52 protein-coding genes (2 of these 52 running past the window's edge) are annotated in these 57,495 nt (G+C 66.2%); 28 read left to right on the top strand and 24 right to left on the bottom strand.

The window, feature by feature from the left end:
• The 5 genes in view from GQY20_RS17300 to atzF are tightly spaced (at most 1 nt apart) and all read left to right on the top strand, a layout consistent with a single transcriptional unit that may run on beyond the window.
• Window positions 1–395, top strand: partial view of a regulator gene (locus GQY20_RS17300; RefSeq protein ID WP_157218384.1) — the 3' portion only. It extends 1,213 nt beyond the left edge of the window; 395 of the gene's 1,608 nt are visible here — the last part of the coding sequence; its start codon lies beyond the left edge, outside the window; its stop codon occupies window positions 393–395.
• Window positions 392–577, top strand: coding sequence for a DUF4089 domain-containing protein (locus tag GQY20_RS17295; RefSeq protein WP_157218383.1), 186 nt, complete (start codon window positions 392–394; stop codon window positions 575–577). Before GQY20_RS17300 ends, GQY20_RS17295 begins: the two co-directional genes overlap by 4 nt.
• The gene (locus GQY20_RS17290) at window positions 574–1,977 is read left to right on the top strand and encodes an AtzE family amidohydrolase (RefSeq protein ID WP_157218382.1); all 1,404 of its coding nucleotides are present in this window, start codon (window positions 574–576) and stop codon (window positions 1,975–1,977) included. The genes GQY20_RS17295 and GQY20_RS17290 overlap by 4 nt, the downstream gene beginning before the upstream one ends.
• Entirely contained in the window at window positions 1,971–2,354 is a 384-nt protein-coding gene (gene hpxZ, locus GQY20_RS17285; RefSeq protein ID WP_157218381.1) for an oxalurate catabolism protein HpxZ, read from the top strand. Before GQY20_RS17290 ends, hpxZ begins: the two co-directional genes overlap by 7 nt.
• 1 nt (window position 2,355) lies before the next feature.
• Window positions 2,356–4,152 carry an allophanate hydrolase gene (gene atzF, locus GQY20_RS17280; protein WP_157218380.1) on the top strand — a complete coding sequence of 599 codons (1,797 nt, stop codon included), beginning with the start codon at window positions 2,356–2,358 and terminating at the stop codon, window positions 4,150–4,152.
• A 50-nt stretch (window positions 4,153–4,202) separates the two neighbouring features.
• Here the strand turns inward: atzF and GQY20_RS17275 are convergent, their stop codons facing one another.
• The 6 genes from GQY20_RS17275 to urtA form a co-directional block, all read right to left on the bottom strand.
• Window positions 4,203–4,604 carry an HIRAN domain-containing protein gene (locus tag GQY20_RS17275; RefSeq protein ID WP_157218379.1) on the bottom strand — a complete coding sequence of 134 codons (402 nt, stop codon included), beginning with the start codon at window positions 4,602–4,604 and terminating at the stop codon, window positions 4,203–4,205.
• Window positions 4,605–4,647: 43 nt separating this feature from the next.
• Window positions 4,648–5,364 carry an urea ABC transporter ATP-binding subunit UrtE gene (urtE, locus tag GQY20_RS17270; protein ID WP_157218378.1) on the bottom strand — a complete coding sequence of 239 codons (717 nt, stop codon included), beginning with the start codon at window positions 5,362–5,364 and terminating at the stop codon, window positions 4,648–4,650.
• Window positions 5,361–6,107, bottom strand: coding sequence for an urea ABC transporter ATP-binding protein UrtD (gene urtD / locus GQY20_RS17265; protein ID WP_232476118.1), 747 nt, complete (start codon window positions 6,105–6,107; stop codon window positions 5,361–5,363). The genes urtE and urtD overlap by 4 nt, the downstream gene beginning before the upstream one ends.
• The gene (gene urtC / locus GQY20_RS17260) at window positions 6,104–7,180 is read right to left on the bottom strand and encodes an urea ABC transporter permease subunit UrtC (protein ID WP_157218377.1); all 1,077 of its coding nucleotides are present in this window, start codon (window positions 7,178–7,180) and stop codon (window positions 6,104–6,106) included. The genes urtD and urtC overlap by 4 nt, the downstream gene beginning before the upstream one ends.
• Before the next feature lie 9 nt (window positions 7,181–7,189).
• On the bottom strand, window positions 7,190–8,083 hold the full coding sequence (urtB, locus tag GQY20_RS17255) for an urea ABC transporter permease subunit UrtB (protein ID WP_157218376.1): 894 nt from the start codon (window positions 8,081–8,083) through the stop codon (window positions 7,190–7,192).
• A 73-nt stretch (window positions 8,084–8,156) separates the two neighbouring features.
• Window positions 8,157–9,323, bottom strand: a complete 1,167-nt coding sequence (urtA, locus tag GQY20_RS17250) for an urea ABC transporter substrate-binding protein (protein WP_408641124.1) — start codon at window positions 9,321–9,323, stop codon at window positions 8,157–8,159.
• A gap of 289 nt (window positions 9,324–9,612) precedes the next feature.
• Here urtA and GQY20_RS17245 point away from each other — a divergent pair, with 289 nt between their 5' ends.
• Genes GQY20_RS17245 through GQY20_RS17200 form a run of 10 tightly spaced genes read left to right on the top strand, consistent with a single transcriptional unit; the run spans window position 9,613 to window position 19,308 of the window.
• Window positions 9,613–10,503, top strand: a complete 891-nt coding sequence (locus tag GQY20_RS17245; protein WP_157218374.1) for an urease accessory protein UreD — start codon at window positions 9,613–9,615, stop codon at window positions 10,501–10,503.
• 1 nt (window position 10,504) lies between these two features.
• Complete coding sequence (locus tag GQY20_RS17240; protein WP_157218373.1) at window positions 10,505–10,807, top strand: urease subunit gamma; 303 nt, start codon at window positions 10,505–10,507, stop codon at window positions 10,805–10,807.
• Between the two features lie 5 nt (window positions 10,808–10,812).
• Window positions 10,813–11,121, top strand: a complete 309-nt coding sequence (locus tag GQY20_RS17235; RefSeq protein ID WP_157218624.1) for an urease subunit beta — start codon at window positions 10,813–10,815, stop codon at window positions 11,119–11,121.
• The gene (gene ureC, locus GQY20_RS17230; protein ID WP_157218372.1) at window positions 11,121–12,830 is read left to right on the top strand and encodes an urease subunit alpha; all 1,710 of its coding nucleotides are present in this window, start codon (window positions 11,121–11,123) and stop codon (window positions 12,828–12,830) included. Before GQY20_RS17235 ends, ureC begins: the two co-directional genes overlap by 1 nt.
• A 7-nt stretch (window positions 12,831–12,837) precedes the next feature.
• Window positions 12,838–13,344 carry an urease accessory protein UreE gene (locus GQY20_RS17225; RefSeq protein WP_157218371.1) on the top strand — a complete coding sequence of 169 codons (507 nt, stop codon included), beginning with the start codon at window positions 12,838–12,840 and terminating at the stop codon, window positions 13,342–13,344.
• Complete coding sequence (locus tag GQY20_RS17220; protein ID WP_232476117.1) at window positions 13,277–14,029, top strand: urease accessory protein UreF; 753 nt, start codon at window positions 13,277–13,279, stop codon at window positions 14,027–14,029. Before GQY20_RS17225 ends, GQY20_RS17220 begins: the two co-directional genes overlap by 68 nt.
• Complete coding sequence (gene ureG / locus GQY20_RS17215; protein ID WP_157218369.1) at window positions 14,026–14,661, top strand: urease accessory protein UreG; 636 nt, start codon at window positions 14,026–14,028, stop codon at window positions 14,659–14,661. The genes GQY20_RS17220 and ureG overlap by 4 nt, the downstream gene beginning before the upstream one ends.
• Entirely contained in the window at window positions 14,658–15,242 is a 585-nt protein-coding gene (locus tag GQY20_RS17210) for a HupE/UreJ family protein (protein ID WP_157218368.1), read from the top strand. The genes ureG and GQY20_RS17210 overlap by 4 nt, the downstream gene beginning before the upstream one ends.
• Before the next feature lie 14 nt (window positions 15,243–15,256).
• Entirely contained in the window at window positions 15,257–18,391 is a 3,135-nt protein-coding gene (locus tag GQY20_RS17205) for an ATP-binding protein (protein WP_157218367.1), read from the top strand.
• Entirely contained in the window at window positions 18,391–19,308 is a 918-nt protein-coding gene (locus tag GQY20_RS17200; protein ID WP_157218366.1) for a response regulator, read from the top strand. The genes GQY20_RS17205 and GQY20_RS17200 overlap by 1 nt, the downstream gene beginning before the upstream one ends.
• Before the next feature lie 134 nt (window positions 19,309–19,442).
• On the opposite strand, the gene GQY20_RS17195 is transcribed toward GQY20_RS17200, so the two are convergent.
• From GQY20_RS17195 to GQY20_RS17165, 7 genes are all read right to left on the bottom strand, one after another.
• Window positions 19,443–20,822: a malonyl-CoA decarboxylase gene (locus GQY20_RS17195; protein WP_157218365.1), complete on the bottom strand. Its 1,380-nt coding sequence runs from the start codon at window positions 20,820–20,822 to the stop codon at window positions 19,443–19,445.
• A 344-nt stretch (window positions 20,823–21,166) separates the two neighbouring features.
• Window positions 21,167–23,512: a xanthine dehydrogenase family protein molybdopterin-binding subunit gene (locus GQY20_RS17190; protein WP_157218364.1), complete on the bottom strand. Its 2,346-nt coding sequence runs from the start codon at window positions 23,510–23,512 to the stop codon at window positions 21,167–21,169.
• A complete protein-coding gene (locus tag GQY20_RS17185) occupies window positions 23,509–24,495 on the bottom strand; it encodes an FAD binding domain-containing protein (RefSeq protein WP_157218363.1) in 987 nt (328 codons plus the stop codon). Before GQY20_RS17185 ends, GQY20_RS17190 begins: the two co-directional genes overlap by 4 nt.
• Window positions 24,492–25,037 (bottom strand): 2Fe-2S iron-sulfur cluster-binding protein, encoded by a 546-nt coding sequence (locus GQY20_RS17180; protein WP_157218362.1) that lies wholly within the window; start codon window positions 25,035–25,037, stop codon window positions 24,492–24,494. The genes GQY20_RS17185 and GQY20_RS17180 overlap by 4 nt, the downstream gene beginning before the upstream one ends.
• Window positions 25,038–25,349: 312 nt before the next feature.
• Window positions 25,350–26,402 carry an AraC family transcriptional regulator gene (locus GQY20_RS17175; protein WP_157218361.1) on the bottom strand — a complete coding sequence of 351 codons (1,053 nt, stop codon included), beginning with the start codon at window positions 26,400–26,402 and terminating at the stop codon, window positions 25,350–25,352.
• 177 nt (window positions 26,403–26,579) lie between these two features.
• Window positions 26,580–27,809: a cytochrome P450 gene (locus GQY20_RS17170; protein WP_157218360.1), complete on the bottom strand. Its 1,230-nt coding sequence runs from the start codon at window positions 27,807–27,809 to the stop codon at window positions 26,580–26,582.
• An 18-nt stretch (window positions 27,810–27,827) separates the two neighbouring features.
• Window positions 27,828–29,042, bottom strand: coding sequence for an epoxide hydrolase family protein (locus tag GQY20_RS17165; protein WP_232476116.1), 1,215 nt, complete (start codon window positions 29,040–29,042; stop codon window positions 27,828–27,830).
• Window positions 29,043–29,940: 898 nt separating this feature from the next.
• Between GQY20_RS17165 and GQY20_RS17160 the strand changes: the two genes are divergently transcribed.
• Window positions 29,941–31,185, top strand: coding sequence for an MgtC/SapB family protein (locus GQY20_RS17160; protein ID WP_157218359.1), 1,245 nt, complete (start codon window positions 29,941–29,943; stop codon window positions 31,183–31,185).
• A gap of 34 nt (window positions 31,186–31,219) precedes the next feature.
• Here the strand turns inward: GQY20_RS17160 and GQY20_RS17155 are convergent, their stop codons facing one another.
• Together GQY20_RS17155 and GQY20_RS17150 are read right to left on the bottom strand one after the other, a co-directional pair.
• A complete protein-coding gene (locus GQY20_RS17155; protein WP_157218358.1) occupies window positions 31,220–32,221 on the bottom strand; it encodes an LLM class flavin-dependent oxidoreductase in 1,002 nt (333 codons plus the stop codon).
• Window positions 32,222–32,334: 113 nt separating this feature from the next.
• Complete coding sequence (locus GQY20_RS17150; RefSeq protein ID WP_157218357.1) at window positions 32,335–33,267, bottom strand: alpha/beta fold hydrolase; 933 nt, start codon at window positions 33,265–33,267, stop codon at window positions 32,335–32,337.
• A gap of 184 nt (window positions 33,268–33,451) precedes the next feature.
• Here GQY20_RS17150 and GQY20_RS17145 point away from each other — a divergent pair, with 184 nt between their 5' ends.
• Window positions 33,452–34,906, top strand: a complete 1,455-nt coding sequence (locus GQY20_RS17145; RefSeq protein WP_157218356.1) for an N-acyl-D-amino-acid deacylase family protein — start codon at window positions 33,452–33,454, stop codon at window positions 34,904–34,906.
• Here GQY20_RS17145 and GQY20_RS17140 read toward each other — a convergent pair.
• Entirely contained in the window at window positions 34,883–36,187 is a 1,305-nt protein-coding gene (locus GQY20_RS17140; RefSeq protein WP_157218355.1) for a spinster family MFS transporter, read from the bottom strand. The genes GQY20_RS17145 and GQY20_RS17140 overlap by 24 nt on opposite strands.
• A 200-nt stretch (window positions 36,188–36,387) precedes the next feature.
• On the opposite strand from GQY20_RS17140, the gene dgcN reads away from it, so the two are divergent.
• From dgcN to GQY20_RS17120, 4 genes are all read left to right on the top strand, one after another.
• Window positions 36,388–37,389: an N-acetyltransferase DgcN gene (gene dgcN / locus GQY20_RS17135; RefSeq protein WP_157218354.1), complete on the top strand. Its 1,002-nt coding sequence runs from the start codon at window positions 36,388–36,390 to the stop codon at window positions 37,387–37,389.
• A 43-nt stretch (window positions 37,390–37,432) separates the two neighbouring features.
• Window positions 37,433–38,419 carry a dipeptide epimerase gene (locus tag GQY20_RS17130; protein ID WP_232476115.1) on the top strand — a complete coding sequence of 329 codons (987 nt, stop codon included), beginning with the start codon at window positions 37,433–37,435 and terminating at the stop codon, window positions 38,417–38,419.
• A 129-nt stretch (window positions 38,420–38,548) separates the two neighbouring features.
• Window positions 38,549–39,667 (top strand): helix-turn-helix transcriptional regulator, encoded by a 1,119-nt coding sequence (locus GQY20_RS17125; protein ID WP_157218353.1) that lies wholly within the window; start codon window positions 38,549–38,551, stop codon window positions 39,665–39,667.
• A gap of 219 nt (window positions 39,668–39,886) precedes the next feature.
• Window positions 39,887–41,926, top strand: coding sequence for a TonB-dependent siderophore receptor (locus tag GQY20_RS17120; protein ID WP_157218352.1), 2,040 nt, complete (start codon window positions 39,887–39,889; stop codon window positions 41,924–41,926).
• 69 nt (window positions 41,927–41,995) lie between these two features.
• Here the strand turns inward: GQY20_RS17120 and GQY20_RS17115 are convergent, their stop codons facing one another.
• The 3 genes from GQY20_RS17115 to GQY20_RS17105 form a co-directional block, all read right to left on the bottom strand.
• Window positions 41,996–42,670, bottom strand: coding sequence for a M24 family metallopeptidase (locus GQY20_RS17115; protein ID WP_157218351.1), 675 nt, complete (start codon window positions 42,668–42,670; stop codon window positions 41,996–41,998).
• A gap of 2 nt (window positions 42,671–42,672) precedes the next feature.
• Complete coding sequence (locus tag GQY20_RS17110) at window positions 42,673–44,118, bottom strand: amidase family protein (protein ID WP_157218350.1); 1,446 nt, start codon at window positions 44,116–44,118, stop codon at window positions 42,673–42,675.
• Window positions 44,119–44,277: 159 nt separating this feature from the next.
• Window positions 44,278–45,087, bottom strand: a complete 810-nt coding sequence (locus GQY20_RS17105; RefSeq protein ID WP_157218349.1) for an SDR family NAD(P)-dependent oxidoreductase — start codon at window positions 45,085–45,087, stop codon at window positions 44,278–44,280.
• 136 nt (window positions 45,088–45,223) lie between these two features.
• Here GQY20_RS17105 and GQY20_RS17100 point away from each other — a divergent pair, with 136 nt between their 5' ends.
• Window positions 45,224–45,838, top strand: coding sequence for a Rossmann-fold NAD(P)-binding domain-containing protein (locus GQY20_RS17100; RefSeq protein WP_157218348.1), 615 nt, complete (start codon window positions 45,224–45,226; stop codon window positions 45,836–45,838).
• The gene (locus tag GQY20_RS17095) at window positions 45,832–46,602 is read left to right on the top strand and encodes an SDR family NAD(P)-dependent oxidoreductase (protein ID WP_157218347.1); all 771 of its coding nucleotides are present in this window, start codon (window positions 45,832–45,834) and stop codon (window positions 46,600–46,602) included. Before GQY20_RS17100 ends, GQY20_RS17095 begins: the two co-directional genes overlap by 7 nt.
• Here GQY20_RS17095 and GQY20_RS17090 read toward each other — a convergent pair.
• Together GQY20_RS17090 and GQY20_RS17085 are read right to left on the bottom strand one after the other, a co-directional pair.
• On the bottom strand, window positions 46,595–47,818 hold the full coding sequence (locus GQY20_RS17090; protein ID WP_157218346.1) for a cytochrome P450: 1,224 nt from the start codon (window positions 47,816–47,818) through the stop codon (window positions 46,595–46,597). The genes GQY20_RS17095 and GQY20_RS17090 overlap by 8 nt on opposite strands.
• 10 nt (window positions 47,819–47,828) lie before the next feature.
• Entirely contained in the window at window positions 47,829–49,043 is a 1,215-nt protein-coding gene (locus GQY20_RS17085; protein ID WP_157218345.1) for a cytochrome P450, read from the bottom strand.
• 571 nt (window positions 49,044–49,614) lie between these two features.
• On the opposite strand from GQY20_RS17085, the gene GQY20_RS32195 reads away from it, so the two are divergent.
• Genes GQY20_RS32195 through GQY20_RS17065 form a run of 5 tightly spaced genes read left to right on the top strand, consistent with a single transcriptional unit; the run spans window position 49,615 to window position 54,914 of the window.
• Window positions 49,615–49,806, top strand: a complete 192-nt coding sequence (locus GQY20_RS32195; protein WP_198351030.1) for a hypothetical protein — start codon at window positions 49,615–49,617, stop codon at window positions 49,804–49,806.
• Window positions 49,803–51,317 (top strand): flavin-containing monooxygenase, encoded by a 1,515-nt coding sequence (locus tag GQY20_RS17080; RefSeq protein ID WP_157218344.1) that lies wholly within the window; start codon window positions 49,803–49,805, stop codon window positions 51,315–51,317. The genes GQY20_RS32195 and GQY20_RS17080 overlap by 4 nt, the downstream gene beginning before the upstream one ends.
• Window positions 51,314–52,105, top strand: a complete 792-nt coding sequence (locus tag GQY20_RS17075) for an SDR family oxidoreductase (RefSeq protein ID WP_157218343.1) — start codon at window positions 51,314–51,316, stop codon at window positions 52,103–52,105. Before GQY20_RS17080 ends, GQY20_RS17075 begins: the two co-directional genes overlap by 4 nt.
• A 9-nt stretch (window positions 52,106–52,114) precedes the next feature.
• Window positions 52,115–53,695, top strand: coding sequence for a phytoene desaturase family protein (locus GQY20_RS17070; protein WP_157218342.1), 1,581 nt, complete (start codon window positions 52,115–52,117; stop codon window positions 53,693–53,695).
• Window positions 53,696–53,723: 28 nt separating this feature from the next.
• Window positions 53,724–54,914 carry an MFS transporter gene (locus tag GQY20_RS17065; RefSeq protein ID WP_157218341.1) on the top strand — a complete coding sequence of 397 codons (1,191 nt, stop codon included), beginning with the start codon at window positions 53,724–53,726 and terminating at the stop codon, window positions 54,912–54,914.
• Here the strand turns inward: GQY20_RS17065 and trpA are convergent.
• The 3 genes from trpA to GQY20_RS17050 all read right to left on the bottom strand — a co-directional run.
• On the bottom strand, window positions 54,886–55,704 hold the full coding sequence (gene trpA / locus GQY20_RS17060; RefSeq protein WP_157218340.1) for a tryptophan synthase subunit alpha: 819 nt from the start codon (window positions 55,702–55,704) through the stop codon (window positions 54,886–54,888). The genes GQY20_RS17065 and trpA overlap by 29 nt on opposite strands.
• A complete protein-coding gene (locus GQY20_RS17055; RefSeq protein ID WP_157218339.1) occupies window positions 55,701–56,897 on the bottom strand; it encodes a pyridoxal-phosphate dependent enzyme in 1,197 nt (398 codons plus the stop codon). Before GQY20_RS17055 ends, trpA begins: the two co-directional genes overlap by 4 nt.
• A gap of 122 nt (window positions 56,898–57,019) precedes the next feature.
• On the bottom strand, window positions 57,020–57,495 hold the 3' portion of the coding sequence (locus GQY20_RS17050; RefSeq protein WP_157218338.1) for an AraC family transcriptional regulator. 508 nt of this gene lie beyond the right edge of the window; 476 of the gene's 984 nt are visible here — the last part of the coding sequence; its start codon lies off the right edge, out of view; the stop codon is at window positions 57,020–57,022.

Below are 57,495 nucleotides of genomic sequence, written 5' to 3'. Positions count from 1 at the left end.
GGGGCACGACCCAGATCAACAATGCGTTGAGCGCGGCGGGCACCGATGCCGGAAAGGTGGGGCTCGACGCTCTGGCGAACAATGGCGTGCTCTATCATGGCCTGCAGGTGCTCGGCAGCGGTGCCACGCTCTGCGGCATCATCCTGGGATCGATCACCGTGTTGATCATCGACGGCAAGCTCGCCAAGGCGGCCGCCTTCGCCGCGGCCGGGGCGGTGCTCACCTTCTTCGGCCTGATCCATGCCGAGGCGATCGGGGTGATGAAGACACCGGGCGTCGCGGCGGCCTATCTCGTCGTCGCCCTCTTCCTCCTCATCTGCTCGCGCAAGCCCGGCCTCGCCAAGGAGAGCGCCGACCATGGCCTGGTGCACGCCACGGCTCAGGCCGCCGAATGAGCGGGCCGTCGCCTCTGGACGCAGCTTTTGTGGGGGCGCTGGCGCAGGTGGCGGGATTGTCGATCGATCCCGACCACCTCGCCGGCGTAAGCCGCAATCTGGGCGTGCTGCTCGATCAGGCCGCCTTGTTCCTCGATCCGCTCGATCCCCTGGTCGAGCCTGCACCGGTCTACCGCCCATGAAGCTGTGCACCATCCATTCCGGCCTGGCCGGCATCGTGGCCATCGCGCAGGCCGTGCGCGATGGCCACGTCTCCGCGACCGCGCTCATCGAAAGCCGACTGACCCGTATTGAGCGGCTCAATCCGCGGCTCAACTGCTTCACGGAGATACTGTTCGACCGCGCCCGTCGCGAGGCGGAGCGGATCGACACGCTCGTTGCCGAGGGGATCGATCCGGGGCCGCTCGCGGGCGTCCCCTTCGGCGTCAAGGATAATTACGACGTCGCCGGCCGCGTCACCACGGCGGGCTCGATCATCAACGCAGCCCTGCCTCCCGCGGGCGCCGACGCCGTGCTGCTGCAGCGGCTGACCGCGGCGGGGGCGGTGCTGGTCGGCACGCAGAATATGGACGAATATGCCTATGGCTTCACCACCGAGAACGCCCATTATGGCGCGACCCGCAACCCGGCCGACACCGGGCGCAGCGCGGGCGGCTCCTCGGGCGGATCGGCCGCCGCGGTGGCAGCCGGCCTGTGCGAGGGCGCGCTGGGCACCGATACCAATGGCTCGATCCGCGTGCCTGCCTCCTTCTGCGGCATATTCGGACTGAAGCCCACCTTCGGCCGTCTTCCTCGCACCGGCACCTTTCCCTTCGTCCACGAGCTCGATCACCTCGGCCCGTTCGCACGCAACGCAACCGATCTCGCGTTGATCTACGATATCCTCCAGGGGCATGACGTGGGTGACGCCGCCTGTGCCGATCGGCGCCGCGAGCCTGTCTCGCACCTGCTCGACACGCCCTTCACGGCCCGCGTCGCGCTGCTCGGCGGATGGTTCGAGGAAAAAGCCGACGCGCAGGGACGCGCGGCCGCCCGCGCAGTGGCGGATGCACTCGGCGCCGTCGCCCCTGTCGTGCTGCCCGGCGCGGAGGCTGCGCGCGCCGCGGCCTTCACGCTCACCGCCGCATCGGGCGGCAATCTCCATCGCCGTGCCTTGCAGAGCCGCGCCGCGGATTTCGATCCCGCCACCCGCGATCGCCTGCTGGCCGGCGCGCTGCTTCCGGCCAACATCATCCTGCAGGCGCAGCGCGTGCGCAGCCTGTTTCGCGAGCAGCTGCACGAGGTGTTCCGCCATCATGACCTGCTGATCGCCCCTGCGACGCCCTGCGCCGCCCCGCTGCTCGGCCAGCCGACCATCGAGGTGAACGGACAGGCACTGCCGACCCGACCCAACATCGGCCTGCTCACCCAGCCGCTGAGCTTCGTCGGAGTGCCGATCGCCGCAGTGCCGGTGCAGGGCGACGCACTGCCGATCGGCGTGCAAATCGTCGCGCCGCCCTGGCGGGAAGATCTTGCGCTGCGGGCCGCCGCCCTGCTCGAACGGCGCGGTATCGCCACCACGAGGATGAGGGATTCATGCTGATCAACGATCCTGCCACGCTGGCCGCCGCGACCTCGGCCTTCGAAGCCTATGAGCAGGCGCTGATGACCAACGATCTCGACGCGCTCGACGCGCTCTTCTGGGCTTCCGAATGCACGGTGCGGATCGGGCCGGGCCAGAATCTCTACGGCATCGACGCGATCCGCGCGTTTCGGTCCGCGCGCGTCGGCGGGTCGCCGCAGCGCCGGCTGCTCAAAGTGGTGATCACCAGCTTCGGTACCGATTTCGCCACCGCCCATGCCGAGTTCCAGCGAGACGGCGCGCCCGCGCCCGGGCGGCAGACGCAAAGCTGGGTGCGCTTTCCGGAGGGATGGCGGGTCGTGAGCGCGCATATCTCGATGCTGGGCGAGGGCCATTGAGATGGGCTTTCCCTCGTTGCTGGATCTCGCGCGGGTACGCGCGCTCTACGCCGCAGGCACCTCGCCGCATGATCTGTTCGCCGAGATCGCGACACGGATCGATCATGCCGATCCGGCCATCTTCATCACCCGCGCCGACGAAGACCGGATGGCGGCTGAGATCGAGGCGTTGCTGGCGCGCGCGCCGGAACCCAATTCTCTCCCGCTGTGGGGTGTCCCCTACGCGGTGAAGGACAATATCGATGTGGCCGGCATGCCGATCACGGCCGCCTGCCCAGCGTTCGCGCATGTCGCCACGAAGGACGCGGCGGTAGTCGCGCGGCTTCGCCAGGCCGGGGCGATCATGATCGGCAAGACCAATCTCGATCAGTTCGCGACCGGTCTAAACGGCACCCGATCGCCCTATGGCGCCCCCCGTTCGGTGTTTGATCCCGCCTATATATCGGGCGGATCGAGCTCGGGCTCCGCCGTGGCGGTGGCCGCCGGCCTCGCCAGCTTCTCGCTCGGCACCGACACCGCAGGATCGGGCCGCGTGCCCGCCGCCTTCAACAACATCGTCGGCATCAAGCCCACGTCCGGGCTGCTCAGCAGCCGCGGCGTCGTGCCGGCGTGCCGCAGCCTGGACTGCGTGAGCATCTTTACGCTCTCCGTGGACGACGGCGCGCGCATCCGGCGCATCGCGCAGGGCTTCGATCCGGCGGATCCCTATTCGCGATCTGCGCGGCAACGCCCGTTCGGCCGGGCCAGCCTGCGGATCGGCATACTCGCGCCAGGCGACCGCGAATTTTTCGGCGACGGCGAAAGCGCCCGCCTCTACGAAGCCGCGATCGCACGCATCGGCGCCGCCACGGTCGAGATCGATTTCGCGCCCTTTCGGGAAACCGCGGCCCTGCTATATCACGGGCCATGGGTCGCCGAGCGGCTGGCGGCCTATGAGAGCTTCGGCGTGACGGAGGACGCGCTGGATCCGAGCGTCGCAAGCATCATCCTCGGCGGACGCACGATGAGCGCAGCGGACGCCTTCCGCGGAGCCTATGCCCTGGAGGCGCTGCGTCGCCGGGCAGACGAAGTCTGGGCCCAAATCGACGTGCTGCTGCTGCCGACGGCCCCCACCATCTACAGGGTGGATGCGATGCGCGCCGATCCGATCGCGCTGAATACGCGGCTCGGCACCTACACCAATTTCTTCAACCTGCTGAACCTCTCGGGGATAGCCGTGCCGGCCGGTTTCCGTTCCGACGGCCTGCCCTTCGGGGTGACCCTGGCCGCACCCGCCTTTCACGACGACGCGCTGGTCCCGCTGGCAGCGAGGATGCATCACGACGCAGCCTGCGGGATGGGCATCGACCGGCTGGGCACGCCGCCCTCCTCCGTCGGATCGGACCTGCCCGAGGACGGGCGGCTCCGTCTGGCCGTGGTCGGCGCCCATCTCAGCGGCATGCCGCTCAATCACGAACTGACCGCGCTCGACGCAACGCTCGAAGCCGCTGCGCATACCACCGGCGATTATCGGCTCTTCGCCCTGCCCGGCACGACCCCGCCAAAGCCGGGCCTCGTGCGTGCGCCGGGCGCAAACGGCCCCGGCATCGCCATCGAGATCTGGTCCTTCCCGCCCGCTGCCTTCGGCCGCTTCGTCGAACGCATTCCGGCACCGCTCGGCATCGGCAAGGTCGATCTCGCGACGGGCGGCCAGGTGTCCTGCTTCCTGTGCGAGGAAGCCGCCATTCGCGGTGCCGAGGAGATCACCGCCCATGGCGGCTGGCGAGCCTATATGGCGACCCTGGCGGCGCCGGTCTGATCTTCGAGATACCCGGACAGCCCAGCGAAAGAGTCAAACCGGCCCCGCTGTCACTCGTCGGGATAGATGGGATCGATCCCGTCGAACGCATCGTCCGGCGCGCTGGAGTCCGCCGCGCAAGCCGGAGCCGGCGGAAGCACGGGCTCGAGACCGTCGAACGCCGCGCGGATGATCGCGCCACCAGCGGTGGCCTGTTGGAAGATCGCACGGATCTCGCGCCCGTTGCGGACCATCCCGCCGATCCAGGGCGCGCGCTCCGCGGTGAGATAGCCGATCTGGATGCCGCGGGCGCTGAACACCGCCATGGCATGCGGGTCGACCGGATTGCGCGGCTCCGGCATCAGCCGGACGGGCTCGCCGGGCAGGCAGAGCAGGATCTCGAACCGGCGATTGCTCTTGTCGCGATTGGGATGATCGGCACCGACGACGGCAAGGCTGAGTTGGCGCGACATGCCCGCCTTCCTGCACAGCCGAGGCGCCGATGCAAGCTATGCGCTATACATGGACCAGCTTTGCGATATCCGCCGCGCTGTCCTCGGCCGTCTTGCCCTGCTTCACGATCCGCCCGCGCTGCATCACGAAATAGCGCTCGGCGAAGGACCAGGCGAAATCGAGATTCTGCTCGACGATCAGGATCGCGACGCCGAGCTCAGTCCGCACCCGCAGCAACGCATCCTCGATCTGCTGGACGATGTTCGGCTGGATCCCCTCGGTCGGCTCGTCGAGCAGGAGCAGCGAGGGCTGGCCGGCAAGCGCGCGGCCTATCGCCAGCTGCTGCTGCTCGCCGCCGGACAGCACGCCCGCTTTGCGGTTGGCGATCTGGGTGAGCTTGGGAAAGAGATCGAACACCATGTCGGGCACCTTGCGCGGCCCCTTGAACCCCTTGCGCGCCAGCGCCGCGAGGCCGACTTCCAGATTTTCGCTGACCGTCAGATGCGGGAAGACGTGCCGGCCCTGCGGCACGAAGCCGATGCCGGCACGCGCACGCTGATACGCGCCCATCGCCGTCACCTCTTCGCCATTCACATAGATATAGCCGCCGGAGACGGGTAGCTGGCCCATGATCGTCTTCATCAGCGTGGTCTTGCCGACGCCGTTGCGGCCGAGCACGGTCGCGGCCTCGCCCGCCTTCATGTCGAGCGCGACGTCCCACAGCACCTGGCCCTTGCCATAGGCCGCGCTGACGCTGCGCAGATTGATGAGGTCGGTCATTTGGCCCTCCCGAGATAGATGGCGGCGACCTCCTCGTCGCGCCGGATCTCGTCCAGCGTGCCCTCGCGCAGCAGCGCGCCCTGATGCAGCACGACGACATGGCCTTCGAGCTGCGAGACGAAATCGATGTCGTGATCGATCACCAGCACGGCATGCCGGCCGACCAGCGTACGGATGATCTGCGCGGTCTGGCTGCTCTCGGCCGCGCCCATGCCCGCGGTCGGCTCGTCGAGCAGCAGCAGCTCGGCATCGGTCGCGACGACCATGCCAATCTCCAGCCACTGCTTTTCGCCATGGGAGAGATTGCCCGCCAGCGCATCGCGCCGGTCGGCAAGGCCGACCTGTTCGAGCACCGCCTCGGCCTTGGCCCGCGCCTCCTCTTCGCCCGCTCTGGTAAAGCTTCGCCACCAGCGCCTGTCGCGCATCGCGGCGATGGCGAGATTGTCGATCACTGAAAGGCCGATGAGCACGCCCGGCGTCTGGAACTTGCGGCAGATGCCGCGGCCGACGATGCGATGCTCGGCCAGGCGCTGGATCTCTTCGCCGTGGAAGAGCACGCGTCCGGCGGTCGGCCGCACCCGGCCGATGATGGTATCGCACATAGTGGACTTGCCGGCGCCATTGGGCCCGATCACCACGGTCATGCTGCCGGACGGGATGGTAAGGCTGAGGTCGTTGATCGCCTTGAACCCGTCGAAATCGACCGTGACCTGCTCCAGGCGGAGCATCGCGGCTTCGCTCATGACGTTGCCCTCCCCGCGCGCCAGCGCGCGAACATGTCGCCCAGCCGTGCCGGCTTGAACCGGCGCTCGCCCTCGAATTCGCCGACGATCCCGCGCGGGAAGGCCGTGACCGCGAGGATGAAGAGCAGCCCCAGCGCGTAAAGCCAGAGCTCGGGCAGCGCCGTCGAGATCTTGTCCTTCGCGAAGTTCACCAGCAGCGCGCCGACGATCCCGCCGACGAGATAGGTCCGCCCGCCGATCGCCACCCAGATCACCATCTCGATCGACGGCACCACGCCCACCAGCGCGGGCGAGACCACACCCGCATGCAGGGTGAACATCGCGCCGGATACGCCGGTGAGCACCGCTGCGACCGAAAATGCCACCACCTTGTAGGGCGTCGGATCATAGCCGAGGAAGCGCAGCCGGTTCGATCCGTCGCGCGAGGCGCGCAGCAGCTTGCCGAAGCGCGAGGAGAGCAGCCAGCGCAGCGCGAAATAGGCGGTGGCGACGAGCGCGAGGGTGAGCCAGTAGATGCCGCGCGTCACGCCTTCGTCGTTAAGGTTGAGCCCCATGAGATTGTGGTAGTCGGTGAGGCCGTTGAAGCCGCCGGTCGTCCCCTGCTGGCTGATCAGCAGCGTGGCGAAGACCAGTGCCAGCGCCTGGGTGATCAGTGCGAAATAGACGCCGCCGATCCGTCGGCGAAACATCAGCCAGGAAAAGCCGGCTCCGATCGCGGCGGGGACCAGCAGCACGCCGAGGATCGTCACGAGCGGGTTGCGAAACGGCGCCCACCACCAGGGCAGCGCGGTTACGCCGCTCCACGTCATGAAATCCGGCAGCTCGCCCGCGCCGAGGCCGTCGAGCTTCAGATGCATCGCGAGCAGATAGCCGCCAAGCCCGAAGAAGACGCCCTGGCCGAGGCTCAATATGCCGCCCTCGCCCCACAGCAGCACCAGCCCCATCGCGGAAAGCGAGAGCGCGAGGAAGCGGCCGAGCAGGTTGAGGTCATAGGCAGAGAGCAGCCAGGGGGCGAGGATCGCGAGCAGCAGCGCAGCGCCGCCACCGATCGTCTTGAAAGGCAGGTTCAGCATCGCACGCTCCTATTCGGCATCGAGCGCGCGGGAGCGGATCGCGATCACGCCCTGCGGCCGGAACTGGAGGAAAAGGACGACGAAGAGCAGGGTCAGCACCTGCGCGAAACTGACATCGACGAAGATCTGAGCGAGCGCCATGACGAGCCCGATCATCACCGCGGCGATGGTCGTGCCGATCATGCTGCCGAGCCCGCCGAGCACGACGACCAGGAAGGCCGTGACGATGTAGCTCTGCCCGACATTGGGCGTGACCGGTCCGAGCAGCGCCAGCACGACGCCACCTATTCCAGCGACGCCGGCGCCGAGGCCGAAGATGAAGGCATCCACCTGCCGCACGTTCACGCCCATCGCCGAGGCCGTCGCGCGATCCTGATTGACCGCCCGGACGAGCAGGCCGACCCGGGTCATGCGCAGGAACAGCGCCAGTCCGCCAAGAACGGCGACGGCGACGGCCATGATGAACAGGCGGGCGGCCGGGAGGGGCAGCGCGCCGATGGTGATCGCACCGTCGAGCCAGGCCGGCGCAGTGACCGAGACGCCGGTCGCGCCGAAGACGTCGCGCGCGCCCTGCTGCAGGATCAGGCTGACTCCCCAGGTGGCGAGCAGCGTGTCGAGCGGACGCGCGGTGAGCTTGCTGACCAACGCCGCCTCAAGCCCCGCGCCGAGCAGCCCGGCACCGATGAAGGCGACAAGCATCGCTGCGAAGATGCCGAGCGGCCCCGGAATGAAGAGAATGGTGAGATAGGCGAGATAGCTTCCCACCATCAGTATCTCGCCATGCGCCATGTTGATCACGCGCATCAGCCCGAAGCTGAGCGCGAGGCCGAGCGCCGCCAATATGTAGATGGAGGCGACGCTGAAGCCGTTGAACACCTGGCCGGTAAGGAATGCCGCGTCCATGTGCCGGTCTCCACTGGAAGGAGGGGCGACCCCGCCGGGCTGCTCGGGCCGGCGGGGTCGGATCGAGCCGTCCTTAGCTGATCGTGCAGGTCTTCCCGGGGAAGGCCAGCGCGTCATAAGGATTGGGGTCGATCATGCCGGGCGAGGTCCACAGGATCTTGAACTGCCCCTTGGGATCGGCCTGGCCGATATAGCCGGTCTGGACGAGGCTGTTGTTGGCCGCGAACTTCACCGTGCCGAGCGGCGTCGGGACCGCATCCAGCGTCACCGCGGCGGCACGCACCTTGGCAGGATCGAAGCTCTTCGCCTTCTCGGCCGCCGCCTTCCAGACATAGACGTCGAGATAACCGTGCACCATCGGATCGGTAACGACCGCGTCGGCGCCGAACTTGGCTTTGTACGCTGCGACGAACTTCGCATTCTCCGGGTTGTCGAGCGTCTGAAAATAGTTCCAGCCGGCATAGCTGCCTTCGACCAGCGAGGGGCCCATCGCCTGCGCCTCCTGCTCGCCGATGCTGAACGACATCACCGGGATCACGTCCGATTTCATCCCCGCCGCCGCCATCTGCTTGAAGAAGGCGACGTTGGAATCGCCGTTCAGCGTGTTGAAGATCACGTCGGGCTTTGCGGCGCGGATCTTGGCGACGACGCCGGAGAAATCCGTGCCGCCCATCGGCTGATATTCCTCGCCGCTCATCGTCAGCCCGTCATGCTCGATATGCTTTTTGAGGATCAGGTTCGCGGTGCGCGGGAAGACATAGTCCGACCCCACCAGGAAGATCTTCTTGAAGCCCTTCTGCTTCGCCCAGTCATAGGCGGGAAGGATCTGCTGGTTCGGCTGCGCGCCCGAATACATGATGTTGGGCGAGCATTCATTGCCTTCGAACTGCACCGGATACCAGAGCAGGTTCTTCGTCTTCTCGAACACCGGCAGCATCGCCTTGCGGCTCGACGAAGTCCATCCGCCGAACACGGTCACGACGCCGTCGTCGTCGATCAGCTTCGATGCCTTCTGCGCGAAGGTGGCGGGATCAGAGGCGCCATCCTCGGTGACGGCCTGGATCTTCTTGCCGTTGACGCCACCGGCCGCATTGATCTCGTCGATCGCCAGCTGGGTGCTGTTCTTCACGGTCACTTCGCTGATCGCCATGGTGCCGCTCAGCGAATGGAGCACGCCCACCTTCACCGCGTCTGCCGCACCGGCGCCCGCGGCTGCGTCGTTCTTCTTGCAACCGCTCATGCAGGCCGTGCCCGCGAGCAGCGCGCCGATCAGAATCCGCCTGTGTAGCCCCTTGCCCATATGCCCTCCGGTGAAGCCGCGCCGCCCGTCGCGGCGATTGCGATGGCGGCACGGTGCTGCGACGCACAATGACCGGCCATGCGTCATTTGACGTAGGGCGCGAGGGAGCGGGCTCGTCTTCGGGACAGAGGCGTTGCCAATACGTCAAATGCCCCCCGCGGGCGGACAGGGCGTCATTGCGCAACTGCGGAAAATATGAACTTATCGCCGGGAAGCGGATGACAGGCGAATGACATTTCAGGTTGAAGACTCGATATCGGAAACGGTCAGCGTGCCCTTGCCTTCCGCCCGCTCCCTTGCCGCACCGTCGCTCGCGCTCGTTCGCAGCCGCGGCGAGATCGATCTCGCATTCCAGGAGCACGACGGTCGCACGACGATCCGCACCGCCTTTCAATCCGGCTGCCTGCGCCTGCGGGTGCCGCGCACCCTGCCGGGCGACGCGCCCTGCGCGACCATCATGAATACGGGCGGCGGCATCGCCGGCGGCGACCGGCTCGACCAGTCGATCGCCTGGGGCGAAAACAGCATCGCCAGCGTCACCACCCAGGCGGCCGAGAAAGTCTATCGCACGCCGGGCGATGCGGCGCGCATCACGAGTCGGCTCACGGTAAGCCGTGGCGCGCGCGCCGAATGGCTGCCGCAGGAGACGATCCTGTTCGATCGCGCGGCGCTGGACCGCGACATGCAGCTGCGCCTCCACGGCGATGCCGAATTTCTCGGCCTCGAGGCTGTCGTGCTCGGCCGCAAGGCGATGGACGAGACGGTGCGCAGCGGCATGCTGCGCGATCGCTGGCGGATCTGGCGCGACGGCCGGCTGATCTATGCCGACGCCCTGAAGCTGGACGGTGCGATCGCCGAACGGATGGGAAGAGCCGCGCTGGGCGCCGGCGCGCGCGCCTTTGCGGTGCTGATCCACATATCGGCGCGGGCCGCCGCACTGCTCGGCGGCCTGCGCGAAGCGCTCACCGCTGCCGGTGGCCTCGCAGCGGCCAGTGCCTGGAACGGGCTGCTCGTCGCGCGCTTCCTGGCGCCGGACGGCGCGACGCTGCGCCGGGACATGCTGGCCGCCCTCGCGGCCTTGAGGGAGGGGCGCGCGATGCCGCGCGTCTGGATGTGCTGAGATGAACCTGACGCCGCGTGAAAAGGACAAGCTGCTGATCGCCATGGCAGCGATGGTCGCCCGCCGCCGCCTGGAGCGCGGCGTGAAACTCAACCATCCCGAAGCGATCGCGCTGATTTCGGATTTCGTGACGGAGGGCGCACGCGACGGCCGCAGCGTGGCCGATCTGATGGAGGCCGGCGCCCATGTGATCCGCCGGGACCAGGTGATGGAGGGTATCGCCGAGATGATCCACGACGTGCAGGTCGAAGCGACCTTTCCCGACGGGACCAAGCTCGTCACCGTCCATCATCCGATCCGGTGAGCACGATGATCCCCGGAGAAATCATCACGCCGCCCGGCGAGCATGTGCTGAATGCGGATCTGGAAGCGGTGACCGTCACCGTCGCCAATGCGGGGGACCGGCCGATCCAGGTCGGCAGCCATTATCACTTCGCCGAGACCAACGCTGCGCTCCGCTTCGATCGCGACGCCGCGCGCGGGCGCCGGCTCGACATCCCGGCCGGCACCGCGGTGCGCTTCGAGCCGGGCCAGGAACGGGAGGTCGCGCTGGTGCCGCTGCGCGGCACGCGCACGGTGATCGGCTTCCAGGGCAAGGTGATGGGAGGGCTGGGCTGATGCCTTATCGCATACCCCGCGCCGCCTATGCCGACATGTTCGGCCCGACCACGGGCGACAAGGTGCGGCTCGGCGACACGGCGCTGGTCATCGAGGTCGAACGGGATGCCACCATCCTCGGCGAGGAGGTGAAGTTCGGCGGTGGCAAGGTGATCCGCGATGGCATGGGCCAGAGCCAGGTGACCAATGCCGCCGGCGCGGTCGACACGGTGATCACCAATGCGCTGATCCTCGATCATAGCGGCATCTACAAGGCGGACATCGGCCTTGTCGCCGGCCGTATCGCCGCGATCGGCAAGGCGGGCAATCCCGATATCCAGCCCGGCGTCGCGATCGTGATCGGCCCGGGCACGGAGGTGATCGCGGGCGAGGGCAAGATCGTCACCGCCGGCGGCGTCGACGCGCACATCCATTTCATCTGCCCCCAGCAGGTAGAGGAAGCGCTCGCTTCCGGCATCACCACCATGGTCGGCGGCGGCACCGGCCCGGCGACCGGCACCAACGCCACCACCTGCACACCCGGGCCGTGGCACATCGCGCGCATGCTCGAGGCGGCGGAAGGCCTGCCGATCAATCTCGCCTTCGCCGGCAAGGGCAATGCCAGCCACCCCGCCGCGCTGGAGGAGCAGATCCGTGCAGGCGCGGCCGCGCTGAAGCTGCACGAGGATTGGGGCACCACGCCGGCCGCGATCGATTGCTGCCTGGGCGTCGCCGACGCATTCGACATCCAGGTGATGATCCATACCGACACGCTCAACGAAAGCGGCTTCGTCGAGGACACCATCGCCGCCTTCAAGGGCCGCACCATCCATGCCTTTCACACCGAAGGCGCAGGCGGCGGCCATGCGCCGGACATCATCAAGCTGGCGGGCTTCGCGAACGTCATTCCCTCCTCCACCAACCCGACCCGCCCGTTCACGGTGAACACCATCGACGAGCATCTCGACATGCTGATGGTCTGTCATCACCTCGATCCGTCGATCCCCGAGGATCTCGCCTTCGCCGAAAGCCGCATCCGCAAGGAAACGATCGCGGCGGAAGACATCCTCCACGATCTCGGCGCGCTCTCGATCATTTCTTCGGACAGCCAGGCGATGGGCCGCGTCGGCGAGGTCGTGACCCGCACCTGGCAGACCGCGCACAAGATGAAGCAGCAGCGCGGCCCGCTTCCCGGCGAGACCGGCGACAACGACAATCTGCGTGCGCGCCGCTACGTCGCCAAATATACGATCAACCCGGCGATCGCGCAGGGGCTGGCGCGCGAGGTGGGGTCGGTCGAGCCCGGCAAGCTCGCCGATCTTGTCGTCTGGTCGCCCGCCTTCTTCGGCGCCAAGCCCGATCTCGTGATCAAGGGCGGGACGATCGTCTACGCGATGATGGGCGATCCCAATGCCAGCATCCCAACGCCGCAGCCCGTGCATGCGCGGCCGATGTTCGGCGCCTATGGCCGGGCGATCGCTGCCACCTCCATCAGCTTCGTCTCGGCAGCGGCGATCGAGGCGGACATTGCTGGCAGGCTGCGGCTGGACCGGATGGTCCGTCCCGTCGAACGCACGCGTGGCATCGGTAAGGCGGACATGAAACTCAACGATGCACTGCCGCACATCGAGGTCGATCCCGAGACCTATGAGGTGCGCGCGGACGGCGAACTGCTCACCTGCGCGCCGGCAACCGAACTGCCGCTCGCCCAGCGCTATTTTTTGTTTTGAGGGTCGCATGCATCGGATCGTGAGCATCATCAGCGGCGAAGCGCCAGGGGCGAGCGCGGTGCTGCGTCTGGATCACGACATGCGCACGCGCCGCCGCATCGTGTTCACGACGCCTACCGGGGAGGGGATCCTGCTCGACATGCCCAGGCCCGTGCGTCTGCGCGACGGAGACGGGCTGAAACTCGAAGACGGCCGCATCGTGCGAGTCGAGGCGGCAGACGAAGCGCTGACCGAAATCCACGCGCATGACCTGCCGGCGCTGGTCCGCATCGCCTGGCACCTCGGCAACCGCCATCTGCCGACACAACTGCTCGGCGACCGGCTGCGCATCCGGCACGACCATGTGATCGAGGCGATGGTGCACGGGCTCGGCGGCCACTGCCATGCGGTGCTGGCGCCGTTCGATCCCGAAGGCGGCGCCTATGAGGATGGCGGCGGGCAGGGCCATGGCCACCACCATCATCATCACGACGGGGATGAGGGCCATCACCCTCATGACCACGCGCATGGCTGAAGGCGCGCTTTACGACCTGCTGTCCTGGATGTCCCCATCCTATCCGATCGGCGCCTTTGCCTATTCGAGTGGGCTGGAGTGGGCGGTGGAGACCGGTCATGTCCGCAACCGGACATCCGCGCAGGGCTGGATCGCGGACCTCATCGCGCACGGCTCGATCCGCACCGACATGATCCTGTTCGTCCACGCCTATCGCGCCGCGGCGGCGGGCGACGGCGCCCGGCTGCGCGAGGTCGGCGCACTGGCGGCTGCGATGCTCACCAGTCGGGAACGGCATCTTGAATCCACTGCGCAAGGCGCGGCCTTTCGCCGCACTGCGCAGGCGACCTCACCCACTGATTCACTCGCTTTGCTCGATCCGATCGACGACGAGGCGCTTGCCTATCCGGTCGCCGCGGCCTGCCTCATGGCCGGCCATGGCGTCACGTTGGAGAGCGCGTTGACCGCCTGGCTGCATGGCAGCATCGCCAATCTCGTCTCGGCGGCGCAGCGGCTGGTTCCGCTCGGCCAGACCGACGGCCAGCTTCTGATCCGCGCCTTGCGCGAGCCGTGCTTCGCCGCGGTGGCGGAAGCCGCCGCGCTCGCGGACGAGGATCCGTTCGAGCAGATGGGCAGCGCCGCCCTCCATGCCGATCTCGCCAGCATGGCGCACGAAACCCAATATACGAGGCTGTTCCGCACATGACCCAGACACTCTCCCCGCTGCGCGTCGGGATCGGCGGCCCGGTAGGATCGGGCAAGACCGCGCTGATGGACGCGCTGTGCAAATATTTCCGCGAAGATTACGACATCGCGGCGATCACCAACGACATCTACACGCGCGAGGACGCCGAATTCCTGATCCGGGCGGGATCGCTGCCGCCCGAGCGGATCCTGGGCGTCGAGACTGGCGGCTGCCCTCACACCGCGATCCGCGAGGACGCGTCGATCAATCTCGCCGCGGTCGGCCAGCTCCATCGCAGCTTTCCCACGCTCGACCTGATCCTGATCGAAAGCGGCGGCGACAATCTCGCCGCGACCTTCAGCCCCGAGCTGGCGGACATCACCATCTATGTCATCGACGTGTCCGCCGGCGACAAGATCCCGCGCAAGGGCGGCCCCGGCATCACCCGTTCCGACATGCTGGTGATCAACAAGATCGATCTCGCCCCGTTCGTCGGCGCCAGCCTGGAAGTGATGGACCGTGACGCGCGCAAGATGCGCGGCGAACGGCCTTTCGTGTTCACCAATATCCGCGCAGGCTCGGGCATAGCCGAGATTGCGCGCTTCATCGTCGCGACCGGGGGCCTCGCCCCGCTGAAGGAACCCCAGCCATGATCCGTCTCGCTCGTCCCTCGCTCGCTCTCCTGCTGCTCGCTGCTGCGGCACCGGCGCTCGCCCATCCCGGCCACGGTGCCGAATCGGGGCTGGCCGCCGGCATGTTGCACCCGCTGACCGGCATCGACCATCTGCTCGCCATGATCATGGTGGGTCTGTGGAGCGGCCTCGCCTTCCCGCGCCACTGGTGGGTCTGCCCGGCCGCGTTCGTCAGCTTCATGCTCGGCGGCTTCGCCTACGGCGCCGCGGGCGGCCCGCTGCCGATCGCCGAGATGCTGATCGTCGCCTCGGTCGCCGCGCTCGGCATTGCACTCCTGTTCGACGTGCGGCCGCCCCTGGCGCTATCCGCCGCGGCGATCGCGCTGTTCGCGATCGGCCACGGCTTCGCGCACGGGCACGAGATGGCGCCGGGCAGCGACGGCCTCTGCTTTGCCGCAGGCTTCATCGCCACCACGCTCGCGCTGCATGCGGCCGGCTTCGGCCTTTCGCGCCTCGCCCTGCGGCTGCAGCCGCGGCGCATCGGCCAAGCAGTGGGCTTCGTCGCGACAGCCACCGCGGCGGCAATGATCTGGTCGGCCTGAGCACGCCGCCGCCCATGGCCACCCGTGCGGGCGCGACCGATCCGGCGGTGATCCGCCGGCAGCGCATCGTGCGGGCGCGCCGGCAATATAATCAGTGGGTCCGCAACGACACGCTGGAAGATTATGCGCTGCGTTTCACAGCGAACAAGGCACGCCGCTGGTCGGCCGGCTGGGTCGCCAACACCGCCCTCGGCTCGATCGCCTTCCTCGCCTGCGAGACCATCGGGGCGACCGTCACCCTCGGCTACGGCTTCGCCAATACCGGCATCGCCCTGCTGATTGCGGGCGTGATCTTCCTGCTGGCCGGCCTTCCGATCTGCTTCTATGGCGCGCGCTACGGCGTCGACATGGATTTGCTGACCCGCGGAGCCGGCTTCGGCTATCTGGGATCGACGATCACCTCGGCCCTCTACACCTCCTTCACCTTCATCCTCTTTGCGATCGAGGCGGTGATCCTCTCCGCCGCGCTCAACCTCTGCTTCGGCCTGCCGTTGCCGATCGGCCATATCGTCAGCGCGCTGATCGTCCTTCCCGTCGCCGCCTACGGCTTCCGCCGCATCAGCCAGCTCCAGAACTGGACCCAGCCTGCCTGGCTTCTGCTCCAGCTCGCCCCGCTCGCGTATGTGCTGAGCCAGGGCAGCGCCGCCTTCGCGCTGTGGAGCGGCTTCGAGGGGCAGGCGGGCGGACTGAGCCTCGTCAGCATCGGCCTCGCGCTCGCCGTCTTTCTCTCCCTGCTGCCGCAGATCGGCGAACAGGTCGATTATCTGCGCTTCCTTCCGCGTGCCCAGGCGGTCGGCAAGCTGCGATGGTGGGCCGCGCTTCTCGCCACGGGCCCCGGCTGGATCGTGATGGGCGCCTTCAAGATCCTCACCGGATCGGTGCTCGCCGTACTCGCGCTGCGCGCCGGCCTCTCGGCGGCGGACGCATCCAATCCCACCGCCCTCTATTTCATGACCTTCCAGGGCCTCACGGATTCGCGCATCCCCGCCATCGCGCTCACCGGCCTTTTCGTCGCCATCTGCCAGATCAAGATCAACGTCACCAACGCCTATGCCGGATCGATCGCCTCCTCCAACTTCTTCTCGCGGCTGACGCACCGCCATCCGGGCCGCGTTATCTGGCTCGTGTTCAACGTGCTTGTCGCCCTGATGCTGATGGAAGGCGGCATCCAGACCGTGGTCGAGCGGGTGCTCGCGCTGTACAGTAATTTCGCCGTCGCCTGGTTCGGCGCGGTGACCGCGGACCTGATGATCAACAAGCCGCTCGGTCTCAGCCCGCGCGGCATCGAATTCCGCCGCGCGCATCTATACGATATCAATCCGGTCGGCGTCGGCGCGATGCTGCTGTCGCTGATCGCCTCCACCCTCTGCTTCGTCGGTCTGTTCGGGCCGGTCGCAGCCGCTCTTTCGCCGCTGATCGGCCTCGCCTTTTCTTTCCTGGCGGCGCCGCTGATCGCCTGGACGACCCGCGGACGCTATTATATCGCGCGTGAAGCAGCCGATTTTGCCGGCGAGCCGGAAATACGCTGCTCGGTCTGCGAGGCGGCGTTCGAGCCGCAGGACATGGCGCACTGCCCGGTCTACCAGGGCGCGATCTGCTCGCTCTGCTGCACGCTGGAAGCGCGCTGCCACGATGCCTGCAAGGTCGGCGCGCGGGTGGTGGACCAGGGTTCCGCCCTGCTCGGACGGTTGCTGCCGCGGCTGATCTTCGATGCCGTTCACCGGCGGATCGTGCGCTTTCTGCTGCTTTACGCGATCATCGCCGGCGCGATCGGCATCGTGCTCATCCTCATCTATTATCAGCAGGCGCAGAGCGGCATCGATCCACGCGCGCTCGGATCGGTGCTGCGTGTCGTCTATGCCTGCCTGCTCGTCCTTCTCGCCTTCATCAGCTGGTATTTCGTCCTGGCCCAGGAAAGCCAGCGCGCGGCAGAGGACGAGACCGACCGGCAGACGATGATGCTGATCGAGGAGATCGAAGCCCATCGCCAGACCGACGCCGAGTTGCAGCGCGCCAAGGAGGTGGCGGAAGCCGCCAATCTTGCCAAGAGCCGCTATATCGTCGGCGTCAGTCACGAGATACGCTCGCCGCTCAACACCATCTCTGGCTATGCCCAGCTGTTGGAGCGGGATCCGACGCACCGCCCAGCCGACGCGGTGCGCGTCATCCGGCGAAGCACGAGTCATCTCGTCAACCTCGTCGACGGACTGCTCGATATCGCCAGAATCGAGAATGGATCGCTTCGCATCGAGCGCAACCGCATCAATCTCGGCGAGCTGCTCGACCAGATCGTCGACATGTTCAGCCTGCAAGCCGCAGCAAAGGGCCTTCGTTTCGATCATGACCGTCCGCCGAGCCTGCCTGACTTCGTGTTCACGGATGAGAAGAGACTTCGCCAGATCCTGATCAATCTCATCTCCAATGCGATCAAATACACGCCTGTCGGTGGGGCCTCGCTGATCGTGCGCTGGCGTGATCCGGTGGCGGAGTTCGACATCGTCGATACTGGCGTCGGCATCGCCGAACCGGATCTGGAGCGCATCTTCGAGCCGTTCGAACGGGTGGGAAACAGCCATGTCGCTCCCGGCATCGGCCTCGGCCTCACCATCACGCGGCTGCTGGCCGAGATCATGGGCGGCCATCTTTCGGTGCAGAGCCAGGCTGGCAGCGGCAGCATCTTCCGGCTGAAGCTGTTTCTCTCCTCCGCCCCCGCCGCCCCGGACGAGGCGCGCACGCGCAGCCGCATTACAGGCTATGCCGGCCCGCGGCGGCGCATATTGGTGACCGACGACGATCCGGCCCACCGCGCCATGGTCGGCGATCTGCTCGAACCGCTCGGATTCGCGCTCGATTTCGCAAGCGAGGCGGCCGGTTGCCTGGAGCGCTTCGCCCGCAAGCCCGCCGATCTCGTTATGCTGGACATCGCCATGCCGGGTGACGACGGATGGACGACGGCACGCACGCTGCGCGCCCGCCATGGCGAGGAACCCGCGATCCTGATGGTTTCCGCCAATGTGCACGATTTCCAGCGCCCCCGCCGCGAAGACGATCCGCATGACGATTTCCTGACCAAGCCATTCGAGCTGGACGAGTTGCTCGACCGGATCGGGCTGCTGCTCGATATCGACTGGATCCGCGGGGAGGACTGATGGACGACAGGGAAGAAGGCGGGCTGATCCTGATCGTCGACGACGACGCCGACGCGCGGGCCATGCTGCAACAGGCGCTGACCGGGGCCGGCTTCGTCGTTGCGTCTGCCTGCGATGGCGAGGATGCACTGACGCGGATCGAGGAGGCGCGTCCCGATCTCATCCTGCTCGACGCGGTGATGCCGGGCATCGACGGCTTCGAGACGTGCCGCCGCATCAAGGCGCGGCCGGCGCACGCCGCCGTTCCCGTAATCTTCATGACCGGGCTGAGCGAGACGCGCCACGTCGTGGCGGGCCTCCAGGCCGGTGGCATCGACTATGTGACCAAGCCCATCTTGCTCGACGAGCTCATCGCCCGCGTCCGCGTGCACTTGACCAACGCACGGACGATGCTGCGCGCGCAGACCGCGCTCGATGCCGCCGGACGCCGGCTGCTTTCGGCCGATTCCAGCGGGCAGATCCGCTGGATGACGCCGCTCGCGGCGGTGCTGGTCGAGCGGCTGGAGGACGAAGCCGGCGCAGCCGCGCGGGAGTGTCTGGCGCGCGGCATCCTCGCCGTCCTGGCCCATGCCGCGCGCGGTGAGCGCCAGGCCGTCCGCCTCTCCGTCGGCAGGAAACAGATCGAGATCGGCCACATCGGCAAGGCCCCGCGCGATGAGCATTTCCTTCGCATCGCGGAGCTCCACGACGGCCGGGAATCGCTGATCCTGCAGCGCATGCTCAATCTGACCCCGCGGGAGAGCGACGTGCTCTTCTGGATCGCGCAGGGCAAGTCCAATCGCGACGCCAGCGAGATCATGAACATCAGCGCACGCACCGTGAACAAGCATCTCGAACAGATTTTCGTGAAGCTCGGCGTCGAGAATCGCGCCGGCGCCGCAGCGATCGCGACGAGGATCATAGCGCTCGAGGAGTGATCGCGCGGGCCAGCCCCGTTCCAGCGCATCGGCCGCCTGACAAGCGGCAGTAAAAACAAACATGCTTGTTTGAAATGAGGAGGCGCGCCCTCGGCAACCAAGGCAAACCGATCCGCGGCTGATCTCCGCTGGAGCTATTTGCGGCTTGACCGCGCCTTGCCCGCCGCCGCTTTCGATCGGTCCGCCAGCAGCTGGAACGGCTTGCCGACCCGAACCCGGTTCTGATTGGCATAGGCCTCGTGATTTTCCTCCACGCTAGGCAGGTCGTAGAGATAGTTGACCATCACGCCGCCGCTCTGCTCGAGTCCCTTGGTCGAGCGGTCGGCCAGCCAGTTCAGCCTTTCGAGACGGGCGCCATTGCCGAGATGGAAACGCGCAACGGGATCGAGCGGCTTGCCGTCCCTGCGCTTGGCATCGAGGAAGTAGCGCACCGCTTCCGGCAGCACGATCGCCTCGAACCGCGTCGCGAGCGCGGCATCGTCCCACCAGCCGGGCTCGGCCAAGCGGGCGAGCTCTTCCGCCGTGAGCGCCGGGCCGTCGGGATCGGCCGCAGCCTTGCGCAGATGATCCATCAGCCCCGGAACCGGCGACAGGGTGACGAAGCCTTGTATCTGCGGCAGATCGCGCGACAGGTCCGCGGCGACTTGCTTGATCAGGAAATTGCCGAACGAGATGCCCTGCAGGCCCGCCTGGCAGTTGCTGATCGAATAGAAGACGGCATAGCGCGCATTGGCAAGATCGTCCGGCAGGCGGTTGCGGGTCAATATGCCGTCGATGTGCGCGGGTATGTCCGGCATCAGCGCCACCTCGACGAAGATCAGCGGCTCGTCCGGCATCGCCGGATGGAAGAAGGCGAAGCAGCGCCGGTCCGGCGGATCGAGCCGGCTGCGAAGATCGGCCCAGTCGTGGATGGTATGAACCGCCTCGTAGCGGATGATGCGCTCGAGAATGTCCGCCGGAGACGACCAGGACAGGTGGCGCAGCTCCAGGAAGCCACGATTGAACCAGGATTCGAGCAAGGCACGCAGATCGTCCTCGACGCTGACCAACTCGGGATGGGGCCGCAGCAGATCGAGCAGATGGCGACGCATCTCGACCAGATGGGAGGTCGCGCCCGCCGGCATGTTGAGCCGCCGGAAAAGCTCGCGCCGCGGTGCTTCGACCGAGCGGGTGAGGACCTGCAAGGTCGCAGGCGACGGCCCGGCCTCATAGGCCCGGTAGGCTGCGCCTATCCGATCGCTATCCGGGCCATGCCGCTCGGCGAGATAGCGGAAGAAGCCGAGCCGCTCTTCGGCATCGAGCCCGCGATAGGCATCCAGCAGATCCGCCGCAATGGCGCCGCCCGAGGCTTCGCCCTTCACCGATAGCAGCGCGTCGCACAACGCCTCGATCCGGCGTGCGGGCGGGCTTTTGCGCACCCGCTCCCATTCCACGAAGGGAGCATATTTCTGCAGGAGCGCCCGGCCTCCGCGCGAGAAGCCCTTAACGAGATCAGCAAGCGAGTCGGCAGCCATGTCTCACCTCCATGGGCAAGAATGTACGAACATGGCCGCGCCATTCAATCCGGGCAGATGCGGGGACAGTCCATCAGAAGCTGAAGCCGCCGCTGGGCGAACTGCCGTCGAGAGCGTTCGCCGAGCCGGCTAACGCGGCGTCACGTCCTGAAGCGTGCGGGCGCCCTTTGGCATAGGCGCCGATTCCTTCGCGCGAGGCGCGGATCGCAGCGTCTTTTCGCTCCGGGCGTGGCCAAACTGCAGGCTCCCCGGATCGCCGCCGCTGGCATATCATCGCGCAGCCCGGGTACGGACCCTCATTCGATTGAAAGCCGGACGCTGACCATCTGCATCGATCCATCGCCTCATCCGATACCGGCCGATAAGAGCTTATCCAGGGTGATCGGAAGATCGCGGATCCGTCGCCCGGTCGCGTTGTAGATCGCGTTGGCAACGGCCGCTCCGGTGCCCGTGATGCCGATCTCGCCGATCCCCCGAGCGCCCATCGGCGTATGGGGATCAGGGATGTTCGTCCACATCACGTCAATCGCCGGCACGTCAAGATGGGCGGGTATGTGATATTCGGCGAGGCTCGCACTCATGACCCGGCCGGTGCGTTCGTCGAAGGCCGTCTCTTCCGTCAGGGCAAGGCCGAGGCCCATGATGATCCCTCCGCGGAACTGGCTGGCGGCAGTCTTGGCATTCAGGATACGGCCGCAATCGAATGAGCCCAGAAAGCGCGCGATGCGGACCTCGCCGGTCACGGCGTTGACCCGCGCCTCGCAGAACAACGCGCTGTACGAGTGCATCGACCAATGCTGGTTTTCGATCGGCGCGGGCGCTGCGGCTTCCACCGACAGCTCGGCACGCTGCGCGCGCGCCAGGATCGAGGCATAGCTCTCCCACCGCGCCGGTTCATCGAGCTTGGCGAGGCCGCCATCGAGACCGCCGACCTCCTCCGGCTTCAGACCGGCCAGCGGCGAATCATTGCCGGCAAGCTTGAGCAGTTCGACCACCAGAGCCCGGTGGGCGGCGATGATCGCGGCGCCGATCGCGGCGCTCTGCTGCGATCCGCCGGCCAGGAACAGACCCGGCAGTCGGGAATCGCCATATTCGACCGTGACCTGGTCAAGCGGCAGTCCGAGACGTTCCGCGACCACCTGGGTATGCGCCGTGGCTGTGCCCATCCCCATTTCATGCGCTGCGACCGATGCGCAGGCATGGCCATCGCGGCCTATGCTGATACGGGCGACACCGCCGGGCATCCGGTAATAAGGATAGGTGCCGGTGGCGCAGCCCAGCCCGACGAGCCACTCGCCCTCGCGCCGAGCGCCCGGCGGCTGCCGCCTCGCCCAGCCGAAGCGCTCCGCACCCGCGCGATAGGCCTCGACGATATTGCGTGACGAGAAGGGCGTGCCGACGGTCGGGTCCTTCTCCGGCTCGTTCTTGATCCGCAGTTCGATCGGATCGATTCCCATCCGGTCGGCAAGCTCGTCGATCGCGCATTCCATAGCGAAAGTGCCGACCGCCTCCCCTGGCGCTCGCATGAAGGTATTGGCGACCATGTCGATCCTCGCCACCCGCACCTCCATCTTGAAGCTGTCCGCGGCATAACCGCTGCGGGTCGCGACGATGAACGGCTCGGGCATCGCGCTGTGCGGTGTCATGATCGTGGTGCCGGTGTGGATCATCGCGGTGAAGCATCCATCCTTCTCGGCGCCGATCGCGAAGCGCTGCTCGGTCAGGCTCCGGCCGCCTACGATCCGGAAGACGCCTTCGCGGGAAAGCACGATACGAACGGGACGATCGGCCAGCTTGGCGGCGGCGGCGCCCAGCACCTGATGCTGCCAGAGCGTCTTGGAACCGAAGCCGCCACCGACATAGGGCGAGGTGACGCGGACCTTGTCCTGCTCGATCCCGAACATATGCGCGAGCGACCACGCTGTGTGCGTCACCGCTTGGGTGGCATCGTGCACGACAAGCATGTCGCCGTCCCACATTACCGTCGCGGCATGTGGCTCGATCGCGGCATGGCTGTGTCGCGGCGTGCGATAGGTCTCGTCGACCTTGAAAGCGGCCGAGGCGAGCACGGTCTCGGCATCGCCGATGGTGACCTGCAGCGGATCACCCTGAAACTGGCCGGGCTCCGTGCCGTCGGCCTTCGCGGCTTCGAAGGAGGTGGTCGCTGCCTCGGCTTCATAGCCGATGCGGATCAGAGACTTGGCATGATCCGCCTGTTCTTGCGTGTCGGCCAGCACCAGCGCGACGGGCTGCCCGTTCCAGTGGACGCGGTCGTCCTGCATGACCGGCAGGTCGTCGCCGCCAGCCGCCATGCGGTTGGAACCGAACGCCGGCATCGGCCGCATTCTCGGCGCGTTGCGATAGGTCATCACCAGCACGACGCCCGGCGCAGCCTCCGCATCCGCGGTATCGAGAGTGGCGATGCGGCCCTTGGTGATCGTCGAGAAGAGGACGGACGCGTAGGTCATGCCATAGAGCGTGAACTCGGCGGCGAAACGCGCCGCGCCCTGCACCTTGAGTGGCCCGTCGATCCGCGACACGGGCTTGCCGACATGCCCATGCTGGTTCCGGATCAGCGGATCGGGCGTACCCCCCGGCACCCATCCATCCGGCGCCACCTCGATGGCTTTCTTCGTGACGGCCTGAGCGAGGCCCTTCGCCGCCTCGGCGGCATCCTTGACGATGCTCACGCGATTTCTCCTGCCAATTCCTGAAGCACGGCAACGATGGTCCGCTCCGCCAGCTCGATCTTGAAGCCATTGTGGCTGAGCGGCACCGCGCCTGCGAGCTCGGCCCGAGCCGCGTCACGGAAATGCTCTGCAGTCGCCGGTGCCCCGCGAAGGGCCGCTTCGGCCTTATGCGCGCGCCATGGCTTGTGCGCCACGCCGCCGAGAGCGAGCCGCACATCGGAGATGCGATCGCCGTCGATCTTCAACGCGGCAGCAACCGAGATCAAGGCAAAGGCATAGCTCGCCCGATCACGCACCTTTCGATAGGTCGATCGCGCGAACCAGCGCTCCGCAGGCAGTTCGACAGCGGTGATGAGCTCGCCGGGCTTGAGCAGGGTCTCGTCGTCGGGCCGCCCGTTCGGCAGGTGATGAAGCTCGGTCAGCGGCAACCGACGCTCGCCATCCGCGCCGAGCAGGTGCGCGGTCGCATCGAAAGCGGCGAGAGCCACGCACATGTCCGACGGATGCGTTGCAACGCAGGATGGCGACGCCCCCAGGATGGCGTGCATGCGATTGAAACCCTCTATGGCGTCACAGCCTTCCCCCGGATTGCGCTTGTTGCAGCGCGAGCCTGCATTGTCGTAGAAATAGGCGCACCGCGTCCGTTGGAGGATATTGCCGCCAACGGTCGCCATGTTCCGGATCTGTCCGGAAGCACCCGACAGGATGGCGCGCGCCAAAGCCGGGTAGCGGGCACGAACCGCCGCGTGCTCCGCCACCGCGGTGTTACGCACGGCCGCGCCGATCAGAAGCCCGCCATCATCGCGCTCGCCGATCGTGCTCGACAGGCCGGTGACGTCGATCAATGCCGTCGGACGCTCGATCGTCTCGCGCATGAGATCGACGAGATTGGTGCCACCGCCGAGATAGCGACCACCCCGCGCGCTTGCCAGGCGAAGCGCGTCGTCGGCATCCGTGGCGCGTGCAAAGCTGAAGGGCGTCATGCCACCTTCTCCGGCATCTCGGCATCATAGCCCTGCTGACCGCGTCGCTCTCCGAACACCTCGTCGATCGCATCGATGATGCCGTTATGGGCGCCGCAGCGACACAGATTGCCGCTCATCCGCTCGGCCAGTTCTTCGCGTGTTGCCCTGATGGCCATCGCCGACAGGTCGCCGGTGACGTGGCTGGGCAGACCCCGCTGCAGCTCGGCCGCCATGCCGATCGCCGAACAGAGCTGCCCCGGCGTGCAGTAGCCGCACTGGAAGCCATCATGCTCGATGAATGCTTTTTGCAGCGGGTGAAGACCGGCCTGGTCGGCGAGCCCCTCGACGGTGGTCACCTGCCGGCCTTCATACTGGACGGCCAGCGCGAGACACGAGAGGATCCGCTCTCCATCGACCAGCACCGTACAGGCCCCGCATGCGCCCTGGTTGCAGCCCTTCTTGGTCCCAGTTAGCCCGATCTGCTCACGCAGGAGATCCAACAATGAGGTCCTGGGGTCGATATCGGTCTCGATATCGGTGTCGTTGATGACGAAGCGCATGGGATTCCCTCCAGCTGCAGACCGTGCTTAACGCATCGAGCGGCGCCTTGGTCCCCGGTCCCGGTGCGAAATCGCCCGAACGCCCGCGAAACGAGGCCGGCATTTTGCCAAGATCGCACAGTGCCTCGCAGCCCGGTTATCAGGCCGCTTTTCCAACCGCGATAGCGGATCCTCCCTCGATTGCGAGCGATGCTGTGATCGGCGCGGAAGGGGAGGACCCGTCCAAACGATATGGTCGGGACGCTCAGCGCCTGCCGCTTGCAACAACCCTCATAAAATGATGCTGCTGGCAGCGTCGAACGTCCTTCGCACTTATAGAGCAGCGCGACGATGCCGCCCTGGCGAGCGCCCGGTCCAACGCTTGAACGCGTGCCGGAAGCTTCCGGTATCCGCGAAGCCAAGGCGCGCGGCGAGAGCCGCGACGCTCTCGCGTTCGCTTTCCAGGCTCTCGATCGCGACGGCACACAACAAAGCGTCCCGGATTGATCGATAGGAAGCCTGTTCCATCTGCAAACGGCGCTTCAGCGTCGAGAGGCTTATGCCGAGCAGCTCAGCCATCTCCCTCTCGGTGGGGATGCGCTTGGGCTGCGACAAGTTCGCCGCCATTAGTGACCGGACCCGATTGGCAAGCGTGTCACGCGCGATCTGAGTGTCGTTCACATCGAACGGGAACCGCCGCAAAAGGGGAATCAGTTGTTGGGGACTTCTCACGACCGGCCTGTCGAGGAGAGAGGCAGCGAAACGGAACGCATTCGTTTCTGCCTGAAATATGATGGGATGAGCGATCATGAACTCCGATGCCCGGCTCCCGATCAACGATGGATAGCACATGCGCACGCTCAGCAATTCGACCGGCGCATCAATCAGCCAGGCAAACAGACGATGAAACGCTGCCAGGCCGGCCAAATCGGTCAGCAGTCCGATGCGGTCGCGCACGCCATAATCGGTATGGATGCAGAACTCCGCAACGTCGTCGATCACCTCGATCGTCAAGCGGCCTGGTCGGCTGGCAAGCGCACGCATGAAAGAGGCCGCGCGCTCGATCACGTCCCGCAAGGTGCGGCAAGTGATCACGCAATGGCATAGGAGGCCATACTCCTCCCTGGTCATGGGCGGCCGGCCTTCGCGCCACGCGCATCGACCGACGATCAATGTCATGCCCGCGGAGAACGCGTCGGTGAATGCATCGTCCGGCATGGGTCCGACCCAATGCGGATCGATCACCTCGTCCAGCGTCTTGCCGAAACAGCGGCATGCGATGCTTTCGCCTTCCCCAACATCTATTGTACGAACCTGCTGGAGGACGGTTTGCAGCAAGGCGCGCGATGCGCGGCGAGGGGCGACCTGGGCTATGTGTTTCGGCACCGATGCTCCATGGGACGGTTCGCATCCCACATCAAATGGCCGCCGTCTATCACCAGTTCTAAGAGCCCGGCATGAATTCGATTCGTCGAAGGCGAGAAGATGGGCCGTCGTCTCGACCGATCCGCTCGCTCAATCCTCCTCGAAGCTGTTTCTTTCCCTGTCGACGAGGAGGCCGGGTCAGGCGGACCCGACAGCGTCCCATTCCAGCGGCAGCTCGCGAACCATGAAGTCGGCCCCGGCCCGCCATTCGATTTTTGCACCCGGCTGCAGCCGCAGGCCGGGCATCCGGGGAAGAAGCTCTTCGAGCATCACACGCAGTTGCGTGCGCGCGAGATAGGCTCCGGGGCAAAGGTGCGGCCCCGCTCCGAACGCCAGATGCCGTACGCCCCGCGCGCGCCCTCGATCGAAGTCGACCGTGGTCGCGTTTTCGAAGGCGCTCTCGTCCAGGCCCACGATAGGCGTGGCGATCAGCACAGGATCGCCGGCCTTCAGACGGACGCCGTGAAAGTCGGTATCCTTCACGACGATGCGTCCGATATTCGCGATGCTGAACCGCCGTAGCATCTCCTCCACCGCCTTGGGGATGTCCGCAGGCCGATCGATCAGCCGCTGTCGGTGCGCCGGGCTACCAGCCAGGAAATACATGACGTGCGACATTTCGGAAGTAACCGTGTCGAGGCCACCGAGAAACAGCATCACCGTGATCCGGTGCATTTCGTCCCATGTGAGCGCCCGCCCGTCGATCCTGGACGCGATCATCGCCTGAAACATGCCGCCGCCGTTGGTCTCGGGCGCCTCCATTTGCTTCTTCAACCATTCCGCCAGAAAGGTCGACGCCTCGGCCATGCCGCGTCCGAATTCTTCCTTGGTCGCCCCGCTGAAGACGTTGCGCACCCAGGGCAGGAATTGCTCGCGATGCGCCGGGTCCACGCCCATTCCCGCCAGGAACACGTCGATCGGCAAACGCTCGGCAAACTCCCCGACGAATTCACACCGCCCCGGGGTCATCGCGTTCAACAACGCTCGTGCATCGCGGCGCGTCACGTCTTCGAGCGAAGACAGCGCACGCGGCGAGAACAGGTTTTGCGTGAACATCCGGCGATAGGGTGCGTGCTCGGGCGGATCATAGTTATTGGGGATCAGCTTGACCGGGCTCTCAAGCTTGGGAACGGAAACGGACCTCACCGAAAAGATCTCGTGGTTCGAGAAGACCTCTTCGGCGAGCGCCGCTGTCGTGACAACCCAATAGCCGCCGAGATCGGGCGAGAAGAACATAGCCGGACGATCGCCCATGCTGGCGAGATAGTCCCACAGGCTTTCGCGTATCTGCGCATCGCCACGATAATCGAAGGGGAAGACGAGATCGGCTGGAACATGGTCCGGAATGGAGTCTGTCATGCTGGTCATTGGCGGATCCTCGTAAGTTCAGCGGAGGGTGCGGAAGGTCGCCCTGATGTCTTCGACCACCGCCGCGGGCTCTTCCGCCGCGGCAAAATGGCCACCCGACGTGTGATCCGCGCGGAAAAGGACGTTGTAGTTCGACAGGTTTCTTTCCGGAAACAGTGCGGTGCCGTCCCCACGGAAAAGTGAGATGCCCGCGGGCGCCCCGAAAGTGGGCGTCCGGGAATGTGAGGGTTGCCAAGGCTGACGCGCCGCCTCGGCATAGAAGCGCGCCGACGTCACGAAGCTCTCGCTCGCCCAATAGATCGTCGCATTGGTCAGCATGGCATCGCGCGAGAATCGCTTCTCGACATCGCCGTTACAGTCGCTCCATGCGCGCCAGCGTTCGAGTAGCCAGGCGAGCAGCCCCACCGGTGAATCATGCAGCGCATAGGACAGCGTCTGGGGATCGACCAAATGCGTGGTGATATGGCTAACGAGGCGCCGCTCTGCCGCCGTGGCGTTCACCGCCTCCTCGGCCGACAGAGTCGGCAGCAATGGACCAAGCAGATCATATGGCCGCGGGTTTGCGAACAATCCGGGCCAAACGGGCATCGAGACGTGGATTCCATAGAGATCAGCAGCATATTTGTGCGACAATTGAGACGTGACGATCGCACCCCAATCACCGCCATGAGCCGCAAACTTCCGAAAGCCGAGGACCTCTGTCATCAGCTTGTGCCAAAGGTCCGCAACCTGCCAATAGCTCACTCCCGTGCGCAGCGGCACCGAGAAGCCGAAACCGGGCAGGGATGGCACGATCACATCGAACGCATCGGCCGGATCTGCGCCATGGGCGGCGGGATCGGCGAGCGGTTCGATCACATCCCGAAAGTCCCAGAAAGTCCAAGGCCAGCCATGGGTCAACAGGATCGGGATCGTAGACGATCCCGATCCGGGCCGAAACATATAGTGAATCGGAATGCCGTCGATCGTCACGCGAAAGTGATCGAACTGGTTCATTGCCCGAATCTGGGTTTCCCAATCGAAACCATCGACCCAATATTCAACAAGAGATGCAAGATACGACTTCTCGACGCCGTAGCTCCAGTCGGCGTTCCCAAAATCTGGTGCCCAGCGTGTTTCCTTAAGACGACGGCGTAGATCCGAAATCATGAGTTCGTCATCATGCAATGTGAATTTTTCGGGAGACATCGTCGTCCTCAACAGCGAATTTGGACTGCCCGGTCCGAGCTTCAACCCTGTCCTCAAACCGAGAGTCGCATCGAGACCCCTTTCTCGTTGAAACGATGATAGCCCCAACGCCGATCAATCCAATGATCAGACAGCTCATTAATCATGGGATTTTGGCTCATGAGTCTGTCCAAAGAGGAAGGCGTCCAGCGCGATGGCGCGGCCCGCGCCTGTTCGCCTTATCCGAATGTGAAATCGCGTGCTCGCTTTCGAAACGGCAAAGCCGCCACAGGCGGTTCCAACTGGGGGCAGTTTCTCAAATGCGGAATATTACGCATAGCGCAGGCAGCGCCTATCCGAAAAGTTATGCCCGAAAGGAATACGCGATGAACCAGCAAAATTCGTCTTTCGGACGATGCTATGACATCAGCTTCCATAACGAGCTCACCGATTCGACCGGGCACATGCATCATTGCTGCCAACGCAGCCTCCAGATGACCGCTCCGGATCCAGGCCAAGCTGTCGCCCTGGCAATTCGGGAATTCGAGCGTCTCGAGGGTGTGCCGCATTGGGATCTGCACGCTCAAAGCATAGTCTGCAGACCGGCCGAGCCGAATGCTCATTGAGTTCATAGGCGCTCAGACGGGTTTCGCGGCTTTCATGGCCTGATCGTCGGAAAGAGAGTGCCGCAAATCACGCAAGATCGGCACCCACGGCCCACCGAGCCCACACCAGCGACGATCGGAAGAAGCAGCACCCCGCCCAGATTGCTGACCATAGCTCATTCAAATCAAAAAAGGGCGAGAGGAAGAGCGAATCGGCGTCCCTCCTTCTTCGAAACGGCTACTGGATTTCACCCGTCGTTCGGTTTCAAGCGAAACGGTCGTCGTGAAGGCAATGCAGTGCAACGGATGTCCTGATGAGCATCGATAACCGATGAAGGAGGGCATGGATTTCCTGCACCATGGGAGAATTCGACCATATCTTTTTGAGACTGATCGCGGCAGCTGCCGCGGGGCTTTTGGTCGGCCTCGAACGTGGCTGGACGCAAAGAAACGTAGGTGAAGGTCGTCGCATCGCCGGCTTTCGAACATTCGGGCTGTTTGGTCTGGGCGGTGGCCTATGCGCACTCGTTCCCGATCTGGTCGGCGCTGTGCTCCTTCTTTCGGCCGGCCTGATCCTCGCGATTGGCTATGCGCGCGACTCCGCGCCTAAGCGACGCTCGGCCACGTCCAGCATCGCGGCGATATTGACGTTGGCGGCGGGCTTCCTCGCGGTTCGGGTGTCGCCAATGGTGGGCTTGGCCTCGGCGGCCACGATCTTCGTCCTGCTGAGCACGAGACAATCGATGCATGCGCTGCTCAAAGGACTTAGCGAAGAAGAGATGAAGGGCGTGGCGCGTTTTGCACTCGTCGCGTTCATCGTGCTGCCTTTTCTGCCCAACAGCAATCTGGGACCGTTTGGCGCCTGGAATCCACAGCGGATCTGGCTCGTCGTCGTCTTCGTCATCGGCCTTTCCTTCGTCGGCTATGTAGCAAATCGCCGGCTTGGCTCCCAAAAAGGTACGCTTCTCCTGGCATTCACAGGAGCGATCGTCTCCTCAACCGCCGTAACTGCCGACCTCGCCCGGCGATTGCGCACTGAGCCGGACATGCGTGGAACACTCACAGCGGGAATCGCGATCGCCTCGCTCGTCATGTTCCTGCGGGTACAGCTTCTCGTCTTGATCTTTCTGCCGAGAGCATTCCCTTCGACTGCCGCCGCACTCGCCCCGGCATGCGGCATCGCGGCTGGCTATGCGTTGCTGGCCTATCGACGAGCGGCCGACAAGGAAAGCGGACTCCCTATCGCCAATCCTCTCGGCTTTGGTCCCGCCTTCCTGCTCGCAGCAATGGTCGCCGTCCTTTCGCTGCTGTCCCGGTGGGCGCTCGCAACCTTCGGAAGCAAGGCGATGGCAATCATGCTGAGCCTGACCGGTATGTCGGACGTCGATGCCACGATACTCACGATCGCGGGGCTGCCCGAATCAGCCCTCGACGATCGCATGGCTGGCGCCACCATCATATCCGCGGTTCTCGCCAACACCGCCGTGAAAGCTGCCATGACGATTGCCATTGGATGGCGAAACGGAGGCTGGCGGGCTGCCCGCCCGCTCCTCTTGGCGCTGTTGTCGGCTTGCGTCGCGTCGTCGATATGGTGGCTGACCTGACGAAGCACTACGACGACTTTTCGAGGAAAGCCGATCAGGCAGCAAGTGGCCCCTCCTGCCGACCCATTGCCGAAGCGATGAGTTCGAATGAGCGTAGCCGGTCGAGGTGATCGTAGACATCGGATGCGATCATCAGTTCGTCGGCGTCCGTTTCAGCGATCAGCGCAGCAATGCCCGCGCGAACGGTTTCGGGAGAGCCGACGATCGAGCGGGCGAGCATCTGACCGACCTGGAACTTCTCGGCCGGGGTCCAATAGGCCTCGATGTCATCGATCGGCGGATGGCTCAGCGTCCGCGATCCGCGGAATAAATTAGTGTAGGACATCTGCTGGCTCGTGGCGAGCCGCTGCGCGGCGGCATCGCTGTCCGCAGCGATGATGTTGACGCCAACCATCGCATGCGGCGCACCAAGGACTGCCGATGGCCTGAACGTGGCACGATAGATGTCGAGCGCGGCGAGCAGATGGGCAGGCGCGAAATGCGACGCGAAGGCAAAGGGCAGGCCGAAATGGGCGGCGAGCTGCGCACCGTAGGTGCTCGATCCGAGGATCCAAATTGGCACGTCCGTCCCTGCGGCGGGAACGGCCTGCACCGGCCAGTCGGCGCTGGCCGCGGAGAAATAGCCCTGCACTTCCTGCACATCGTTGGGGAAGCCGTCCGCACCGGGCGGACGCCGCAAGGCACGTACGGTCGCCTGATCGGTTCCCGGCGCCCGGCCGAGACCGAGATCGACACGGCCGGGAAACAGCCGCGCCAGCGTGCCAAACTGTTCGGCGATCACGAGCGGAGCATGATTGGGCAGCATGATGCCGCCCGCCCCGATCCGGATGGTCCGCGTGCCTGCGCCGACATGGGCCAGCACGACCGCAGTCGCCGCACCGGCAATGCTCGGCATGTTGTGGTGCTCGGTCACCCAGAACCGGCGATAACCCCAACTCTCTCCCTGAACGGCAAGATCGCGCGCATTTTCGAGTGACTGGCTGGCGTCCGTGTCCTGCGTGACGCGGACGGGTTCGAGCATAGAGAGGGCGACCATGATAAGCTCCGCTTGGCGTGCCCGTATGTAGGCTGCATCGCCCTTGGAACAATGCCGTAAATCGGGACGAGCCGTCAGTGCGGGCCATCCGGCGCGGCACCGTAATCCCTCAGCTAGCGGTCGGCAGCAGCCTTGGCCGTGCAATCAGCCTCAGGCGGGGGAAAGCTCAGCAAGGGGCGCTTCGCCGTCTCACGGGCAATCGCCGCGAGGATCGCATCGGCAACGATTTCCGGCTGATCACGCGGGATCATGTGGCCGCTATGCGCTGCGAACAGCAACGTCGCGCCGCTTCGCCTGGCGAGGCCCCTGTGGCCTTCGCGCCAGCGCAATAGCTTCGCGTCGGTGATCGCAGCATCGGCCGCACCTTGCGTGATCACGGTGACAGGCAGGCCGCACGGCACCGGATTGCGCATCATCGTTCGCATCGTCGCGACATAGCCGTCCGCGAGACGCAGGTCGTTGAACTGCGTCTTGCCCGCTTTCGCCGCGTCGAGGATGCTGGTGCGAAAGGCTTCGGCGGCTTCCAAGCCGCCCAGTCCCTCGACGGTGTTCGCATCGACATAGATCAGCGCGCGGACCTCTGCGGGAAACAGGTTTGCATAAAGCTGGGTGAGGAAGCCGCCATAGCTGTGGCCGACCAGGATGAGCCGCTTCGACAGGCCCAGCCGGTAAAGCGCGCGGTGGAGCCGGGCGACTTCCTCATAGATGTCGTAAGAGGTAGAGAGCGGCTGGCTGTGCCCCATGCCGGCGCGATCATAGGCGATCAGCGTCGCCGCGGCACGCCCGCCCAGAGCATGGATCACCGGATCCCATTCGCGCAGATCCAGCGTCGCCCCGGCCTCGAGCAGCACGACCGGTCCGTCCGGCGGGCCACGGCGGATCTCGAAGCGCAACGTCCGTCCGTCCACCGCCACGTCGCGCACATCGGCAGCGACAGGCTCTGGCGACGACGATGCGATGGCCGCGGCCGAACCGCACACCCCCATCAAAAGCAAGCCCATCTGCAGGCAGAGCCCGATCATCCCCGTCCGTCGCCACAAGCGCATGGCTCGCCCTCCTCCCTTGCCTGGACATAGGGTGTTAGCGGCTGCCTGCTCCAGCCGCTTGTCCGATAGGGCTCGTGCCTTGATCCGCGCTGCGCAGCACGCGTTCCAAATCGCCAAGCGCGGTGATCGCCGCCTTCCTAGACATTCGGCTGGATCCTGACATCCCTATCGATAGGAAAGCCCCATGCCACGCTGTGATCTTCTGTTCCGCGACGCGCTGCTGATACATGGCAATGGCGAGAGCGGCGTGACCGGCGATCTCGCCGTGAGCGGAGACCGCATCGTGGCGCTCGGCGCATTGACCGGCTGGTCCGGCGGGCGCGAAATCGATGCGCGCGGGCTCGTGCTCGCACCCGGCTTCATCGATGCCCACACCCATGACGACCGCGCCCTGCTCGGGCCGCCCGCAGCGCTGGCCTGCAAGCTCTCGCAGGGCGTCACCACCGTCATCGTCGGCAATTGCGGCGTCAGCCTCGCACCGCTTTCCCTGGACCACCGGCCGATCGCCCCGCTCGACCTGCTCGGCGACGAGCGGTGGTGGACCTTCGACAGCTTCGCAGCCTATGCGACGCATCTCGACGCCCATCCGCCGGCGGTGAACGCCCTCGCCTTCGTCGGCCATATCAGCCTCAGGGTGCGCGTGATGGGCGACGACGTCTTCCGCCCGGCGCGCCCGAAGGAGTGCGCCGAGATGCGCAGCCTGCTCGCCGCCGCCCTTGCCGAGGGCGCGGCCGGCTTCTCCTCCGGCCTTGCCTATCCCCCTGCCCGCGCCGCGACGACCGAAGAGGTGATCGCCATCGGCGAGCCGCTCGCCCGCCACGGGGGCCTCTACGTCACCCATATGCGCGACGAAGAATCGGGGGTGATGGCGAGCATCGAGGAAGCTGCGGCGATCGGCCGGACGATCGGCTGCCCGGTGGTGATCAGCCATCACAAATGCGCCCTTCCGGAAAATTTCGGCCGATCGCGCGAGACGCTGGCGCTGATCGACCGGACCGCCGGCCAGGGCGACGTCCACCTCGACGCCTATCCTTATGCCGCCTCCTCCACGGCCTTGCTGGTGGAGCTGCTGCGCGACGACATCCCCGTCCAGATAACATGGTCGCTCCCTCACCCGTCGGCGGCAGGACGGATGCTCGACGAGATCGCGCGCGAATGGGCGGTGCCGCCGATCGAGGCTGCGCGGCGCCTCCAGCCGGCCGGGGCGGTCTATTTCTCGATGGACGAGCAGGATGTGCGGCGGATCCTGGCGCATCCGCGCACCGCGATCGGCAGCGACGGCCTGCCGCACGATCAGCGCCCGCATCCACGGCTGTGGGGCAGCTTTCCCCGCGTGCTCGGCCATTATGCGCGCGATCTCGGCCTGTTTCCGCTCGAGGTCGCGATCCACAAGATGACCGGGCTGAGCGCGTCGATCTTCGGCCTCGCCGATCGGGGGGTGTTGCGCGAGGGCGCCTATGCCGATCTGGTGCTGTTCGATCCCGCATCGATCGCCGACCGCGCGACCTTCACCGAGCCCGAGCTGCCCGCCGAGGGTATCCGCGAGGTGTGGGTCAACGGGCGCAGCGCCTATACCGCGAAAGGCGGCGTCGTGCCCGATCCCGCGGGCCGGCTGCTACGACGCCGGCCGCAGGGTTGAAGCGGACTCCGGCGCGCGCGCCTCGCCGAGGCGGGCCATGTCCGCCGCGATCGACAGCGAGGCGCGCCAATAGGAGAAAATGGCCAGCATGCTCGCGCAGACGCCCGCCAGCAGCGCATAGCGCAACGAATCCCGCCCGACGAAAGGAGCGAGCCAGTCGCTCACGAGGCCGATGATCTGCGGTCCCAGGCCAAGCCCGATCAGATTGCCGAGGAAGAGCTGCGTCGCCGCCGCGCGGGCGCGCATGCGCGGCGGCACCAGCGCCTGCATCGCGGCGATGCACGGCCCGATATAGGTCGCGCTCAGCGAAAGCGGCGCGATCGCCGCGACGATCGCGACGCGCGGATCCCCGGCCAGCAGGAAGACGGGCCAGAAGGGCAAGGAAGCGAGCGCGCCCAGGATCGGCACGCCGACATACCAGCGCGGGCTCCGCCGGCGCAGGCGATCGACCAGCAGGCCCGAGGCAAAGGTGGCCGCGCCTCCGCCGATGCCGACGATGAGCGCCAGCACCAGACCCACCTGCTGGACGTCGAGACCGTGGGACCGCATCAAGAAGGCCGGCACGAAGGTGGTCACGCCATAGCCCGAAAAGGCGCTGAGCCCACTTGCGAGCACGATCCAGCAATAGGAGCGCTGCGAGCGCAGATAAGCGAGCGTTTCGCGCATCGACGGCGCGGCCGCCGTCTCGACCTCACACTGACGGGGCGGCTCCTGCACCGTCGCGGCCATCAGCAGCGCCAGCAGGATGCCGGGAATGCCGGCAACGAGGAAACCCGCGCGCCAGCCATGGTGATGGACGATCCAGCCGCCGCCGACGAATGCGACCATCAGCCCGATATTGACGCCCACCGCATAGATCGCCTGAGCCCGCCCGCGACGATCGGGCGGAAACAGATCGGTGATGATCGATTGGGAGGCCGGTCCGGTCCCGGCTTCGCCGACGCCCGTCAATACGCGCGCGAGCAGAAGCTGCCAGAAATAGGTCACCCAGCCGCATGCGGCGGTCGCGATGCTGAAACAGGCGAGCGACAAGGTGATGATCCGGATGCGGCTGTAGCGATCCGCCATGATCGCGATCGGCACGCCCATGGTCGCATAGAAAAGCGCGAAGGCCGGACCGGCAAGCAGCCCGAGCATCGCATCGCTCAGCCCGAACTCCAGCCGCAGGGGCTCCAGCACCACCGACAATATCTGCCGGTCCACATAGTTGATCGCATAAGTGGCGCTGAGCAGGGCGAGCACGATCGATGGCCGCTGCAGCGCGCTCGGGGTGGACGGCAAGGCTCGGGCTTCCTTTTCCTGGTGGCGCATCCGCTTCTTGCCCGATTTCCCGCGCCGCGCCTTGCAGAAAGGCTCGGGATCTTACCCCTACGGACCAAGCCGAGGCACGCCGACCGGCTAAGCCGCTGCACCAACCCGCAAAGCGGCTTCCCCTAGCGAACCGCTAGATCGACCGCGTCATAACAGGAGGATTTCCCCGCATGCGCGCTCCCTATCTGCTGTTTCTCGGCGACGCCGCCCTCGTCGGCATGGACAAGATGGCGGCGGGGATCGCGCGCTGGCGCGCGCGGGACTGCCTTGCGCAATATCGCCTGCCCGGCTGCGCCTTCGATACCGGCCTGCCCGACATGACGCCGGCCGAGGCTGCCGCCGCCGGTGCCGGCACCATGGTGATCGGCGTCGTCAATGTCGGCGGCGTGATTCCGGACGCCTGGGTTGCGAAGATCGTCGCCGCGCTCGAGGCCGGCCTCGACGTCGCCGCGGGCATGCATCAGCGGCTGGCCGACATGCCCGCAATCGCGGAGGCCGCCCGCCGCTGCGGCCGGACGATCCACGACGTGCGTCAGCCGACCCGGCGCTTCGCCACCGGCACCGGCGCCAAACGCAGCGGCAAGCGGCTGCTGACGGTCGGCACCGACTGCGCGGTCGGCAAGAAATACACCGCGCTGGCGATCGAGGCCGAGCTGCGCGCGCGCCAGGTGGACGCGGACTTCCGCGCCACCGGCCAGACCGGCCTGCTGATCGCCGGCCGCGGCGTCGTCATCGACGCGGTCATCGCCGACTTCATCTCGGGCGCCGCGGAATGGCTGTCCCCCGCTGCCGCTGCCGATCATTGGGACGTGATCGAGGGCCAGGGATCGCTCGCCCATCCTGCTTATGCCGCGGTCACGCTCGGCCTCATCCACGGCAGCCAGCCCGACGCGCTGGTGATCTGCCACGAGCCGGGACGGGAGACGTTGCTGGGCCTCGATTATCCGGTGCCCTCGCTCAACGCCCTTGCCGAAATGGCGCTGAACGCGGCGCATCTCACCAATCCCGCCGCCCGTGCCGTGGGCATCAGCATCAACAGCAGCGCCGTGCCCGAGGATGCGCTGGACGCGCTCGTGGCAGGGATCGAGGCGGAGACCGGCCTGCCCTGCTGCGATCCGATCCGGCAGGGCGTGGGCAAGATCGTCGACCTGCTGCTCGCCCCCGCCGCCTGACCCGCAACGACGATCCGCCCGGACCTCCAGCGAAAGACCAGCCGTGAAGCTCAGCGTCCAAATCGAAACCTGGCCGATGCGCGAAACCTTCCGCATTTCGGGCATCGCCTTCACCCATGCCGAATTGTTCGTCGTGCGCATTGAGGACGGCCCCTATCGCGGCCGGGGCGAAGCCTGCGGCGTCTATTATCGCGGCGATGCCCCGTCCGCGATGGTCGGCCAGGTGGAAGCCATCCGCAGCGAGATCGAAGCGGGGCTGGACCGGACGCGCCTGCTCCGCCTGCTTCCGGCCGGCGGCGCGCGCCACGCCGTCGATGCGGCGCTGTGGGAATTGGAGGCCGCGCGCACCGCGACGCCGGTCTGGGCGCTTGCCGGGCTGGAGGCCGCGCCGCCGCTCGCCACCGTCTTCACCATCGGCATCGGCACCCCCGACGAGATGGCCGCCAAGGCATCGGCGATGACGCATGCCCGCGCCATCAAGCTCAAGCTGGCCGGGAATGCGGAGGATGCGCCGCGGCTGCGCGCGGTCCGCCGGGCCCGGCCGGATGCCGACATCTCGATCGACGCCAATCGCGGCTTCTCGCCCGATGGCCTGCTCGCGCTCTACCCCGCATTGTACGAAACCGGGGTGAGCCTCATCGAACAGCCCTTCGCGATCGGGGCCGAGGAGGCGCTGGAGGGGATGCCGCGGGACATCGCCTTCGCTGCAGACGAAAGCGTGCAGGATATCCGCGATCTCGCAGGCACGGTCGGCCGGTTCGACATCGTCAACATCAAGCTCGACAAATGCGGTGGCCTCACCCACGCGCTGGAAATGGAGCGGGAGGCACGGCGCCTCGGCCTCAAGGTGATGGTCGGCAACATGACGGGCACCTCCTGGTCCCAGGCGCCGGCCTTCGTGCTCGGCCAGCTGTGCGACCATGCCGATCTCGACGGGCCGACCTTCCTCGCTGCCGATCGCGATCCCGCCGTCCGCTATCGCGACGGCATGATCGAATGCCCGGATGCCGTCTGGGGCCTCGGCGGCTGAGGCCGGCACTTTCCTGTTAAGCTGCTGATCCTTTCTGTTAAGATATGAGCCCTTTCGGTTAAGCGGCTCGTGGCCCTCGTCTCCACGATGGCGGCCCCGGCAGAAGCCGAGCAGGCAGGAGCGAAGCGGATGGTCGAGATGCAGAATGCTGGCCGGGTTCCGAAAGCGCGCAGCATCCGCGACATCAAGGAGCTGCACCGCCGCGTCCGCCAGATGGAGGCCGCCGACACGCCCTCCTCCTCGCTTCCGGATGGCTGGTGCCGCCCCCTGCACGGGCTCGGCTTCCGATACGATTACGACATCAATATCGCGCGCGGCGGCTGGGAATATTATGCGCTGGGCACCGGCCTCGGCATGATCGTGACCGACATGGTGGCGGCGACGCCGATTCCGCGGCGGCACGACATGAACGGCCATCTCGTGCTCTCCGCCATGGTGGACGGTGTGATCCCGCTCAGCCACGCGCGCGGCACGGATGCCGTCGGGCCGATGGCCCATGGTTTCTGCACCCTCTACGGCCTTTCCGAAGGCGACGAGCTGGAAACGCTCTACGAACCCGGCAAGCATCTGCGCTGGCTCAGCATCGTCGTCGAGCGCGAGCTGTTCTTCGAGGCGACCGGCCTCGATGCAGCCGACATTCCCACCGATATCGCCGAGTTTCTGTGCAATGGCGTCTCGCTCTCGCCGCGCAACGTCCCGATATCGCATCAGGCCTCGCTCGCGATCCAGCAGCTGTTGCAATGTCCCTTCGACCGCAGCCTGAGAGGCGCCTATCTGCGCGTCAAGACGCTCGAGCTGATCTTCCATCTCTTCGCCACGATCATGACGCCGCCCGAGGAAAGCGCGACCGACATATTGACCCCTGCCGATATTGCGAAGCTCGACACGGCGATGCGCATCATCCGTTCCAATCTCAGCGGTCCGTTGAGCGTGACCGAGCTGTGCACATGCGTCGGGCTGACCCGGCGGCGACTGCAGCTCGGCTTCCGGCAGATCTATGGCGATACCGTCTGCAACGTGCGCGACCGGCTCAGGATGGAGCTGGCGTTCGAGCTGGTGAACGATTCCTCGATGTCGATGATCGAGATCGCGATGGAGGCGGGATATGACCATCCGGCCAGCTTCTCGCGCGCTTTCCGCTCCGCCTTCGGCATGTCGCCGATCATGGCGCGGCAGGCTGCCCGCGAAAGCCTCGTCGAACGCCGCCGACGCGACAGGACAAAGCCGCGCCGGGCGCCCGCTGCCTGAGATCGTGGCCCGGCCATATCGCCACGCGGCCATGTCGAGCAGCAGGCGTGCCGGACTTCACGAGATTTTGATGATCATTCGATGACGATCCGGATGCTTCCTGCACAAGATCGGATCCGCCCCGCAAAGTCCCGTCCCGCCGTTGGTCTAGCGATCATCAGGAGAGCTCAGACCGTAAGCAGATCCATGCAGGCGGCTGGCCCTTTTGGGGGATATGCGATGAAACAGACCATTACGCTCGCACTGCTTTGCTCTACCGCCACGGCTGCCCACGCCGCGGAGCCGGCAACGGACACCACGACGCCGATCGCCGATATCGTCGTAACCGCTGCGGCGCAGAAGAATATAGTCAAGAGCGACGTACCGCTCAGCCAGGTTCCGCAGAATATTCAGATCCTCTCGTCGCAGCTCATCAGGGAGCAGGGCGCCAATCTTCTCGAAAATGTGCTTCAGAACGTGGCCGGCGTCATGACCGGCAGCTACGCTCGCTCATACGACTTCTATCGCATCCGCGGATTCGATGCGAGCGGCTACACCTATGTCGACGGGCTGCCGCGCGGCGTCGCGATCAACGCCGAGCTCGCCGGGCTTGAGCAGGTGGAGGTGATCAAGGGCCCCTCCTCCGTGCTGTTCGGCCAGGGTTCGCCGGGCGGCCTGGTCAATCTGATCAGCAAGCGCCCACAATCGACCCCGCATATCGAGGTGAACGCCAGCTACGGCAGCTATGATAGCTATACGGGGATGATCGACATCACCGGCCCGCTTACCGGCGGCGGCGCGCTCGACGGCCGGATCGTCGCCAATTACCGCAACGACCGCAGCTTCATCGATTTCCATCCGGCGACGCGCCGCCTCTATGTCGCGCCGTCGCTGACTTGGCATATCGGCCCCGACACCAGCCTGACCATATTGGCATCGCTTTCCAAGGACTGGAGCGAGCTCATTCCCGACCAGCCGGCCGCCGGCCTCGTCTATGCCGGACCTCTCGGCTATTATCGCCGATCCCTCTACATCGGCGATCCCGACAACAAGGGAAAGATCCTGCAGACCTTCGTCTCTGCCGGATATGCATTCCGTCATCGTTTCAACGAACATCTCTCTTTCTATCAAAATGCCCGCTATTCCTATCTCGATCTCAAATATCTCAATCTCTACCAGCCGCTCGCCTATGATCCGGCAAGTGGCATCCAATATGAATATGGCGATGATTTTTTCGAGAAACGAAACATCTATTCGCTCGACAGCGGCTTCCAGCTGGATGCGACGACCGGCCCGTTCCGGCACCGTGTGGTGCTCGGCGTCGAATATGAGGGGCTGCGCAATCCGACGAGGATCGGCCTCGGCTTCGCGCCGACCATCGCCTTCAATCTCTACGATCCCGACTACAGCGTCTTCGAGACCCAGCCGCGCACCTTTTACGACGGAAACACGAAATCAGATGCTTTCGGCTTCTATGTGCAGGATACGATCACCCTGGCCCCCGGCCTCAACCTGACCGCCGGCGGCCGCTATGACACGGTGAAGATCAACGACGCGCGCTACACCAAATTCTCGCCGCGCGCGGGCCTGACCTATGAATTGGGCGGCGGCTTTTCCGCCTATCTGAGCTATGCCCGCTCCTTCCTGCCGCAACCCGGCTATTTCGATCTCTCGGGCAAGCCGGTGCCGCCCGAGACCGGCGAGGCCTATGAAGCCGGCGTAAAACTCGGATCGCCCGACGGCCGGCTCAACGGAACGCTCGCCATCTACCAGATCACCCGCTCCAACGTCGCGACGGCGATCCCGAGCATGCCGAGCGTCTACGAAGTCACCGGTGCCCAGCGCAGCCGCGGCGTCGAGCTTGACGGACAGTTCAAGCTCACCCGCCAGTTCCAGCTCGTCGCCAGCTATGCCTACACCCATGCCGTGGTGAAATCTGATCCGACCATCCCGGTCGGCCAGACCGTGATCGGCGCACCGCGCCACAAGGCCAGTCTCTGGGCGCGCTATTCCATCGACGCCGGGCAAATGGGCGTGCTCAGTGCCAGCCTCGGCGGCATCGCTCTTTCGAAACAGCAGGGCTCGCTGCCGAACAGCTACACCATCCCGTCCTACGCATTGGTCAATGCCAATATCGGCCTCAAGAAAGGGCCTTTCTCGGTTCAATTCAACATCAACAATCTCTTCGACAAGAAATATATCTCCGGCGCGACCGGCGACCTCTTCGTCGTCTCAGGCGAACCGCGTATCTGGAAACTCACCCTGGGCTGGGGATTCTGACGGCTCCTTGCAAGAGCGCCGATTATGTTGCGGCCGGCCTGCTCTCGACGAGCGAGGCCGGCCGTCTCGTCACATGACGAGCAGATCCTCGTAAAAGGCGCCGAAAGGCCGCGTGGGATGGCGGATGTGAATTTCGAGCACCCACAGGCCGGGCGAAGGCGCATAGCTGATGTCGGCCAAAGCGCCGTCATGCTTAACGGCATGGGGGAAATCCGACAGGCGGTGGCCGGACATGTCGAGATTGAGCGCCCATCCACGCATGGCGGCATCGCGTTCGGCAAAGCCATAGAGCGCCGCACCGGTGAGTCCATGGTCCATCCAGGCCGTGCGCGTCGCCTCGTAGACGGCAACGACATCGCGCGCCGCGCGGTGCATGTCGGCATCGTCGCCGGTGACGAAGGTCGCGCCGGCGTCGCCTTCATAGCCTTGCCAGACCGGCCCGATATCGATGAAGAATATGTCCCGCTCGCCGAGGATGATGCCGGGCTGGGAGGTTTCGCCGAAGGTCTTGAGCGTGTTCGCGCCGAAGCGGACATGGATGCCATGCCACCCCCGCAGCAGGCCACCTTCCTTGAGGAGGCGCCGGGCCAGCGCCTGCGCGGCTTCCTCCGCCATGCCCGGCGCGATCTCGCCGGCGATCCGCGCGATCGCCGCCCGCGTGCGTTTGCACGCCTCGATCATCAGTGCAGCGTCGTAGCGATCGCCATTGCGCTCCTGCCCGGCGCGGAGCTCCTCATCCCCCATCCTCAGGCATCCCGGATCACGGAGAGAGCATCCGGATTGGCGATGGAATGGCGGGGCCAGCGATCCGACCAGGGCATCGCCGCCTCGAGCTCGAAGGCGAGCGCCAGCAACCGATCTTCGCCACCCTTGGCCGCGGTGAACATGCTGCCGATCGGTACGCCGTCGGTATCGGCGAACAAAGGCAGCGAGATGGCCGGCACGCCGATCAGATTTTGCAGCGGCGTGTAGGAGACGTAGTCGAACATCAGGCCGGCAATCGCCTCGAACGCGCGGGTCGGCGCCAGCTCGCCGATAGGGAGGGCGGGATAACGCAGCACCGGCGACAGCATCAGATCGAACCGCGCGAAGAAGCGTGCAAAAGCCTGCGACGCCGCCGAGATCGTCTCCAGCGCCCGATCGAGCGCGTCGGTCTTCAGGCTCCGCGCCTCCTCGGCAAGCGCCCAGGTCCACGGTTCCAGACTTTCCTCCGCCCGTGCGGCACCGAGGCGGCCGATGGTCTGCATCACGGCATCGTGCGCCAGATATCCCCAAAATGTCCGGAAGCAGGCGGCTATGGCCGGTCCGTCGCCCGGGAATGGCACCGTCTCGATCCGATGACCGAGCGACGCGCAAAGCGCCACCGTCTTTTCGACGATCATTGCGACCGGACCGGAGGGCGGCACGCCGTCCAGATTTTCGGTGACGACCGCGATCCGCAGCCTGTCCGCCGACGGGCCCATCGGCCGCGAGGCACTGCCGGCCCCCACCGCCGTCGCCCAGGCGACGTCGCGCACGCTGCGCGACAGCAGCACGTCGCAGGCCAGAAGATCCTCGATGATATGCACGTCCCGCGCTCGCACATTGCCGCCACGTCCGGGCTTGAGACCGACGAGGCCGCAGCAGCTCGCGGGAATGCGGATCGAGCCGCCGCCGTCCGCCGCATGGGCAAGCGGCACCATGCCCGAAGCGACCGCAGCCGCCGCACCGCCCGACGAGCCGCCAGGCGAGCGGCCGAGCGCCCAGGGATTTTGTGCAGCGCCGTAGAGCACCGGCTCCGTCGTGGGAAGCAGCCCGAATTCGGGCGCATTCGTCTTGCCGAGCGCGATCAGCCCCGCGGCATCGAAACGCTGTGTGAAGGCGAAGGATATGCTACCCGGCTGCGCATCGGCCTTGGATCGGGAGCCGCTTCGGTTCGGCATGCCGGGATAGTCGAGCCCGTCCTTGAGCAGCCAGGGAACGCCGGCCATCTCGCCCGTCGCCGCGCGAGCGCACGCAAGCGCCTGCGCATCGTCACGGCAGGTGATGACGTTCAGGATCGGGTCGAGCGCATCGATCCGGATCCGCGCCGCCTCGACGAGGGCGGCAGGAGGGAGCTGGCGGGTTGCAACCAGCTCGGCCTGGCCATGGGCATCGAGCCGGCCGATCGAAAAAGCGTCGGCTTCGCTCAGCCCTGCCGCAGCGTCAGTCATGTCCGGATACTCCTTGGGGCGGGATCGCCTATCCGGCCTGATGGCGCCGTTTATCCGGCCTCTCTTGGCACATTGGTCTGCCCGCTGTGCAATGAAGCGCAGGACATGCGCGAACCCGCCTTGCCCCGCAGCATTCGGGACGCTTTTTCAAGCAGCCACTCAGCCCTCGGTACGGCGCATGAACTCAGCATAGGTCGGATGATGGGAGAGCAGACCGCCGTCGACCGAGATGACCTGCCCGGTGATGAAGGCGGCACCGGGCGAGGCGAGAAAGACCACCGCCGCAGCCACATCCTCGGGCCGGCCGAGGCGCGGGGTGAGATGGTTGCGCCGGTAGAGCGCGATATCTTCCTCCGAGACATTCGCGGCAAGCGCCGGCGTCTCCATCACGCCGGGAGCGATCGCGTTGCAGCGTATCCCCTGCTTGCCATATTGGGTCGCCACATAGAGGGTGAGCGCGCCGAGGCCGCCCTTCGAGGCGCCATAGGCCGGCCGCACCACATCCCCGGTGAGCCCGGAGGCCGAGGAAGTATTGACGATCACGCCCCCGCCCCGCTTCAGCATCTGCGGAATCGCGTGCTTGCAGCCGAGCATCGGCCCGCGCAGGTTTACCGCGAAGGCCTCGTCCCACACTTCGATGTCCATCGAGACGATGTCCCGATCCCGGCTCATCAGCGCGGGCGAGGATGCGGCCGCATTGTTGTGCAAAATGTCGATCCCGCCATATTCGGCGACCGCAGTTTCGATCATGGCGCGGATGTCGCCTTCCTGCGCGACGTCGGTCCGCACTCCGGTCGCGCGGCCGCCCGCGGCACCGATCTCCTGGGCAACGCGCGCCGCGCTGCCGCCATCGAGATCCGCCGCGACCACCGCCGCTCCGGCCCGCGCGAGCGCCTGTGCCGTCGCCCGTCCGATGCCCGATCCGGCGCCCGTCACGATGGCGACTTTTCCTGATAGAATTTCGCTCATATCCGCCCCATCCCATGATTATTTCCAAGATCACGGAAAATTCCATTATCTATTCCGGTAATTCCTGTCCGGCTTGACACGGATTTTGCCAATATCCACCATCGCGACTGCCGAAGAGGATGAGACCATGAATGGCATGACCATTATGATTGGCCAGGATCGCAGCGAAGCCCATCGCCTCGCAAATGGATTGAATGCCCGGCTGATCTCGACTCCCTCTGCGGGAGATGATGGTGCCTGGATCCGATGGCGCGAGGCGATCGACGCCGAGCCGCGCGCCGAGCGGATCGTGGTTGCCCTTTTCCCGGAGCGATGGGATCCGGCCGGCCTGGCCGATCTGGCATTCGATGCCTGGATCGCACGCGGCGAAGCGCCACTGCTGGAATGGATGATGGCGCTCGGCGCGGCTGGCAGCCTGTGCGCGGACGGCGGGGCGATCGTCGCCGTGGCGGATGCGCCGCCGCCGCTCGATTCCGCGGGGCTCGCGCCGGAAGCCGCGATCGCCGAGGGCGTGGCCGCGCTTGTCCGTTCGCTCGCGCTTTCGGAAGGCAAGCGCGGCGTTCGCGCCAACACCGTCACCACACCCAGCCGCCTGCTCAGCGGCCCGCCGATCGCACCAGATCCCCCACTCCGCGGCTTTCCCGGCACGTTGGAGGAGGATGTGCTCGGCGCCGTGCGGCTCCTGCTTTCTCCCGATGCGGCGCATCTCAGCGGACACTGCCTGCCGGCAGATCGAGGACGGTCATGGTAACTGGGAAGGAAAGACCGAGCGTCATCGTCACCGGCGCGAGCGGCGGTGTCGGTCGGGGCATCGCGCTCGCCTGCGGCGAGGCCGGCTGGACCGTGTGGATCGCGGCGCGCCGGCCTGCGCAAGGCGAAGCCGTCGCCGCCGAGGTTAGCGCGCTTGGCGGTGTCGGCCGCTTCGTTGCATGCGACGTGGCGGAGGAGGCGTCGGTTGCCGCAGCCATAACCGCAGCCGTGGCCGAGGATGGCAGGCTGGACGGCGCCGTGCACAATGCCACCAGCGAGCAGTCGGCCACCCGGCACGCCACCCTGCCCGATTTCACGATGGAGGAGATGCTCCATCAGGTCGCGGTCTCCGTGCGCGGCTCCTATCTGCTCGCGCGTCTCGCCTACCCTCATCTTCGCAAGAGCCGGGGGGCGCTGCTGCTGCTGACCTCCGAGGCCGGCTTCGAAGGCAAAGCGCGACTGCCGGTCTATGCGGGCGTGAAGGCCGCCCAGCGCGGGCTTGGACGGGCATTGGCGCGCGAATGGGGCCCGGACGGCATTCGCGTCAACTGCATCGCGCCGCTCGCCACAACGCCGGCGCTGGTCGAGGCCTTCGCCCGCGACGAGACGATGAAGGCGCGGGTGATGGGCCGCAACCCGATGGGCCGCCTCGGCGACCCTATGCAGGATATCGGCCGCGCGGCGCGCTTCCTGCTCTCGCCGGACAGCGCCTATGTCACCGGCCATACGCTGATGGCCGACGGCGGGAGTTGTCCCGTCACCTGACTCCTTCCACCACCAGATCGAGCGTCTCCGGCCCATATTCAAGATGATGCGCGACGCAGCGCCACTCGAAGCCAGCGACGAGGCTGAGGCTGCCGGCCGGGAAACGCGCGATCATCTCCTCCAGCACGACACGTCCGATCATCCGGGTGAGATGGTTGCCGATGCACAGATGCGGCCCAAAGCCGAATGCGAGGTGGCTCGCCGGATTCTCACGGTCGAGCCGGAAGCTGCCGGGATCGGGATAGACCGCCGGATCGCGATTGGCCGCCGCGATGCCGAGCATGACATGCTCGCCCCTGTACACCGGGCAGCCGCCGATCTCGCTGTCCTGCCGCGCGGTCCGGAAAAGAAAGGCGACCGGCGCCTCGAGGCGCAGCGATTCTTCGACCGCCGCCGCGATCTTGTCCGGCTCCTCGCGCAGGCGCTGCTGGAAGCCCGCGTCCGCCACGAAGCGATAGGCGAGATTACCGAGCATGTAGCTCGCCGAAAGCGAGCCGGAGAGAATGTTGACGATCAGGGTGCGGATATGATGCGCGCCGATCCGCCAGCCATCTTCGTCCCGCGCGCTCGCCATCGTGGTGACGAGATCGTCGGGCGCCCCCTCCCCCGCCGCCTCCCGCTCCGCGATCAGTCCGTCGAGCACCGCCGCAAATTCGGGAAAGGCGCCGGCAATGCCCTCGCCCCGCTCGGTCTTGCCATGCGACGGCCACGTGCTGTGCAGCAGCTCATCGCACCAGCGCATGACCTGCTCGTGCAGGCCGTCCGCTATGCCGAGCGCATGCGCCGAGACCGATCCGGGCAGCGGAATGGCCAGCGCCTTCATGAGATCGCCGCCACCCGCCCGCGCGAAGGCGTCGAGGCGTCGCCGGACATTCGCGCGGGTCCACCCCTCGACTGCAATTGCATTGCGTGGGGTGAAGCCGCGCATCAGGATGCGGCGGATCTTCGGGTGGAGCGGCGCATCGAGCTCCCCGAGAAAGCTCTCCTCGATCGGGACGGTGACGCCCGGCGCGCGCATGTCGCCCACGGAGGAGAAGCGCGCCGCATCCCTGAACGCGTCGCGCGTATCGGCCCAGCGGGTGGTGAGCACGAGATTGTCCGCCGGGCGACAGACCGGCCGGGCACTGCGGATACGATCCATCAGCGCGAAATCCTTGGCCCTGGCCGCATCGTGCGGATCGAAGGCGAAATCCTGATCGATCGGCTGGCTGCTCATCGGCACATCCTCATGCAAACACTACGGGCACGCTCGCCAGGCCGCGCGTCGGCACGAGCTGCGTGCGCACGATCCCGCTTTCGACGACGTCGAACTCCGGCGCCGCCGCCAGCAACGCCTGCAGGGCGACCCGCGTCTCGAGCCGTGCGACCGCGGCGCCGAGGCAGGTGTGGATGCCCTGGCCGAAGGTCCAATGCGTCTTCACCCGGGGCCGATCGAAGTCGAGCCGTTCGGGATGATCGAACATGGCCTCGTCATGATTGGCCGAGCCGTAGAGGATCAGCACCTGATCGCCCTCCGGTATCGTCACGCCATGCAGGGTGACGTCGCATGTCGTGGAGCGCGCCAGCCCTTGCACCGGCGAGACGAAGCGCATCAGCTCCTCCAGCGCCGTCGGCCAGCGCGAGGGCTCCGCGACCAGCTTGCGCCGCTCGTCCGGAAAGCGCGCCAGCGCTATCACGGCATTGGCGATCATGTTCATCGTCGTATTCTGCGACGCATCGTGCAGCAGCGAGCAGAAGCCGGCAATCTCCTCGTCGCTGAGCTCCAGCCCAGCCTTGTCGTGGTGCAGGATCTGCGAGATCAGGTCGGAGCCCCGGCGCAGGCGACGCTCGGCCACCAGTGACTTCCAATAAGCGTCCATCTCGGCATAGGCAGCAAGCGCCGCCGGGCTGGTGAAATCGGATCCGGCAAGCGTATCGAGGTTCCAGCGCAGAAACTGCCCGCGATCCGCGACCGGCAGATCCATCAGCGAACACATGGTCAGGGTCGGGATCAGCTGCGCATAGCCCGTTGCCGCGTCGAGCCGCCCTTCGGCGACGGGCTCGCGCAGCAGGTCCTGCGCGGCCCGCGCGACATCCGGCTCGAGGTCCGCCACCCGCTTCGGTGTCAGCACGCGCGCAAGGATCGCACGCAGCGCATCGTGCCGCGGAGGATCCATGTTGAAGATATTGGGAGGGATAAGGGTGATGTCGGTATCGATCAGCGTGCCTTTGGCGGAGGAAAAGCGCCGCCAGTCCTTGAGCGCTGCGTCCACGTCTTCGGCCCGGCTCAGCATCCAGTAATGCGGCCAGATCCGGTGGTTGACGATCTCGCGCCGGTAGACCGGATGATCCCGGCGCATCACCCTGTAGGCCGAAAAAGGATCCTCGAAGAAGGCCGGCGCAAAAGGATCGAAGTCGAATGCACGGTTGGCGCTGGCTTCAGCCACCATTTCCGCCGTCATGAGCCGCTCCTCCCTCCTGCACATATCCTGTGCGCAGATGCGCCGCCGGCACTACATGCACCATGCGAGACCAGGAGGCGGAGTAGCAAAGGCGGCCGGCTTCACGAAAATCGCCCCCGACTGCTTCCGGATAGCCGGAAAAGGCGGCCGGCCGTTCCTATGGGAACATCATGCTCGACGGGGACGGCAGGCCAGAAGAGCGGGAATGCCACGACCGCACCAAATTCGCGGAAGCCGGCGATCGCCATCGTCCGCGGATTCGACGGATCGGGACCGCTGAAAAGCCGATCGTTGTAGTTATGCGCAGCCCCGCAGCAGGGTGGTCTCGACATCAGCAGGTTTTCGATTTCTCTGGACAAACACCATCTACAGAATAACCGACTTCGCGCTCGAAATGACTATATGAATCCTATAGAAAACTGCTTTGCACATTCAATTCTATATGCGCAGGCCGAGGGATTAACACTGTAATACATACCTGGATGGCATGTCGTCAGTATCAAAGATCATGCATCGAAGTCAAAGGACTCGCAGCCCTGTTTTCTGACACCGCCGGACACGAGAAGAGGCGATGCTGGTGTTCGTCACTTTCCTGCTGACGTTAGTCCGCAACTGCGGCCTTTATCCGTCAGAAAGGATATCGCCCCGCCGTCCGGTTCCGCATTGTCGCAGTAAGCGGACAATCCCGGCAGTCGCCGCATTTCGCGGTGCGGAATCGCTGCATAGCCTGACCGCACGCAAAATGGGATGGAGCAAGGCGTGATCCGCAGCATTGGGATTGTCGGCAGTGGTTTGGCCGGTCTCAGCACCGCAAAGACGCTGCGGCAATTCGGTTTCGACGTGACCATATTCGAGAAGGAAGCGGACATTGGCGGCGTCTGGTCCGCATCACGCCGCTATCCCGGCCTGACAACGCAAAATCCGCGAGACACCTATGCCTTTTCGGATTTTCCGATGCCACGATCCTATCCCGAATGGCCGACCGGAGCGCAGGTTCAGGCCTATCTCGAAACCTATGTCGATCATTTCGCCTTTCGCGATGCGATCCGGCTGAACTGCGAAGTGGTTGCCGCGATCCCGCGCGGAGAGGAAGGCTGGACGATCGTCACCCGATCCACCAGGGACGGAAACGAGGACCGTCACGACGTCGATTATCTGATCGTCTGCAACGGTATATTTTCGATTCCTTCTATCCCGGCCTTCCCTGGGCGCGACGACTTCATCGGCGCTGGTGGCCACATCCTGCACACCAGCGAGTTCACCGATCCGGAGATTGCACGCGGCCGCAATCTCCTAGTGATCGGATATGGCAAGTCGTCGTGCGACGTCGCGATGGCGAGCGTCGGTCTCGCCGCCTCGACCACGGTGATCGCCCGCCACTTGATCTGGAAAATTCCGAAACGCCTCGCCAAAATACTCAACTTCAAGCATCTTTTTCTCAATCGGCTCGGCGAGGGCCTGTTCCGCTACATCCAGATCAGGGGTTTCGAGAAGTTCCTGCACGGCCCCGGCAAGCCGGTGCGCGACATGATGATGGGAAGTGTTCAGGCGGTGATCTCCCGCCAGCTCCAGCTGCGCAGGATCGGCCTGGAGCCCGACAGCAAGCTGGAAACGATCGCGCGGAGCACCGTCAGCCTCGTCACCGACGGCTTTTACGAGAATATCGCGAGTGGGGCGATCGGCTTCCAGAAGGGCGAGATCGCCACGCTTCGGCCCGGCGAGGCGACGCTCTCCACCGGCGCGACGGTGCCGGCCGAAGTGATCATCTGCGGAACCGGCTGGCACCAGCGTTGCGACTTCCTGGACGCCGCCACTCTGGCGAAGGTCACCGATATGCGCGGCAATTTCCGCCTGTACCGTTCGATGCTGCCGGTGGGCGTGCCGCGCCTCGCCTTCAACGGCTATAATTCCTCCTTCTTCAGCCAGCTCAACGCGGAAGTCAGCGCGCTGTGGCTCGCCGATCTGCTGCGCGGTGGGCTGACACCGCCGCCTGTCGAGACGCAGAACGCCTATGTCGACTCGCGGCTCGCCTGGATGGAAGCGCGAACCGACGGCAAGCATTCGAAAGGCACCAACATCATCCCCTTCTCGGTGCATCATATGGACGAGATATTGGCGGAAATGGATCTCAAGCTGCCGCTTTCCACCCGCCTCAAACATTGGTTCGTCGCCATCGACGCCGCCGACTATGCCGGGTTGCTGCCCCGGCTGATGCGCCGCCATGGCGTGACTTCGCGGCCGCAGCACCGCGCCAGCCAAGGACAAGCCGCATGACCCCACTCGCCGGCAAGGTCGCGATCGTGACCGGCGGTGCCGCCTCGATCGGCGCCGCCATTTCCCGCAAGCTGCACGCCGACGGCGCCGCCGTGATGATCGCCGCGCGCAGCGCCGCGAAGGGCGACGTGATCGCGGCGGAACTCGGCGACCGCGCCCGTTTCGTCGCCACCGACATCACCGACGATGCCGCGCTCGAAACGCTCGTCGGCGCGGCGATCGCCACGTTCGGCCGGCTCGACATCGTCGTCAACAATGCCTGTTCCTATGGTGACGACGGCCCCGCGACGGCGCGCCGGACATGGCTCGACACGCTGAACGTCAACGCCGTTTCCGCCGCGATACTGGGTGAGATCGCGCGGCCGCATCTCGCCGCAACGCGGGGCAATATCATCAATATCGGCTCCATCTCGGGGCTGGTGCCGCATGTCGGCCGCTGGGCCTATCCGGTGTCCAAGGCAACACTACGCCACCTCTCCAAGGCGCAGGCGCTCGACTACGCGGCCGACGGCATTCGTGTGAACATGGTGACGCTCGGCCACATCTGGTCGGATCCGTTCGATGGGCTGACTTCCGGCGATCGTGCCCATGCCGACGCCGTCGCGGCCGATCTCAATCTGCTCGGCCGCGTTGCCGACGCCGCCGAGGTCGCCAACGTCGTCGCCTTCGTCGCATCCGACGCCGCATCCTACATGACTGGAAGCGAGACCAATGTGGACGGCGGCTACGCCATTCTCGGGCCGGAACGGCGCATCCCGCTGATGCCGCTGCTGATGGCGCAGGGCTGAGCCGTGCCGATGGAACCGGACGTCGTCATCGTCGGCAGCGGCATCAACGCGCTGGTGTGCGGCGCGATGCTCGGCTTGCGCGGCAAGCGCGTGCTGCTGCTCGAGCGCAATGCGCTGGCCGGCGGCTGCATCCGCACCGAGGAGCTGACGCTGCCCGGTTTCCGGCACGATACCCTTTCCACCCTTTATCCGCTGTTCGTCACCGCCCCCCATTTCGCCGAACTCGGTCCTGCGCTCGCCCGCCACGGCGTCCGCTTCGTGAACACGGACACGCCCACCGCAACGTTGCTGCCGGACGGCCGCGCCTTCATCTTCCGCACCGACCGATCGGCCAATGCAGCCGCCTTCGATGTGCTCGCACCCGGCGACGGCGACGCCTATCGCGCGGCGATGGCCGAGATCGAACGCGGCGCGCCGCTGATCTTCGGACTGCTCGGAAACGCGCTCTGGTCCTGGCGCACGGTCCGCCTGCTCGCGGGCGAGGCGCGGCGCCGCGGCCTTGCCGGCCTCGCGCGCTTCTTCGGGGAAGCGATGGGATCGGCCCGCGACTGGCTGGCCGGCGCCTTTCGCTCGCCGGTCTCGCGCGGGCTGTTCGCGCCCTGGGTGCTGCATGTCGGCCTGTCTCCGGAGAGCGCGGCTTCGGCACTGATGAACCGCCTCGTCCTGTTCTCGCTGGAGCAGGCCGGCGCACCGATGGTAGCCGGCGGCAGCGACCGCATCGTTGCCGGCTTCCGGGCGTTGATCGAGGAATGCGGCGGCGAGCTGCGCACCGGCACCGACGTGGAGCGGATCCTCGTCGAACGGGGCCGCGCGACGGGAGTGATCCTTGCAGGCGGAGAGACGATCCGCGCGCGCCGCGCCGTCGTCGCCTCGGTGACGCCCACCCAGCTTTACGGCCGCCTGCTCCCCCGGCACGCCGTGCCACCCGAAACCCAGGCAGATGCCGCCCGCTTCCGTTATGGCCGCGGCGAGATGCAGATCCATCTCGCCCTGTCCGAACCGCCGGCCTGGCCGGATCCGACGCTGGGCAAGGTCGCGATGCTGCACCTGACCGATGGCCTCGACGGCGTTTCACAGGCAGTGAACGAGGCCGAGCGGGGATTGCTGCCCCAACAGGGCACGATCGTGGTCGCGCAGCCGATTGCGCTCGATCCCAGCCGCGCGCCGGAAGGCCGATGGATTTTCTGGATCCAGCTCCAGGAGCTGCCGCGCGACGGCGAACTGCGCGGCGACGCCGCCGGCGAGATCGAGATTCCCGCCGACGGCCGCTGGACCGAAGCCGTGCGCGAGGCCTATGCGGACCGGATAGTGGCTCGCCTCTCGGCGCTGATCCCCAATCTCGACCGCTCGATCCTCGGCCGCCACGTCATCAGCCCCGCGGATCTCGCCCGGCTGAACATAAACCTCGTCGACGGCGATCCTTATGGCGGGCTCTGCTCGATCGACCAGTTCATGCTGTGGCGCCCGTTCGCCACGCCCGGCAATCACCGCACGCCGATCGACCGCCTCTACCATATCGGTGCCTCGACACATCCGGGCCCCGGCCTCGGCGGCATGTCCGGCTATCTGGCCGCGGCCGATCTCGCATGACCGACACTCGCGAAACGGAACGCGCCCCATGACGCAACGGCCCCTTCTCCACCGCTTCGCTCCGGCGCTCTGCACTTATGCCGGCGGCCTGGTCATCGGTCTCACCTTGGTGAGCTTCCCGGCGAGCAGCGTCGTGCTGCGCGCGCTCCATCATTTCTCTAACGAGCAATATGGCGCGATCTATATCCCGCAGCTCGCCGCATCCGTGCTCGGCGCGCTCGCCGGCGGAGCGATCGAGCGCCGGCTCTCCCTGCGCGGCATGTTCCTGATCGCGCTGGCCTGCTTCGCGATCGCGGAGGCGCTGCTCGCCGCATCAAGCCTGGTCGCACCAAGCCTTGCCCTTCTCCTCATCATGATGGGCACCGCCTCTTTCGGTTTCGGCTTCGGCTTCGGCGGCGGACCGCTCAACGCATTCGCCGCCTTGCTCTTCCCCGCCCGACAGGGCGCCGCGGTGACGGCGCTGCACATGTGCGCGGGTGCGGGGCTGACCGTGGCTCCCGTCTTCTTCGCGGCGCTTGCTGACAGGGGAATGTGGATCGCCGGACCCGGGCTGCTGGCGGTGGTCAGCGGGCTGCTGTTCCTGATCGCCCTGTCCACTCGCTTTCCGATCCCCGACGAAGTGCCGGGCGATACGGTGGGCAACACGCGCCATCCGGGCAGGACCATTTTCTTCTGGGCCTGTGCCGCCGCTGCCATGCTCTACTCGGTGGCCGAGGGCACATTCTCCAACTGGGCGACAGTGTTCCTCACCGAGGAACGCGGCCTCGCGGCCCGCGACGCCGCGCTGGCGCTGACCTGCTTCTGGGCAGCGATCACCGGCGGCCGGCTGCTCGCCTCGCTGATCGCGGTCAGGCTGCCGCCGATCCTGTTCCTTGCGGTACTGCCTTGCGCCATGGCCGCCGCGCTGCTGCTGCTGCCGCATGTCGAAGGAAGCGGCGCCGCCTATGCGGGCTTCGGTCTGGCCGGTCTGGCCTGTTCGGCCTTCTTCCCGATGCTCGTCGCCTTCACCGCCGCCCGCACGCCACGCGCCATTTCCTGGATCGCCTCGATGCTCACCGCAGCGATGATGGTGGGCGTGGGCATCGGCTCCTACGCCGTCGGCGCGCTGCGAGGCGCCACGCCGATAGCCCGGCTCTACGGACAGGCGATCGTGGCGCCGCTCGCCTGCCTGGCCTGCGTCGCCATCGCTTTCACGATCGCCCGTCGATCGCGGTCCTGAACGTCCGGCAGAAGTCCGCGATCGCGGCAAACAGTGCGGCCGCGTCCACATCCTCGTCGCCCATTGCCCGGATCCGGTCGACCAGCGCCGATCCTACGATGACGCCGTCCGCAACCGCCGCGATCTCGGCAGCCAGCGCCGGCGTCTTGATTCCGAAGCCGACCGCCACTGGTCGATCCGACAAGGCCCGGCACATCGCGACTGCGGCGCGCACCTGTCCGGTGTCCGGGGCGGCGCCGCCGGTCGGCCCGGCCTGAGCGACACAGTAGCTGAAGCCGCCCACTCCCGGACTGGCCGCGAGGTTCGCATCCGTCATACCATCCGGCGAGACGAGCGGGACGAGAGCAAGGCCCGCCGCCGCGATCGCCGGCAGCAGCGCAGCGGCCTCACGCAGTGGCAGATCGGGAATGATCAGCGCGTCAGCGCCCGCATCGGCAATGTAGGCGAACACGGCGCCGTCTCGCGACAAAAGGGGATTGGCATAACCCATCAGCACGATCGGCGTGTCGGCATCGCGCGCGCGAAAGCGACGGACGATCGCCAGCGTAGCGTCCAGCGACCCGCCGGCATCCAGCGCGCGCCGATTGGCGAGACGAATGACCGGGCCATCGAGGATTGGATCACAAAAGGGATAACCGAGCTCGATGATATCGGCGCCGCCTGCGACGACCGCGTGGAGCATGTCCGCCGCCAGCGCGATCGAAGGATCGCCCGCGGCAAGATAGAAAATCAGCGCGGCCCGGCCCTGTTGGCGGCGCTCGACGAAGCGCCGCGTGAGACGGCGGCTCATCCGTGGCGCTCCACCAGCGGCAGATCCTTGGTGCCGCCTCCATTGAGCACGCAGACGATCGCCGTTCCCGTCGCGGCAGTGGCCGCCATCCTCTGCGCGTGGGCGACCCCGTAAGCGGATTCGAGCGACATGAGCAGCCCGTAATGCCGCGCCGCCCAGCGCAGGCTGGCGATCGCATCGCCGTCCGCGATGCGCGCGACCTCGATCCGGCCGGCGCGAGCCCAGGCGGCCAGTTCCGGTCCGGCGGCTGGATAGGACGCGCCGGGCGCTAGCGCGCGTATGTCGCACAGCTGCCCGTCCGCATCCTGCAGCAGCAGCGTGTAGGCGCCGTGCAGCACGCCGGGCCGGCCATGGCTGAGCGGCGCGGCGCTGCGGCTGCCGCCATCGCCCTCCGGCTCCACCAGGATCAGGCGCGTCGCATCGTCGAGCAATGCGCCGAACAGCCCCACGGCCGCTCCGCCTCCATCCATCGTCGCAATTGCGACAGCGGGCGGCGCGCCCGTGCGCTCGACGATCTGCGCCCGCGCCTCCCGGCCGATCACGGCCTGGAAATCACGCACCAGAGTGGGATAGGGATGCGGCCCGATCGGCGCACCAGCGACGTAAAGACAATCGGCGCCATGGGCCATCCAATGCTGGATCGCGCCGCTCATCGCATGGTGCAGCATGCTCGCCTCTCCGGGCACCATCGCGACCGTGGCGCCAAAGGCCCGCATGCGATCGACCATAGCGAGCTGGGAACGTCCCGCCGGATCGGCGATATAGATCGTTGCGGCGAGGCCGAGCCGCGACGCGGTGGCCGCCACGGCCACGCCATGATCGCCGGATCCGGTGTCGGCGACCACCGCTCCCATCCCCATGCGCTGCGCCAACAGGCATTGCCCGAGCACGCCGCCGCCATAGCTGCCGCCGCTGTTCGAAAGATCCTCGCGCTTCAAGAACAGCCGGGCGGCGCCGGCATCCCCGAGCTCGATCAGGCTCAGCGGCGTCGGTCGCCCGACATGATCGGCGAGCAGCCTGTCGAACGTCGCGCGGAAGACGGGATCCGCGCGGGCTTCGCGATAGGCCGCCTCCAGCCGATCGAGGACGGGCAACAATATGGGTGCGACGAATTGCCCGCCAAAGGCTTCGCCGGGACGACCGGCAAAGCGGCCCCGGCTGTGGCAGGGCACCGTCACTATCTGGTTGGTCATGCGCCGATGAACCATGGGCGGCGCGCACCCGCCAGCGCCGGAGAAAAGCACACCGGCATTCACCGCGGCCAGTGGACAAGCTGCGCCGGGATCGGATGACGGGCGCTATCGCGCCGCCGCAATCAGCGCCGAAGCGTATCCGACGGCAATTCGCCGAACCGCCGACGATATTCGGAGGAGAAGCGACCGAGATGGGTGAAGCCCCATTCCAGCGCCAGCTCGCTCACCGTCGTCGGCGCACAGGCTTCGGACAGCGCGCCGCGCACCCCATCAAGCCGCCGGTTGCGGATATAGAGCTGGGGTGGCGTGCCGACGAACCGCTCGAACCCGGCATAGAGGGCACGTGCACTGACCGCGCTCGCTTCGATAACGGCCTCGATGCTGATCTCCTCGCGCAGATTCTGCTCGATATAGTCGAGCGCGCGGCGCACGTGCCGCGGCACCGCTCCGCTGTTGCTGGCGGCGAGCGGCCCTGAATAATTGTTCGGCTGGCCGAGCAACAGCAGCGTGATCAGCGCATTCTCGATTTCTTCGGAAACGCGCCGCTCGCCGAACAAGCCCGGATCCATCTCATATTGATCGAACAGGAAATTGCAGA

The organism is Flavisphingomonas formosensis, assembly GCF_009755815.1.
GTDB lineage: Bacteria > Pseudomonadota > Alphaproteobacteria > Sphingomonadales > Sphingomonadaceae > Flavisphingomonas > Flavisphingomonas formosensis.
This window is presented reverse-complemented; position numbering and strand designations above follow the sequence as displayed.

Coding starts and splice junctions, on each gene's coding strand:
- GQY20_RS17200 (WP_157218366.1), top strand. CDS start 18,391: ATGGACGACAGGGAAGAAGGCGGGCTGATCCTGATCGTCGACGACGAC.
- GQY20_RS17180 (WP_157218362.1), bottom strand. CDS start 25,037: ATGCGCTTCGTCATCAACGACACCGATATCGAGACCGATATCGACCCC.
- GQY20_RS17120 (WP_157218352.1), top strand. CDS start 39,887: ATGAAACAGACCATTACGCTCGCACTGCTTTGCTCTACCGCCACGGCT.
- ureG (WP_157218369.1), top strand. CDS start 14,026: ATGACCCAGACACTCTCCCCGCTGCGCGTCGGGATCGGCGGCCCGGTA.
- GQY20_RS17090 (WP_157218346.1), bottom strand. CDS start 47,818: ATGAGCAGCCAGCCGATCGATCAGGATTTCGCCTTCGATCCGCACGAT.
- GQY20_RS17065 (WP_157218341.1), top strand. CDS start 53,724: ATGACGCAACGGCCCCTTCTCCACCGCTTCGCTCCGGCGCTCTGCACT.
- GQY20_RS17160 (WP_157218359.1), top strand. CDS start 29,941: ATGGGAGAATTCGACCATATCTTTTTGAGACTGATCGCGGCAGCTGCC.
- GQY20_RS17145 (WP_157218356.1), top strand. CDS start 33,452: ATGCCACGCTGTGATCTTCTGTTCCGCGACGCGCTGCTGATACATGGC.
- GQY20_RS17055 (WP_157218339.1), bottom strand. CDS start 56,897: ATGACCAACCAGATAGTGACGGTGCCCTGCCACAGCCGGGGCCGCTTT.
- urtA (WP_408641124.1), bottom strand. CDS start 9,323: ATGAGCGGTTGCAAGAAGAACGACGCAGCCGCGGGCGCCGGTGCGGCA.
- GQY20_RS17110 (WP_157218350.1), bottom strand. CDS start 44,118: ATGACTGACGCTGCGGCAGGGCTGAGCGAAGCCGACGCTTTTTCGATC.
- GQY20_RS17125 (WP_157218353.1), top strand. CDS start 38,549: ATGGTCGAGATGCAGAATGCTGGCCGGGTTCCGAAAGCGCGCAGCATC.
- GQY20_RS17185 (WP_157218363.1), bottom strand. CDS start 24,495: ATGACGCCCTTCAGCTTTGCACGCGCCACGGATGCCGACGACGCGCTT.
- GQY20_RS17155 (WP_157218358.1), bottom strand. CDS start 32,221: ATGGTCGCCCTCTCTATGCTCGAACCCGTCCGCGTCACGCAGGACACG.
- GQY20_RS17105 (WP_157218349.1), bottom strand. CDS start 45,087: ATGAGCGAAATTCTATCAGGAAAAGTCGCCATCGTGACGGGCGCCGGA.
- ureC (WP_157218372.1), top strand. CDS start 11,121: ATGCCTTATCGCATACCCCGCGCCGCCTATGCCGACATGTTCGGCCCG.
- GQY20_RS17295 (WP_157218383.1), top strand. CDS start 392: ATGAGCGGGCCGTCGCCTCTGGACGCAGCTTTTGTGGGGGCGCTGGCG.
- GQY20_RS17115 (WP_157218351.1), bottom strand. CDS start 42,670: ATGGGGGATGAGGAGCTCCGCGCCGGGCAGGAGCGCAATGGCGATCGC.
- GQY20_RS17150 (WP_157218357.1), bottom strand. CDS start 33,267: ATGCGCTTGTGGCGACGGACGGGGATGATCGGGCTCTGCCTGCAGATG.
- GQY20_RS17085 (WP_157218345.1), bottom strand. CDS start 49,043: ATGACGGCGGAAATGGTGGCTGAAGCCAGCGCCAACCGTGCATTCGAC.
- GQY20_RS17205 (WP_157218367.1), top strand. CDS start 15,257: ATGGCCACCCGTGCGGGCGCGACCGATCCGGCGGTGATCCGCCGGCAG.
- trpA (WP_157218340.1), bottom strand. CDS start 55,704: ATGAGCCGCCGTCTCACGCGGCGCTTCGTCGAGCGCCGCCAACAGGGC.
- atzF (WP_157218380.1), top strand. CDS start 2,356: ATGGGCTTTCCCTCGTTGCTGGATCTCGCGCGGGTACGCGCGCTCTAC.
- urtE (WP_157218378.1), bottom strand. CDS start 5,364: ATGACCGACCTCATCAATCTGCGCAGCGTCAGCGCGGCCTATGGCAAG.
- GQY20_RS32195 (WP_198351030.1), top strand. CDS start 49,615: ATGCTGGTGTTCGTCACTTTCCTGCTGACGTTAGTCCGCAACTGCGGC.
- GQY20_RS17095 (WP_157218347.1), top strand. CDS start 45,832: ATGGTAACTGGGAAGGAAAGACCGAGCGTCATCGTCACCGGCGCGAGC.
- GQY20_RS17240 (WP_157218373.1), top strand. CDS start 10,505: ATGAACCTGACGCCGCGTGAAAAGGACAAGCTGCTGATCGCCATGGCA.
- hpxZ (WP_157218381.1), top strand. CDS start 1,971: ATGCTGATCAACGATCCTGCCACGCTGGCCGCCGCGACCTCGGCCTTC.
- GQY20_RS17235 (WP_157218624.1), top strand. CDS start 10,813: ATGATCCCCGGAGAAATCATCACGCCGCCCGGCGAGCATGTGCTGAAT.
- GQY20_RS17075 (WP_157218343.1), top strand. CDS start 51,314: ATGACCCCACTCGCCGGCAAGGTCGCGATCGTGACCGGCGGTGCCGCC.
- GQY20_RS17290 (WP_157218382.1), top strand. CDS start 574: ATGAAGCTGTGCACCATCCATTCCGGCCTGGCCGGCATCGTGGCCATC.
- GQY20_RS17170 (WP_157218360.1), bottom strand. CDS start 27,809: ATGACCAGCATGACAGACTCCATTCCGGACCATGTTCCAGCCGATCTC.
- urtD (WP_232476118.1), bottom strand. CDS start 6,107: ATGAGCGAAGCCGCGATGCTCCGCCTGGAGCAGGTCACGGTCGATTTC.
- GQY20_RS17195 (WP_157218365.1), bottom strand. CDS start 20,822: ATGGCTGCCGACTCGCTTGCTGATCTCGTTAAGGGCTTCTCGCGCGGA.
- GQY20_RS17275 (WP_157218379.1), bottom strand. CDS start 4,604: ATGTCGCGCCAACTCAGCCTTGCCGTCGTCGGTGCCGATCATCCCAAT.
- GQY20_RS17245 (WP_157218374.1), top strand. CDS start 9,613: ATGACATTTCAGGTTGAAGACTCGATATCGGAAACGGTCAGCGTGCCC.
- GQY20_RS17070 (WP_157218342.1), top strand. CDS start 52,115: ATGGAACCGGACGTCGTCATCGTCGGCAGCGGCATCAACGCGCTGGTG.
- urtC (WP_157218377.1), bottom strand. CDS start 7,180: ATGCTGAACCTGCCTTTCAAGACGATCGGTGGCGGCGCTGCGCTGCTG.
- dgcN (WP_157218354.1), top strand. CDS start 36,388: ATGCGCGCTCCCTATCTGCTGTTTCTCGGCGACGCCGCCCTCGTCGGC.
- urtB (WP_157218376.1), bottom strand. CDS start 8,083: ATGGACGCGGCATTCCTTACCGGCCAGGTGTTCAACGGCTTCAGCGTC.
- GQY20_RS17220 (WP_232476117.1), top strand. CDS start 13,277: ATGGCCACCACCATCATCATCACGACGGGGATGAGGGCCATCACCCTC.
- GQY20_RS17225 (WP_157218371.1), top strand. CDS start 12,838: ATGCATCGGATCGTGAGCATCATCAGCGGCGAAGCGCCAGGGGCGAGC.
- GQY20_RS17100 (WP_157218348.1), top strand. CDS start 45,224: ATGACCATTATGATTGGCCAGGATCGCAGCGAAGCCCATCGCCTCGCA.
- GQY20_RS17210 (WP_157218368.1), top strand. CDS start 14,658: ATGATCCGTCTCGCTCGTCCCTCGCTCGCTCTCCTGCTGCTCGCTGCT.